Annotated in this window: 52 protein-coding genes, 3 tRNA genes and 1 pseudogene (1 of these 56 cut by a window edge); 25 read left to right on the forward strand and 31 right to left on the reverse strand. The window is 70.6% G+C overall.

Going from position 1 to position 57,088, the window contains the following annotated elements; translation table 11 throughout:
* Positions 1-227 precede the first annotated feature (227 nt).
* Positions 228-1,130, reverse strand: a complete 903-nt coding sequence (locus tag EDF18_RS08075; RefSeq protein WP_123547381.1) for a phosphotransferase — start codon at positions 1,128-1,130, stop codon at positions 228-230.
* Positions 1,131-1,544: 414 nt separating this feature from the next.
* On the opposite strand from EDF18_RS08075, the gene EDF18_RS08080 reads away from it, so the two are divergent.
* Entirely contained in the window at positions 1,545-3,146 is a 1,602-nt protein-coding gene (locus tag EDF18_RS08080) for an ATP-binding cassette domain-containing protein (protein ID WP_123548248.1), read from the forward strand.
* Between the two features lie 11 nt (positions 3,147-3,157).
* On the opposite strand, the gene dnaB is transcribed toward EDF18_RS08080, so the two are convergent.
* From dnaB to EDF18_RS08115, 7 genes and pseudogenes are all read right to left on the reverse strand, one after another.
* On the reverse strand, positions 3,158-4,561 hold the full coding sequence (gene dnaB / locus EDF18_RS08085; RefSeq protein WP_123547382.1) for a replicative DNA helicase: 1,404 nt from the start codon (positions 4,559-4,561) through the stop codon (positions 3,158-3,160).
* A 690-nt stretch (positions 4,562-5,251) separates the two neighbouring features.
* Positions 5,252-5,704 carry a 50S ribosomal protein L9 gene (gene rplI / locus EDF18_RS08090; protein ID WP_123547383.1) on the reverse strand — a complete coding sequence of 151 codons (453 nt, stop codon included), beginning with the start codon at positions 5,702-5,704 and terminating at the stop codon, positions 5,252-5,254.
* A gap of 28 nt (positions 5,705-5,732) precedes the next feature.
* A complete protein-coding gene (gene rpsR / locus EDF18_RS08095) occupies positions 5,733-5,993 on the reverse strand; it encodes a 30S ribosomal protein S18 (RefSeq protein ID WP_055964231.1) in 261 nt (86 codons plus the stop codon).
* Between the two features lie 51 nt (positions 5,994-6,044).
* Positions 6,045-6,614 carry a single-stranded DNA-binding protein gene (locus EDF18_RS08100; RefSeq protein WP_123547384.1) on the reverse strand — a complete coding sequence of 190 codons (570 nt, stop codon included), beginning with the start codon at positions 6,612-6,614 and terminating at the stop codon, positions 6,045-6,047.
* Between the two features lie 111 nt (positions 6,615-6,725).
* Positions 6,726-7,088: pseudogene (gene rpsF, locus EDF18_RS08105) on the reverse strand (30S ribosomal protein S6); the annotation flags it as partial.
* Positions 7,089-7,289: 201 nt separating this feature from the next.
* The gene (locus tag EDF18_RS08110) at positions 7,290-8,696 is read right to left on the reverse strand and encodes a sugar ABC transporter substrate-binding protein (protein ID WP_123547386.1); all 1,407 of its coding nucleotides are present in this window, start codon (positions 8,694-8,696) and stop codon (positions 7,290-7,292) included.
* Between the two features lie 16 nt (positions 8,697-8,712).
* Entirely contained in the window at positions 8,713-10,143 is a 1,431-nt protein-coding gene (locus EDF18_RS08115; protein WP_123547387.1) for a CCA tRNA nucleotidyltransferase, read from the reverse strand.
* A gap of 173 nt (positions 10,144-10,316) precedes the next feature.
* Here EDF18_RS08115 and EDF18_RS08120 point away from each other — a divergent pair, with 173 nt between their 5' ends.
* From EDF18_RS08120 to EDF18_RS08145, 6 genes are all read left to right on the forward strand, one after another.
* Positions 10,317-12,626, forward strand: coding sequence for a DUF6049 family protein (locus EDF18_RS08120; protein WP_123547388.1), 2,310 nt, complete (start codon positions 10,317-10,319; stop codon positions 12,624-12,626).
* Entirely contained in the window at positions 12,623-14,296 is a 1,674-nt protein-coding gene (gene murJ, locus EDF18_RS08125) for a murein biosynthesis integral membrane protein MurJ (protein ID WP_233569069.1), read from the forward strand. Before EDF18_RS08120 ends, murJ begins: the two co-directional genes overlap by 4 nt.
* A gap of 162 nt (positions 14,297-14,458) precedes the next feature.
* Positions 14,459-15,466 carry a thioredoxin-disulfide reductase gene (gene trxB, locus EDF18_RS08130; RefSeq protein WP_123547389.1) on the forward strand — a complete coding sequence of 336 codons (1,008 nt, stop codon included), beginning with the start codon at positions 14,459-14,461 and terminating at the stop codon, positions 15,464-15,466.
* A gap of 71 nt (positions 15,467-15,537) precedes the next feature.
* Entirely contained in the window at positions 15,538-15,864 is a 327-nt protein-coding gene (trxA, locus tag EDF18_RS08135; protein ID WP_123547390.1) for a thioredoxin, read from the forward strand.
* A 123-nt stretch (positions 15,865-15,987) separates the two neighbouring features.
* On the forward strand, positions 15,988-17,295 hold the full coding sequence (locus EDF18_RS08140) for a PLP-dependent aminotransferase family protein (RefSeq protein ID WP_123547391.1): 1,308 nt from the start codon (positions 15,988-15,990) through the stop codon (positions 17,293-17,295).
* A 64-nt stretch (positions 17,296-17,359) separates the two neighbouring features.
* A complete protein-coding gene (locus EDF18_RS08145; RefSeq protein WP_123547392.1) occupies positions 17,360-18,319 on the forward strand; it encodes a D-alanine--D-alanine ligase in 960 nt (319 codons plus the stop codon).
* Positions 18,320-18,747: 428 nt separating this feature from the next.
* Here the strand turns inward: EDF18_RS08145 and EDF18_RS08150 are convergent, their stop codons facing one another.
* The 8 genes from EDF18_RS08150 to rpmH all read right to left on the reverse strand — a co-directional run bounded on the left by EDF18_RS08150 (position 18,748) and on the right by rpmH (position 24,287).
* Positions 18,748-19,710: a ParB/RepB/Spo0J family partition protein gene (locus EDF18_RS08150; protein ID WP_123547393.1), complete on the reverse strand. Its 963-nt coding sequence runs from the start codon at positions 19,708-19,710 to the stop codon at positions 18,748-18,750.
* Positions 19,710-20,612, reverse strand: a complete 903-nt coding sequence (locus EDF18_RS08155) for a ParA family protein (protein ID WP_279586177.1) — start codon at positions 20,610-20,612, stop codon at positions 19,710-19,712. Before EDF18_RS08155 ends, EDF18_RS08150 begins: the two co-directional genes overlap by 1 nt.
* 508 nt (positions 20,613-21,120) lie before the next feature.
* On the reverse strand, positions 21,121-21,771 hold the full coding sequence (gene rsmG, locus EDF18_RS08160) for a 16S rRNA (guanine(527)-N(7))-methyltransferase RsmG (RefSeq protein ID WP_123547395.1): 651 nt from the start codon (positions 21,769-21,771) through the stop codon (positions 21,121-21,123).
* 7 nt (positions 21,772-21,778) lie between these two features.
* Positions 21,779-22,378, reverse strand: a complete 600-nt coding sequence (locus EDF18_RS08165; RefSeq protein ID WP_123547396.1) for a R3H domain-containing nucleic acid-binding protein — start codon at positions 22,376-22,378, stop codon at positions 21,779-21,781.
* Positions 22,379-22,473: 95 nt separating this feature from the next.
* Positions 22,474-23,436 (reverse strand): membrane protein insertase YidC, encoded by a 963-nt coding sequence (gene yidC / locus EDF18_RS08170; RefSeq protein ID WP_123547397.1) that lies wholly within the window; start codon positions 23,434-23,436, stop codon positions 22,474-22,476.
* 10 nt (positions 23,437-23,446) lie between these two features.
* Positions 23,447-23,809 carry a membrane protein insertion efficiency factor YidD gene (gene yidD / locus EDF18_RS08175; protein ID WP_123547398.1) on the reverse strand — a complete coding sequence of 121 codons (363 nt, stop codon included), beginning with the start codon at positions 23,807-23,809 and terminating at the stop codon, positions 23,447-23,449.
* Positions 23,806-24,141: a ribonuclease P protein component gene (gene rnpA, locus EDF18_RS08180; protein ID WP_123547399.1), complete on the reverse strand. Its 336-nt coding sequence runs from the start codon at positions 24,139-24,141 to the stop codon at positions 23,806-23,808. Before rnpA ends, yidD begins: the two co-directional genes overlap by 4 nt.
* Positions 24,142-24,149: 8 nt before the next feature.
* The gene (gene rpmH / locus EDF18_RS08185) at positions 24,150-24,287 is read right to left on the reverse strand and encodes a 50S ribosomal protein L34 (protein ID WP_123356527.1); all 138 of its coding nucleotides are present in this window, start codon (positions 24,285-24,287) and stop codon (positions 24,150-24,152) included.
* Between the two features lie 307 nt (positions 24,288-24,594).
* On the opposite strand from rpmH, the gene dnaA reads away from it, so the two are divergent.
* From dnaA to EDF18_RS08235, 10 genes are all read left to right on the forward strand, one after another.
* Entirely contained in the window at positions 24,595-26,010 is a 1,416-nt protein-coding gene (gene dnaA, locus EDF18_RS08190; protein ID WP_123547400.1) for a chromosomal replication initiator protein DnaA, read from the forward strand.
* Between the two features lie 490 nt (positions 26,011-26,500).
* Positions 26,501-27,649: a DNA polymerase III subunit beta gene (dnaN, locus tag EDF18_RS08195; RefSeq protein ID WP_123547401.1), complete on the forward strand. Its 1,149-nt coding sequence runs from the start codon at positions 26,501-26,503 to the stop codon at positions 27,647-27,649.
* A 56-nt stretch (positions 27,650-27,705) separates the two neighbouring features.
* On the forward strand, positions 27,706-28,590 hold the full coding sequence (gene gnd, locus EDF18_RS08200) for a phosphogluconate dehydrogenase (NAD(+)-dependent, decarboxylating) (RefSeq protein ID WP_123547402.1): 885 nt from the start codon (positions 27,706-27,708) through the stop codon (positions 28,588-28,590).
* A 15-nt stretch (positions 28,591-28,605) separates the two neighbouring features.
* Positions 28,606-29,850 carry a DNA replication/repair protein RecF gene (gene recF, locus EDF18_RS08205; RefSeq protein ID WP_123547403.1) on the forward strand — a complete coding sequence of 415 codons (1,245 nt, stop codon included), beginning with the start codon at positions 28,606-28,608 and terminating at the stop codon, positions 29,848-29,850.
* Positions 29,847-30,428: a DUF721 domain-containing protein gene (locus tag EDF18_RS08210; protein WP_369878220.1), complete on the forward strand. Its 582-nt coding sequence runs from the start codon at positions 29,847-29,849 to the stop codon at positions 30,426-30,428. The genes recF and EDF18_RS08210 overlap by 4 nt, the downstream gene beginning before the upstream one ends.
* A gap of 165 nt (positions 30,429-30,593) precedes the next feature.
* Complete coding sequence (gyrB, locus tag EDF18_RS08215; RefSeq protein ID WP_123547404.1) at positions 30,594-32,567, forward strand: DNA topoisomerase (ATP-hydrolyzing) subunit B; 1,974 nt, start codon at positions 30,594-30,596, stop codon at positions 32,565-32,567.
* Between the two features lie 76 nt (positions 32,568-32,643).
* Entirely contained in the window at positions 32,644-35,301 is a 2,658-nt protein-coding gene (gyrA, locus tag EDF18_RS08220; RefSeq protein ID WP_123547405.1) for a DNA gyrase subunit A, read from the forward strand.
* A complete protein-coding gene (locus EDF18_RS08225) occupies positions 35,294-35,701 on the forward strand; it encodes a DUF3566 domain-containing protein (RefSeq protein ID WP_123547406.1) in 408 nt (135 codons plus the stop codon). The genes gyrA and EDF18_RS08225 overlap by 8 nt, the downstream gene beginning before the upstream one ends.
* 71 nt (positions 35,702-35,772) lie before the next feature.
* Positions 35,773-35,846, forward strand: a tRNA-Ile gene (locus tag EDF18_RS08230).
* Between the two features lie 37 nt (positions 35,847-35,883).
* Positions 35,884-35,956 (forward strand) — tRNA-Ala (locus EDF18_RS08235).
* A gap of 333 nt (positions 35,957-36,289) precedes the next feature.
* Here the strand turns inward: EDF18_RS08235 and EDF18_RS08240 are convergent.
* On the reverse strand, positions 36,290-36,835 hold the full coding sequence (locus tag EDF18_RS08240; RefSeq protein WP_123547407.1) for a hypothetical protein: 546 nt from the start codon (positions 36,833-36,835) through the stop codon (positions 36,290-36,292).
* A 138-nt stretch (positions 36,836-36,973) separates the two neighbouring features.
* On the opposite strand from EDF18_RS08240, the gene EDF18_RS08245 reads away from it, so the two are divergent.
* Together EDF18_RS08245 and EDF18_RS08250 are read left to right on the forward strand one after the other, a co-directional pair.
* Positions 36,974-37,513: a peptidylprolyl isomerase gene (locus tag EDF18_RS08245; RefSeq protein WP_123547408.1), complete on the forward strand. Its 540-nt coding sequence runs from the start codon at positions 36,974-36,976 to the stop codon at positions 37,511-37,513.
* A 174-nt stretch (positions 37,514-37,687) separates the two neighbouring features.
* Positions 37,688-38,359: a rhomboid family intramembrane serine protease gene (locus EDF18_RS08250; protein ID WP_233569070.1), complete on the forward strand. Its 672-nt coding sequence runs from the start codon at positions 37,688-37,690 to the stop codon at positions 38,357-38,359.
* Positions 38,360-38,563: 204 nt separating this feature from the next.
* Here EDF18_RS08250 and EDF18_RS08255 read toward each other — a convergent pair whose 3' ends face one another.
* On the reverse strand, positions 38,564-38,827 hold the full coding sequence (locus EDF18_RS08255; RefSeq protein ID WP_123547410.1) for a cell division protein CrgA: 264 nt from the start codon (positions 38,825-38,827) through the stop codon (positions 38,564-38,566).
* 114 nt (positions 38,828-38,941) lie between these two features.
* Here EDF18_RS08255 and EDF18_RS08260 point away from each other — a divergent pair, with 114 nt between their 5' ends.
* From EDF18_RS08260 to EDF18_RS08265, 3 genes are read left to right on the forward strand one after another with little or no spacing between them, the layout of a single operon-like run.
* Positions 38,942-39,715 carry a class E sortase gene (locus EDF18_RS08260; protein ID WP_123547411.1) on the forward strand — a complete coding sequence of 258 codons (774 nt, stop codon included), beginning with the start codon at positions 38,942-38,944 and terminating at the stop codon, positions 39,713-39,715.
* A 2-nt stretch (positions 39,716-39,717) separates the two neighbouring features.
* Positions 39,718-39,879 (forward strand): hypothetical protein, encoded by a 162-nt coding sequence (locus EDF18_RS16465; RefSeq protein WP_166644836.1) that lies wholly within the window; start codon positions 39,718-39,720, stop codon positions 39,877-39,879.
* Positions 39,876-40,514: an aminodeoxychorismate/anthranilate synthase component II gene (locus tag EDF18_RS08265; protein ID WP_123547412.1), complete on the forward strand. Its 639-nt coding sequence runs from the start codon at positions 39,876-39,878 to the stop codon at positions 40,512-40,514. Before EDF18_RS16465 ends, EDF18_RS08265 begins: the two co-directional genes overlap by 4 nt.
* Positions 40,515-40,570: 56 nt before the next feature.
* On the opposite strand, the gene pknB is transcribed toward EDF18_RS08265, so the two are convergent.
* The 7 genes from pknB to EDF18_RS08300 all read right to left on the reverse strand — a co-directional run bounded on the left by pknB (position 40,571) and on the right by EDF18_RS08300 (position 49,710).
* The gene (gene pknB / locus EDF18_RS08270) at positions 40,571-42,280 is read right to left on the reverse strand and encodes a Stk1 family PASTA domain-containing Ser/Thr kinase (protein WP_123547413.1); all 1,710 of its coding nucleotides are present in this window, start codon (positions 42,278-42,280) and stop codon (positions 40,571-40,573) included.
* 204 nt (positions 42,281-42,484) lie between these two features.
* Positions 42,485-44,269 carry a serine/threonine-protein kinase gene (locus EDF18_RS08275; protein WP_123547414.1) on the reverse strand — a complete coding sequence of 595 codons (1,785 nt, stop codon included), beginning with the start codon at positions 44,267-44,269 and terminating at the stop codon, positions 42,485-42,487.
* On the reverse strand, positions 44,266-45,738 hold the full coding sequence (locus EDF18_RS08280) for a penicillin-binding protein 2 (RefSeq protein ID WP_123547415.1): 1,473 nt from the start codon (positions 45,736-45,738) through the stop codon (positions 44,266-44,268). The genes EDF18_RS08275 and EDF18_RS08280 overlap by 4 nt, the downstream gene beginning before the upstream one ends.
* Entirely contained in the window at positions 45,738-47,231 is a 1,494-nt protein-coding gene (locus EDF18_RS08285; protein WP_123547416.1) for an FtsW/RodA/SpoVE family cell cycle protein, read from the reverse strand. The genes EDF18_RS08280 and EDF18_RS08285 overlap by 1 nt, the downstream gene beginning before the upstream one ends.
* Entirely contained in the window at positions 47,215-48,459 is a 1,245-nt protein-coding gene (locus EDF18_RS08290) for a PP2C family serine/threonine-protein phosphatase (RefSeq protein ID WP_123547417.1), read from the reverse strand. The genes EDF18_RS08285 and EDF18_RS08290 overlap by 17 nt, the downstream gene beginning before the upstream one ends.
* Positions 48,460-48,466: 7 nt before the next feature.
* Positions 48,467-49,000 carry an FHA domain-containing protein gene (locus tag EDF18_RS08295; RefSeq protein ID WP_369878222.1) on the reverse strand — a complete coding sequence of 178 codons (534 nt, stop codon included), beginning with the start codon at positions 48,998-49,000 and terminating at the stop codon, positions 48,467-48,469.
* A complete protein-coding gene (locus tag EDF18_RS08300; protein ID WP_123547418.1) occupies positions 48,997-49,710 on the reverse strand; it encodes a DUF3662 and FHA domain-containing protein in 714 nt (237 codons plus the stop codon). The genes EDF18_RS08295 and EDF18_RS08300 overlap by 4 nt, the downstream gene beginning before the upstream one ends.
* A gap of 109 nt (positions 49,711-49,819) precedes the next feature.
* Here EDF18_RS08300 and EDF18_RS08305 point away from each other — a divergent pair.
* Positions 49,820-49,903, forward strand: a tRNA-Leu gene (locus tag EDF18_RS08305).
* 161 nt (positions 49,904-50,064) lie between these two features.
* On the opposite strand, the gene EDF18_RS08310 is transcribed toward EDF18_RS08305, so the two are convergent.
* On the reverse strand, positions 50,065-50,748 hold the full coding sequence (locus tag EDF18_RS08310; RefSeq protein ID WP_123547419.1) for an SOS response-associated peptidase: 684 nt from the start codon (positions 50,746-50,748) through the stop codon (positions 50,065-50,067).
* Between the two features lie 142 nt (positions 50,749-50,890).
* Between EDF18_RS08310 and EDF18_RS08315 the strand changes: the two genes are divergently transcribed.
* The gene (locus tag EDF18_RS08315) at positions 50,891-51,427 is read left to right on the forward strand and encodes a universal stress protein (protein WP_158614653.1); all 537 of its coding nucleotides are present in this window, start codon (positions 50,891-50,893) and stop codon (positions 51,425-51,427) included.
* A 37-nt stretch (positions 51,428-51,464) separates the two neighbouring features.
* Here EDF18_RS08315 and EDF18_RS08320 read toward each other — a convergent pair whose 3' ends face one another.
* Positions 51,465-52,379 (reverse strand): cation diffusion facilitator family transporter, encoded by a 915-nt coding sequence (locus EDF18_RS08320; protein WP_123547421.1) that lies wholly within the window; start codon positions 52,377-52,379, stop codon positions 51,465-51,467.
* A 176-nt stretch (positions 52,380-52,555) separates the two neighbouring features.
* On the opposite strand from EDF18_RS08320, the gene EDF18_RS08325 reads away from it, so the two are divergent.
* A complete protein-coding gene (locus EDF18_RS08325) occupies positions 52,556-53,443 on the forward strand; it encodes an NAD(P)H-binding protein (RefSeq protein ID WP_123547422.1) in 888 nt (295 codons plus the stop codon).
* 29 nt (positions 53,444-53,472) lie between these two features.
* Here EDF18_RS08325 and EDF18_RS08330 read toward each other — a convergent pair whose 3' ends face one another.
* The 4 genes in view from EDF18_RS08330 to EDF18_RS08345 are tightly spaced (at most 48 nt apart) and all read right to left on the reverse strand, a layout consistent with a single transcriptional unit that may run on beyond the window.
* Complete coding sequence (locus tag EDF18_RS08330) at positions 53,473-54,750, reverse strand: CynX/NimT family MFS transporter (protein ID WP_123547423.1); 1,278 nt, start codon at positions 54,748-54,750, stop codon at positions 53,473-53,475.
* Positions 54,747-55,436 (reverse strand): HAD hydrolase-like protein, encoded by a 690-nt coding sequence (locus EDF18_RS08335; RefSeq protein ID WP_123547424.1) that lies wholly within the window; start codon positions 55,434-55,436, stop codon positions 54,747-54,749. Before EDF18_RS08335 ends, EDF18_RS08330 begins: the two co-directional genes overlap by 4 nt.
* A gap of 48 nt (positions 55,437-55,484) precedes the next feature.
* On the reverse strand, positions 55,485-56,180 hold the full coding sequence (gene nucS, locus EDF18_RS08340) for an endonuclease NucS (RefSeq protein WP_123547425.1): 696 nt from the start codon (positions 56,178-56,180) through the stop codon (positions 55,485-55,487).
* A 35-nt stretch (positions 56,181-56,215) separates the two neighbouring features.
* Positions 56,216-57,088, reverse strand: partial view of an MFS transporter gene (locus tag EDF18_RS08345; RefSeq protein WP_123547426.1) — the 3' portion only. 363 nt of this gene lie beyond the right edge of the window; only the last 873 of its 1,236 coding nucleotides appear in the window; the start codon falls outside the window, past its right edge; it ends in the stop codon at positions 56,216-56,218.

Below are 57,088 nucleotides of genomic sequence, written 5' to 3' on the forward strand. Positions count from 1 at the left end.
GCCGCCGCCCTGCTGAACCAGACCTTCAACACCGACGCCGTCCAGGACGAGATGCTCGTCGGCGTCGCGAAGATCACCGTCGCCACCGAGTAGGGCTCATAGAGCTCCTCTCCCGCACGGTGTCGACCACGCCGGTGCTGCGCCGTACCTCGTAGGGCCGGCATCCCGGTGGAACCCCATCCCGCTTCGTGAGCTGGATGGGGTTTTTCCGTGCGCCCGGGCGAGCCTCAGGCCCAGCGCCGCCTCAGCCAGCCCAGGGCGGCCGCAGCCTCTCGCCGTTGGAAGTCCCGAAGGGTCGGCATGTCCGCCGGCGCGGGCGTCTGCATCGCCTCCGTCCACGAACCGGCGAGGCCGGCGAGGACCGCGTCGACCGCCTCCGGCGGCACCTCCCGCAGGGAGTCGTGCAGGAGGTGCCCCTCCACGTCGCTGCGCGGGTCGCGCACGAGCACGTCGAGCAGGTAGGTCACCGAGTCGAACCACGGCGCCCCGACCGAGGCCCACGGCCAGTCGACCAGCCACACGCGCGAGCTGGCGTCGAGGAGGAAGTTGTCGGCACGGCAGTCGAGGTGCACCAGGTGCTCCCCCGCCGCTGCGCCCGGGAGCTGCGCAGAGGCGTCGCGCAGCTGGTCGAGGTGCGCAGTGGTCCAGGGTTCGAGCTCTCCGGTCACCCCGGCCTCGCTCAGGCGCTCCCAGCTCGTGGAGTCGGGCGTGAGCTCGTTCGAGAGGCGCGGCAGTAGCGAGGCCTCGGTGATGCGGGGCAGGCCGGCCAGCGCGTCGAGCACGAGCGTCGTGTCCTCCGGCCCGGGGTGCCGGCCGTCGACGTCCTCGAACGCCACGACGACCCAGCCGTCCTGCTCGACCGTCGCGACCACTCGGGGTGCCGACACCGACGCGGGCAGACCCCGGACGACCATCGCCTCCCGCCGATGCAGCTCGTGGGTGCCCGCGTTCCGCGATCGACTCACCGACTTCGCGAAGACCCGCCGTCCGCTGCGGAGCACCAGCCGATCGGCGCTGCCGGAGGAGAACCCTCCCGGCTGGCTCGCCGCCTCCTCGACCTGGTCGCCCAACGCCTCCTCGAGTGCACGGCGCACCGTGGTGGGCACCTCCGCCCAGGTGGTCCTGGTCATGACGGCTCCCCTCCGGGAAACACCCGGAAAGGGACGAGATGCCCCGGGGCCCCTGGACATCTTGTCCCGTCTCGGGTGTTTCTCGCACCCCCACCTCGGTCGACGACGAGCCAGCTCAGGCCGCCTTCTCTTGCGCGGCCTCGCACCCTGCGCCTAGCATCGGCGCGTACCTCGTCGCGAGCCGCGACGTCGGTGCGGCCACCTCACCGGCCGACCGGACGGCTCGCGGACACGGGGGCTCCCCGCACGGAAGACGGCCCATTGCGCACCAGCACCGGTACTGCGTCCACGACGCAGCAGCTGCCCTCGCACTGACTCCGCCCGTGCCCGCCCGCTGACCCGGGCGAGGCCGACGCCCCCGCCTCCGGCCGGGAGCGCGGTGGTGTCGTGCGCCGACACCACCCCGGGAGCACCGTGCCCTCCGCCTCCAGCACCACCACGCCCTCACCGTCCGTCGTCCTCACCGACTGCTCGTTCGCCTGGCCCGACGGCGCCGTCGTCCTCGACCGGGTCACCACGGCCTTCGGGCGGGGCCGTACCGGCCTCGTCGGGTCCAACGGCGCCGGCAAGTCGACGCTCGTCCGCCTCGTCACGGGCGATCTCGCCCCCACCGGCGGGAGGGTCTCGACGACCGGACCGGTCGACCTGCTGCCGCAGCGCCTCCGTCGCGGACCCGACGACACCGTCGCCGACCTGCTCGGCATCCGTCCGCGGCTCGACGCCCTGCACGCGATCCTCGGCGGCGACCCCGATCCGCGCCACTTCGACGCCCTCGGCGACGACTGGGACCTCGAGGCCCGGGCCGTCGCCGCCCTCAGCGAGGTCGGGCTCGACCTCGACACCGGGGACCTGCTCCGTCCGGTCGCGACCCTGTCGGGCGGGCAGGCCGTCCTCACCGCCGTCACCGGCGTGCGGCTGCGTGAACGGCCCGTCGCCGTGCTCGACGAGCCGACGAACGACCTCGACCTCCGGTCGCGCGGGCTGCTGCTCGACCTCGTCGATCGCTGGCGCGGAACGCTCGTCGTCGTGAGCCACGACCGCGAGCTGCTCGAGCACGTCGACGAGATCGCCGAGCTGCGCGACGGCTCGATGCGCACCTCGGGAGGGACCTGGTCCGACTTCGAGCAACGCCTGGCCGTCGAGCGGTCGGCTGCCGAGCGCGACCTCCGCGACGCCGATCAGCTGCTGCGCGCCGAGCGGCGTCAGCGCATCGAGGCCGAGACGACGATCGCGCGTCGGGCGAAGGCCGGTCGACGCTCGGCGGAGTCGATGCCCGCGATCATCGCCCACGCGAGGAGGAACAAGGCGGAAGCGACCGCGGGCCGGCTGCGCTCGGGTCACGGGGACGCGGAGGCGCGGGCCAGGGACCAGGTCGACGTCGCCTCACGAGCGGTGAGGGACGACGACGCCGTCCGGGTCGACCTGCCCGATCCGGCGATCCCGGCGGGGCGACGCCTCGCGGAGCTGACCGTGCGGGGCAGGACCACCGTGCTGCAGGGGCCGGAGCGGATCGCGGTCGTCGGTGCGAACGGCACGGGCAAGACGACGCTGCTCGAGCAGCTCGTGAGTGCTCCCGGCGCGCGGCCGCACCCCCTGGCCGACACGGGGGCGACGTCGTTCACCGAACGTGTCGCCTGGCTGCCCCAGCGCCGCGACGGGCTGCTCGACGACGACGACACCGTCCTCGAGCACGTCGCCCGAGCGGCCCCCGCCGTACCCGACCGTGAGCTGCGCAACGCCCTCGCGCGTCTCCTCGTCCGTGGCTCAGTCGTCGACCGGACGACGGCCACGCTGTCCGGAGGAGAACGTTTCCGCGTGGCCCTCGCGGGCCTCGTGCTCGCCGATCCGGTCCCCCAGCTGCTCGTGCTCGACGAGCCGACGAACGACCTCGACATGGCGACGACCGACCACCTCGTCGACGTGCTCGCCGCCTGGCGCGGCGGCCTCGTCGTCGTCAGCCACGACGAGAGGTTCCTCGACCGTCTGGGGCTGCACGCCCGCGTGGCCCTCGACTGACGGGGTTGCGGCTAGCTCGGCATGTCGACGAACCGCGAGAACATGCCGTGGAAGGCCACGGTGATCGTGTCCGTCGGGCCGTTGCGGTGCTTGGCGACGATGAAGTCGGCCTCGCCCTGGCGCGGGTTGTCCTTCTCGTAGGCGGACTCGCGGTGCAGCAGGATGACCATGTCGGCGTCCTGCTCGAGCGAGCCGGACTCACGCAGGTCGCTGATCGCGGGCTTCTTGTCGGCACGCTGCTCAGGGCCACGGTTCAGCTGCGACAGCGCGATCACGGGCACCTGCAGCTCCTTCGCCATCAGCTTGAGCGCACGCGAGAACTCCGAGACCTCCTGCTGACGGCTCTCGACGCGCTTGCCCGAGGTCATCAGCTGCAGGTAGTCGATCACCACGAGCTTGAGGTTGTGCTGCTGCTTCAGCCGGCGGCACTTCGCCCGGATCTCGACCAGAGTCATGTTGGGCGAGTCGTCGATGAACAGGGGCGCGTCGTTGATGCGACCGCGCACCTGCGCGATGTTCGTCCAGTCGCGGGCGTCGACGGTGCCCTTGCGCATGTTCTGCAGCGGCACGCTCGACTCGGCCGACATCAGGCGCATCGCGATCTCGCTGCGCCCCATCTCGAGCGAGAAGAAGACCGAGGCCTGGCCGTGCTTGATCGATGCGGCGCGGGCGAGGTCGAGCGCGAGCGTCGACTTGCCGAGCGCGGGTCGCGCGGCCACGATGATCAGCTGACCGGGGTGGAACCCGTTCGTCAGCGCGTCGAGCTGCGCGAAACCGGTAGGCACGCCGGTCATCTGACCGTCCCGGCCCTTGGCGGCCTCGATCTCGTCGATCGCGACCGTCACGGCCTCGTTCAGGGGCACGTAGTCCTCGGTCTGGACTCCCCCGGCGACGTTGTAGACCTCGGCCTGCGCGTTGTTGACCAGGTCGACGACCTCGCCCTCGCTCGCGTAGCCCATCTGCACGATGCGGGTGCCGGCCTCGACCAGGCGCCGCAGCACCGCCTTCTCGGCGACGATCGACGCGTAGTAGCCGGCGTTGGCGGCCGTGGGCACGACGCCGGTGAGCGTGTGGAGGTACTCCGCGCCTCCTGCCCTCGACAGGTCGCCCGACTTCATCAGCTCGTCGCTCACCGTGATGACGTCGGTGGGCTCGCCGTGCGAGTACAGGCCGAGGATGGCGTCGTAGATGACCTCGTGCTTCGGCACGTAGAAGTCCATGCCGCGGACGGTCTCGATGACGTCGGCCACCGCGTCCTTGCTCAACAGCATGCCGCCGATGGTGCTCTGCTCGGCCAACAGGTCGTGCGGGGGCACCCTGTCCATGCCCGTGCCCATGCCGCCGCGGTCGCTGCGCGGCTGCCGGTCGCTGTCGCCGGAGGTGCCGCTCGCGAGACCGAGGTGAGCGATCGACATGGGACCTCCTGCAGGGTGTTCGGGTGCGTGCCGGACGGCGACGGACGTCGTCCAGGACGGTTCTACAGCGAGCGGCCGACATCCCCGTGCCGAGCCCCCGCGACCCCCGTCTGACGAGCGCGGTACACCTTATGGACACCTAGTTCTCCACAGCAAATGCACCTGTGGATAACTTTGGGGAGAACCGGTGAGAAACGCCGGGGGTGCTTGTTGACAACTGTGGATCGTCCTGTGGACAAACAGATACTTCACGCCGACTAGGCGCCTCTGACCTGGACTTTATTTTCGCTCAGCCTGTGTGTAGAAAGTTCCTTGAACCGTGGGTTGAGAGTCCCGATTTGACTTCTGGCTGTGCACAGAGAAGTTGACAAGGAGGCGCGGCACCCGGTACGAGCGCAGGTCGCGTTCAGCTTGACGTAACCCTCTGTTCGGGGGCCGTTCCCCGCCTCCTGCGGCCCCCTGCTGGCCCACCTCGTGCCCTCCGTGCGGCCCTCCGGACGAGATGACACGGCACGCGGGTGCATCTTGTCCGGAACGGAGCATCAAGGCCTGCGCTCAGAGGAGTCGGCCCTGTCGAGCACACCCTGGGCCGGCTGACGCGCCCCCCGGGCACGCAGAAGAGCGGCGACCCCCGAGGGGGCCGCCGCTCTGCTGTGCTGCGGTGGTGCTGGCTGCTGACGCAGCGCGGGACTACTTCGCGCTGACCACCGTGAGGGTGATCGTCGCGACGACGTCCTCGCGGAGGCGCAGGGTCGCCTCGTGGTCGCCCACGAGCTTGATCGCGGTCGGGATCTCGACCTTGCGCTTGTCGATGGTCGCGACGCCCTGGGCGTTGACCGCGTCCGCGACGTCGCCAGGACGGACGGAGCCGAACAGGCGGCCGTCGGCACCGGTCTTGACCGTGAGGCGGATCTTCTGGGCCTCGAGGCGGGCCTTGAGGTCGTGCGCCTCCTCGATGGTCTTGAGCTCGCGGGTCTCGCGGGCGGTGCGGATCTGCTCGACCTGCTTCTCGCCACCGCGCGACCACGCCACGGCGAAGCCCTGGGGGACGAGGTAGTTGCGGGCGTAGCCGTTCTTGACGTCGACGACGTCACCGGCCGAGCCGAGGCCGGAGACCTCGTGCGTGAGGATCACTTTGGACATGGTTGCTCTCTCTTCCGTTCGCCGCTGATCAGCGGCCGGAGCCGGCGTAGGGGAGGAGCGCCATCTCGCGGGCGTTCTTCACGGCACGGGCGATGAGGCGCTGCTCCTGGACGGAGACGCCGGTGATGCGACGGGCGCGGATCTTGCCACGCTCCGAGATGAACTTGCGGAGGGTCGCGACGTCCTTGTAGTCGATGACGCCGACGCGGATCGCCTTCGCGGGAGCGGCGTTCTTGCCGCCCTTGCCGCGGAGGGGCTTGCGGCGGTCGCCGCTGCTCTTTCCAGCCATTGTTTTTCTGCTTTCGAGTTCAGATGAAGAAGAAGTGAGGTGCGACGAGGCCTAGAAAGGCGTCTCGTCGTTGTAGGTGCCGCCGCCGCCGGGGGTGTTCCAGACGTCGCCGCCCTGGGAACCGCCGCCCTGCTGGCCGCCGCCCTGAGCCGGTGCGGACTGGCCCCACGGCTCGGACTGCTGGCCGCCGCCGACCTGGCCCTGCTGGCCGCCGCGGTTGCCCCCGAAGGACCCACCGCCGCCGCCTTCGCGGGACGAGGCCGCACGCGTGACCTGAGCGGTCGCGTAGCGGAGCGAGGGGCCGATCTCGTCGACGTCGAGCTCGAAGCTGGTGCGCTTCTCGCCCTCTTTCGTCTCGTAGCTGCGCTGCTTCAGACGGCCCTGCACGATGACGCGCGAGCCCTTCGTCAGCGACGACGCCACGTGCTCGGCGAACTCGCGCCAGACGCTGGCACGGAGGAAGAGCGCCTCGCCGTCCTTCCACTCGTTGGACGCGCGGTCCAACGTGCGGGGGGTCGACGCGATGGTGAAGTTCGCGACCGCGAGCCCGTTCTGCGTGTAGCGCAGCTCGGGGTCACTGGTGAGGTTGCCCACCACTGTGATGACGGTCTCGCCTGCCATCGGCTACTCGGCAGCCTTCGGTGCGGCGGGCGCAGCGGGAGCGGCGGGCGTCGCGGAGCCGGCAGGCGTCGCGGCACCGGCGGAGGCCGGTGCAGCAGCGGCGGCCGGAGCAGCGGCGGGAGCCTTGGCGGCCTTGCGGGCAGCCTTCTCGTCCGAGAGCTTCTTGGCCTCGGCGACCATCGCGATGGCCTCCTCGGCGCGCAGCACCTTGGTGCGGAGCACGGCCTCGGAGAGACCCAGCTGACGGTCGAGCTCGACCGTGGCGGCCGAGTTCGAGGTCATGTTGACGACGGCGTAGATGCCCTCGGTCTTCTTCTTGATCTCGTAGGCGAGACGACGACGACCCCAGATGTCGATGTTGTCGATCGTGCCGCCGTCGTTGCGGATGACGTTGAGGAACTTGTCCAAGCTCGGGGCGACGGTGCGCTCATCGATCTCGGGGTCCAGGATGACCATCAGTTCGTACTGGTGCATGACTAACCCACCTCCTTCGGACTTCGCGGCTACAGACGTTCTGCAGCAGGAGGGTGTTCATGACGCCGCGCCCCCCGGGGGCAGACGCAACCTTCCCAGCGTAGCCGGTCGCCCCGCCCCGCACAATGCCGGGCCAGCGGCCAGCGCAGGACGATCAGCCCGACGCCGGGGCAGCCCGGCGCCGATCAGCGAGGTGTCCGATCAGCGAGGCGTCCCGCGCCCGCCCTCGCCGGGGTCGTCCTCGAGCGTGGCCGTCGCCAGCTCCTGGGCCCTGGCCAGCGCCTCCTCGACCGTCGTCGTGCCGAGGAACATCTCGTCGAGCACCGGGTCGACGACCGGCTCGGCGTCGCCCCAGATGCCGGTCGGGGCCGGGATCGAGCGCCCCGACGAGACGACGTCGAAGAACGGCGCCACGTCGACGCCCTGGTCCGACCAGTGCTCGTAGTAGGCGGCCTGGGCGCCGAGCACCGCGGGCACGGCCGCCCCGTCGGCGCCGATGTAGCGGGAGCCGTCGGTCGAGCCGAGCCAGGCGAGCACCCGCGCCGTGGCGTCGAGGTGGGACGTGTGGGCGTTGCCGGCCGCGACGATGCCGTTCGACACGCTGACGCGGCCCTCGGGGCCGGCGGGCATGCGCGCGACCCCCCAGGTGAAGTCGGACCCGGCCGCGACCGGCGCCAGGCTGTACAGCCCCGACTGGAACAGCGCCATGTGGCCGGACGTGAACTGGTCGCGGCTGTAGTCCGGGTCGGCGTTCGTGAGCGACGCCGGGGGAGCGACCCGGTGCTGCTGCACCAGGTCGACCACGTACCGGAACGCGGCCTGCGCCTCCGGCGTGTCCAGCTCGAAGGAGGTGCCCGTCGCGTCCTCGAGGCTCGCCCCGTTCGACCCGAGGTAGTCGAGCCAGATCGCCTGCAGGTCCTCGCCCGCGTTGTAGCCGTACTGCACCGGCGTGCCGTCGAAGGCGGGGTCGGCGGCGCTGCGGCCCTGGGCGTCGAGGGTCAGCTGCTCCAGCACCGGCAGCAGGGTGTCGCCTTCGCCGCCACCGGGCGCCCAGGTCAGCTCGTCGAGCGCGGCGGGGTCGATTCCCGCCGCGGCGAGCAGGTCGGCGTTGTAGTAGAGCGCGACGCCGCCGTCGCTGAGCTGAGGCACGCCCCACAGGTGGCCGTCGAGCGTGTACTGCTCGGTGACCTCGGGGCTCCAGGCGCGGTGCGCCGAGGCGCCGAGCACCCGGTCGACGTCGAGCAGGTCGCCCGCCTCGGCCTGGTCGGCGTACGCGGCGCTGTTCAGCCAGTAGACGTCGGGGGCGCTGCCGTCGTCGACGTCCGACCCGAGGTCGGCGGCGTACTCGGCGTACGGGACGACCTCGACGTCCACGTCGATCGTCGGGTTGTCGCGCTCGAAGGTCGCGAACGACTTCTCGTAGCCGGCGGCGACGCCCTCGTCCCAGAGCCGCACGGTGACGGTCGTCCGACCGTCGCGGCCGGGCGACGCCGTCGCGCCCTCGGACGAGTGGGAGGCCCCGAAGGCGGCGATGCCCGCCGCGGAGCCGGCGACCACGACGACGCAGACGGCGGCGGCGATCGTGACGGAGCTGGGTCGGGTGCGCACGACCCGACAGTACGGCCTAGGAGGCGCGCGCCGCCCACCAGGCCAGCAGCCGGTCGGTCGCGACCTCGCTGCCGAGGGGCCCCTCCTCGGTGCGCAGCTCGAGCAGGAACCGGTACGCCTCGCCGACCTCGCGGCCGGGGGAGATGCCGAGCACGCGCTGGATGTCGTCGCCGTCGAGGTCGGGCCGGAGCGAGTCGAGCGCCTCGCGCTCGCGCAGGTCGGCGATGCGGGCCTCGAGGTCGTCGTAGGCGAAGCCGAGCCGGTCGGCCTTGCGCCTGTTGCGCGTCGTCACGTCGGCGCGGGTCAGCATGTGCAGGCGCTCGAGCTCGTCGCCGGCGTCGCGGACGTAGCGGCGCACCGCCGAGTCGGTCCAGGCGCCCTCGGTGTACCCGAAGAAGCGGAGGTGCAGCTCGATCAGGCGGGACACGGCCTTGGTCGTGTCGTTGTCGAACCGGAGGGCGCGCAGGCGCTTGCGGGCCAGCTTCGACCCGACGACGTCGTGGTGGTGGAACGTCACGACCCCGCCCGGCTCGAGCCTGCGGGTGTCGGGCTTGCCGCAGTCGTGCAGCAGCGCGGCGAGCCGGAGGGTCAGGTCGGGCGCCTCTCCCGGGTGCCGCTCGCGCTCGTAGCCGATGGCCTGGTCGAGCACCGTGAGGCTGTGCTCGTAGACGTCCTTGTGGTGGTGGTGCTCGTCGATCTCGAGGCGCATCGCGGCGAGCTCGGGCAGGACGTGGTCGGCGAGGCCCGTGTCGACCATCAGCCGGATGCCGTCGCGGGGCGTGTCGGTGCGGAGCAGCTTCGAGAGCTCGTCGGCCACGCGCTCGACCGAGACGATCGACAGGGTGGAGGCGCGAGCCGAGATCGCCTCGCGCACCTCGTCCGACACGGAGAAGCCGAGCTGCGCGACGAAGCGTGCGGCGCGCATCATGCGCAGCGGGTCGTCGCGGAACGAGTCGACGGCGCTGCCCGGCGTCGCGAGACGACCGGCCAGCAGGTCCTCCACGCCGCCCGACGGGTCGACGAGCACCCGCTCGGGCAGCCGCAGCGCCATCGCGTTGACGGTGAAGTCGCGCCGCACGAGGTCGCCCTCGAGGGTGTCGCCGAACTCGACGACGGGCTTGCGGGTCTCGCCGTCGTAGACGTCGCTGCGGTACGTCGTGATCTCGACGACCTCGCCGTCGACGCGGGCGGCGATGGTGCCGAACTGGCGACCGACGTCCCAGTGCGCCTCGGCGAGGGGCACGACGATCTCGAGGATCTCGTCGGGGGAGGCGTCGGTGGTGAAGTCGAGGTCGTTGACCCGACGGCCGAGGAACGCGTCGCGGACGGGGCCGCCGACGAGGGCGAGCTCGTGGCCGGCCGCGGCGAACGCGGCGGCGAGCTTCTCGATGCGGGGAGCGGCGGCCAGTCGGTCCAGTCGCTCGACTGCGGAGGCGACGGTGTCCATGACCGACCACTTTGCCACAGTGCGCCCGGCGCACCGGGCGGCGGGCGCCTCCTCCCCAGGGCTGAGGCCGTCCGTCGTCGGTCGCGTCTCGGGGCGCCCACCGCGACCGCATGGTCTCGATTGCCTAGACTCGGCATGCTCGTCGGCCGTCCCGCGCCGGCCGCACCCTGCCTATGAGACGACTCCACGCCCTGCTCGCCGCGCTGACGGCGGTGTTCGTCGTGGTCGTCGGGCTCGGCCTCGGGTCGTCGGGCGCGTCGCCCGCCCGCGCGGCCGCCGCCGCCGCCTCGAGTGCTCCCGACGACGCCGTCACGCTCTCCCTGGCGCCCGCCGAGTCGGGCGTGCTCGTGCCGGACCGCGACCTCGTGCTCGACGTCGTCGTCACGAACGCGACCGAGGACGACCTGGCGGCCTCCGTCGCCCGCCTCTACCTCGACCGGCAAGCCTTCGTCACCCGCGCCAAGCTCGCCGGCTGGCTCTCGCCCGCCTCGACGAGCGGGAGCGACTACCTCGGCACCTCCCTGACGCGCGTCGACGTGCCCGCGGTCCCGTCGGGGCAGTCGCGCACCGTCGGCTCCGTGACCGTGCCGGCCGCGACCGTCGCGCTCGGCGGCTACGGCTGGGGCGCGCGGGCGCTCGGGGCCCGGCTGGTCGACGACGACGGGGCCCAGCTCGCCCAGGCGCGCAGCAGCGTCGCCTGGTTCCCGGCCGAGAGCTTCCAGGCGACGAAGGTCGCCGTCGCGGTGCCGATCACGACGCCCGAGACCGAGAACGGGGTGCTGGACGCGAGCGCCCTCTCGGCGTACACCTCGATCGACGGCACCCTGACGCGGCAGCTGAGGGCCGTGCAGGGCACGCAGGCCGCGGTGGCCGTCGACCCCATGATCATCGCCTCCGTCCGGCTGCTCGGCACCTCGGCACCGCCCTCCGCCCTCGACTGGCTCGACCAGCTGCAGCGGTCGGGCCTCGAGATGTTCCCGCTCGCGTACGCCGACGCCGACGTCGCAGGCCTGAGCCAAGGAGGCGCGACGCCGATCCCGACGCCCGTCTCGTTCGACGCCCTGATCGACCCGACGCTGTTCGCCGAGCCGACGCCGAGCGGCACGCCCGAGCCGTCGTCGAGCGGCACGTCCGACCCCTCGGCCGTCGAGCCGCCCGCCGACGGCGGCGCCGACGGCGCCGACGGCACCGGAGGTACCGGAACCGGCACCGGCACCGGAGGCAGCGGCACCGGCCAGGCGGACGACCCCTCGGCCGCGCCGCCCCTGCCCACCACCGAGTCGCTGCTGAGCTGGCCCTGGTCGACCACCGGCGTCGCGTGGCCCGAGGCCGACACGGTCGTCGCCGCCGACCTCGACGTCCTGGCCGCCAGCGGGTACACCTCGACGATCCTGTCGAGCTCGAACGTCGAGGTCTCGACCGGGGCGACCGAGAACGCGGCGACGCAGCTCGGGGCCACGGCGGGGCTCGTCTCGGACGACACGCTCTCGACGCTCCTCTCGGACGCGGCCGGCGCCTCCGACGACGCGGCCTGGGCCACGGCGATGGCCGAGCTCTCCGCCAGCGTCGCCACCGTCGCCCGCGAGCGGCCGAGCGACGCCCGTACGCTCCTCGCCACGCTCGGCCGCGGATGGTCGCCCGACAGCGCCTACCTGACACGGACGCTCGCAGCGCTGCGCGACCTCCCGTGGTCCGCCCCGAGCACCCTGCAGGAGGCGGTGGCCAGCGCCCCGACCGCCGCCACGGTCGTCGACGAGCCCGAGGACGACGCGCGCGCTGCCCTGATGCGCACCCTCGCGACGGCCGACCGCCGCGTCTCCGACTTCTCCACCGCGCTGGCCCAGCCCCAGACCGTCACGGGTCCCGCGCGCCTCCGGACGCTCGCCCTCGCCTCGCACGCCTGGCGAGACAACCCCGACGGCCTCGCCGCGGAGGTCGAGGCGGCCGACGCGGAGTCCGCCGCCACGTCGGGGCTCGTCTCGATCGTGCAGGGCAGCGACCTCTCCATCCTCGGCGACCGCACCTCCCTGCCGCTCTACGTGCAGAACTCGACCTCGTCGGCGGCGACCGTGTACCTGATGGTGCAGCCGTCGAACTCGCTGCTCTCGGTCGAGCAGAACCGCATCGAGGTGACCGTCGCATCCGACTCGCAGGCCCGTGTCCGCGTCCCGGTGCAGTCCGTCGCCAACGGGACCGTCGACGTGTCGCTCAGCCTCGTCAGCGGGACCGGGGTCGCCATCTCGACGCCGTCCACCGTGTCCATCTCGGTGCAGGCCGGCTGGGAGACCGCGATCACGTGGGTGTTCGCCGTCGGGTTCCTGGTGCTGTTCGGCGGCGGGATCTACCGGACGTTCCGCAAGCGGCGTCTCGCGCGCGAGGAGGCGGCGTCAGGGACGTCCGCCGGTGCAGCCGGTGCCGCCGGCAGCGACACCACCGAGACCGGTGTCCGACCTGACACCACCGAGACGGGTGTCAGCTCGTGAGCGCACAGCAGGCTGGCCTCGGCCGCGCGAGCGTGTTGCTCGCCTCGGGCACGATGGTGTCCCGGGTGCTCGGCTTCGTCAAGACCGCCGTGCTCGCCGCGGCGATCGGCCAGTCGGCCAGCCGGGCGGCCGACTCGTTCGCCCTCGCGAACCAGCTGCCGAACAACATCTACGCCCTCATCGCGGGCGGCCTGCTGAGCGCGGTGCTCGTGCCGCAGATCGTGCGTGCCGCCACCCAGGACGACGACGGCGGCCAGCGCTTCATCAACAAGATCGTGACGCTGGGCACCATCGTCTTCGCGGCGGTCGGCCTCGTCGGCACGCTGCTCGCGCCCCTGCTCGTGCGCATCTACGCCCAACAGGCGGGGTCCACCGGTCAAGGTGGTTACACCTCGGACGCGATCGCCCTCGCCACGGCGTTCGCCTACTGGTGCCTGCCCCAGATCTTCTTCTACGCGATGTACTCGCTGCTCAGCGAGGTGCTCAACGCCCGCCAGGTCTTCGGGCCGTTCACCTGGGCCCCGGTCATCAACAACGTCGTCGCCATCGCCGGCCTGGTCGTCTTCATGGTGCTCTTCGGCGGCTCGGCCGAGAACTCGGTCGTCGACGTCTGGACCCCCGGCCGCATCACTCTGCTCGCCGGCACGGCGAGCCTCGGCGTCCTGGCGCAGGCGGGCTTCCTGCTGCTCTTCTGGCGACGTGCGGGGCTGTCGTTCCGTCCCGACTTCCGCTGGCGCGGAGTCGGCCTCGGGGCGACCGGCAAGGCCGCCGGCTGGCTCTTCGGCATGGTGCTCGTGACCCAGCTCGCCGGCCTCGTGCAGAGCCGCGTCGCGTCCGAGGGCAGCGGCACGGGCGCCTCGAACGCCGTGCTCGCCAACTCGTGGCTGCTCTTCATGCTGCCCCACGGCATCGTCGCCGTCTCGATCGCGACCGCCTACTTCACGCGCATGAGCGGGCACGCCTCCCGCGGCGACCTGCGCGCGGTGCGCACCGACCTGTCGCAGTCGCTCCGCACCATCGGCATGTTCATGGTCTTCGCGACGGTGGCCATGTGCGTCGTGGCCTACCCGTTCGCGAGCTTCTTCGAGAGCACCTTCACCGGGGCGAGCCAGATGGCGCAGGTCATCCTCGGCTTCATGCCCGGGCTCGTGCTCTTCAGCGTCCTGTTCGTCGTGCAGCGCGTCTTCTTCGCCCTGCACGACCAGCGCACGCCGTTCTTCATGCAGATCGTCCAGTCGGGCATCTTCGTCGTCGGCACGCTGATCTCGTCGGCGGTCGTCCCCGACGAGCTCATCGCCGTCGCCATCGCGATCACCACCTCGGTCGCCGGCTCGGCCCAGACGATCGTCGCCCTCGTGCTCGTGAAGCGCCGGCTCGGCGGCATCGACGGTCGGTGGGTGCTGCGCCGTTACCTGCAGTTCGCCTTCTTCTCGCTGGTCGCCGGTGCCGTCGGGCTCGTCGTCGTGACCGCATTGGGTGGTTTCACCCCCGACGGATTCGCCCACTCGGGCCGCATCGCCGGCATCCTGACCGTCGTCGTCGCCGGGCTCGTCATGGCCGCGGTGTACCTCGGCCTCCTCGCGCTGATCCGCCTGCCCGAGCTGACCGACCTGACCGCCCCGGTGATCCGCCGGGCGCGACCGCTGGCTGCGCGCCTCCTTCGTCGCTGACCCGGCTCGCAGGCCGGTCGCTGAGCGCCGTCTGCGAGCCCCGGGCCGACGGAATGCTCCGACCCTAGGATGTGTTGCACCAGACGGTCGAGCGAGGGCGAGACGGGCAGACCGCCCGCAGTCCCTCTCCCGTCATCCACGAACGTCACTGAGGAAGGTGCCATGCGCCAGATCATCATCATCGGCTCCGGACCCGCCGGCTACACGGCGGGCATCTACGCGGCGCGCGCCGGTCTCGAGCCGCTGATCGTGGCGAGCTCGGTCGAGGCGGGCGGCGAGCTCATGAAGACCACCGAGGTCGAGAACTTCCCCGGCTTCCCCGACGGCATCCAGGGCCCCGAGCTCATGTTCAAGCTGCAGGAGCAGGCGGAGAAGTTCGGCGCCGAGGTCCTGCTCGACGACGTGACGAGCGTCGACCTGACGGGCGACGTCAAGAAGGTCACGCTCGGCAGCGGCACCGTCGAGGAGGCGTTGACCGTGATCTTCGCGACCGGCAGCGCGTACCGCAAGCTCGGCCTGCCCGACGAGGAGCGCCTCAGCGGCCGCGGCGTCAGCTGGTGCGCGACCTGCGACGGCTTCTTCTTCAAGCAGAAGGAGATCGCGGTCGTGGGAGGCGGCGACTCGGCCATGGAGGAGGCGACGTTCCTGACGCGCTTCGCCTCGAAGGTCTACGTCATCCACCGCTCCGAGACGCTGCGCGCCTCGAAGATCATGCAGGACCGCGCGCAGGGCAACGACAAGATCGAGTTCCTGTTCAACAAGCAGGTCACGGCGATCCTCGGCGACGAGAAGGCCACGGGCGTGCAGCTGACCGACACGGTCGACGGCAGCACGAGCGACCTCGACCTCGACGGACTCTTCATCGCCATCGGCAACGACCCCCGCGTGCACCTCGTGCACGGCCAGGTCGACCTCACCTCGAGCGGCACCATCGCCGTCGAGGGCCGCAGCTCGAAGACCAACCTCCGCGGCGTCTTCGCGGCGGGCGACGTCGTCGACGACACCTACCGCCAGGCGGCCACCGCGGCCGGCTCCGGAGTCGTGGCCGCGCTCGACGCCGAGCACTTCCTGGCGAGCCTCGACCAGACCTTTCTAGCCGAGCACACCGAAGGCGCCGCCGAGGGCATCGACACCGCCGAGTCGGTCGCCCCGGAGCCCGTCTCCGCCTGACCTGCGACCGCAGGTCGACGACGTCGGCCCGCACGCACGAACACACGAACCCCCCGACGAAAGGAACCACCATGAGCAGCGCCAAGGCAGTCACCGACGCCTCCTTCGAGGCCGACGTCCTCAAGTCCGACAAGACGATCCTGGTCGACTTCTGGGCCGAGTGGTGCGGCCCGTGCCGCGCGGTCTCGCCGATCCTCGACCAGATCGCGGCCGAGAACGCCGACAAGATCGAGATCGTCAAGCTCAACGTCGACGACAACCCGCAGACCGCCATGCAGTACCAGATCACGTCGATCCCGGCGATGAAGGTCTACAAGGGCGGCCAGGTCGTCAAGACCGTCATCGGCGCCAAGCCGAAGCCGGCCCTCGAGGCCGACCTGGCGGAGTTCCTCGCGTAGGTCGACCCCGCGTCGATGCACCGCCCGAGAGCCCGCCCAGCACCCGCTGGGCGGGCTCTCGCCGTCTCCGGGCCGCTCCGGGCATATCCTGAACCGCACCACCTCTGACCGACAGGGACGCACATGACCGACAAGGGCACCAACCTCGACCCGTGGTACGACTCGTACGCCGACCGCACGGCCGGCCTGAGCGCCTCCGAGGTCCGAGCCCTCTTCGCCGTCGCCAGCCGACCCGAGGTCGTCTCCCTGGCCGGTGGCATGCCGTTCGTCTCCGCCCTGCCGCGCGAGCTCGTGACCGGGGCGATCGACCGCGTGATGTCGCAGAACGGCGGGGCGATGGCCCTGCAGTACGGCTCCGGGCAGGGCACCCCGGCCATCCGCGAGCACATCATGCAGATCATGGCGATGGAGGGCATCCGGGGCAGCGCCGACGACGTCGTCGTGACCACGGGCTCCCAGCAGGCCCTCGACCTGGTGACCCGGCTGTTCGTCAACCCGGGCGACGTCGTGCTGGCCGAGTCGCCCAGCTACGTGGGCGCCCTGGGCGTCTTCAAGGCCTACCAGGCCGACGTCTCGCACGTCGCGACCGACGCCGAGGGCCTCGTGCCGGAGGCGCTGCGAGAGACGATCGCGCGGGTCAGGTCCGAGGGCCGCACCATCAAGTTCCTCTACACGATCCCCAACTTCCACAACCCGGCCGGCGTGACGCTGACCTGGGCCCGCCGGCTCGAGATCCTCGAGATCTGCCGCGACGCCGGCATCCTCGTCCTCGAGGACAACCCGTACGGCCTCCTGTATTTCGACCAGCCGGCCCCCCAGGCGATGCGCTCGGTCGACGACGAGGGCGTCATCTACCTCGGCTCGTTCTCCAAGACGCTCGCTCCCGGCTTCCGCGTCGGCTGGGCCCTCGCCCCGCACGCCATCCGCGAGAAGCTCATCCTCGCCAACGAGTCCGCGACGCTCTCGCCGAACTCGTTCGGCCAGTTCGTCATCACCGAGTACCTCGACCAGGCCGACTGGCGCGGTCAGATCGAGTCGTTCCGCGGCCTCTACCGCGAGCGTCGGGACGCCATGATCTCGGCGCTGGGGGAGTACCTCCCGTCGCTCAGCTGGACCGTGCCCGACGGCGGCTTCTTCGTCTGGGTCACCCTGCCCGACGAGCTCGACTCGAAGGCGATGCTGCCCCGGGCCGTCAAGGAGCTGGTCGCGTACACGCCCGGCACGGCGTTCTTCGCCGACGGCGGCGGCCGCCAGAACATCCGGCTGTCGTTCTGCTACCCGACGCCCGAGTCGATCCGGACCGGCATCGCCCGGCTCGCGACCGTGGTCAACGGCGAGCTCGACCTGCTCGCGACGTTCTCCGGTGCCCGCCTCGGCTCGCCCCTGACGATGCGCACCGGCGTGTCGACACCGCCGCCGAACACCAACTGATCAGCGCTTAAGCAGAAACGCCGCCACGGGACGACCACGTGGCCGATCCACGAGAGAGAGCCCGATGACACAGAGCGCCGTCAAGAAGGTCACCGTGCTTGCCGGGGGCATCTCCCACGAGCGGGACGTCTCGCTGAGGTCGGGGAGGCGCGTGGTCGACAGCCTCGTCGCGAACGGCATCGAGGTCGACCTGCGCGATCCCGACGCCTCCCTGCTCGGACACCTGACCACCACCCGACCCGACGTCGTCTGGCCCGCCCTGCACGGCGCCAGCGGCGAGGACGGCGCCCTCCGTGGTCTGCTCGAGGCGCTGGACATCCCCTTCGTCGGCAGCAGCTCGGCGGCGGCGCGGCTCGCGTGGGACAAGCCGACCGCGAAGGAGCTCGCGCACCGCGCCGGGGTCCGGACGCCCCGGGGCATCACCCTCTCGCACGACTCCTTCCGTGAGCTCGGCGCGGCCGGGGTACTCGCCGCCATCTCGGAAGAGCACCCGGTCCCCGTCGTCGTGAAGCCAGCCCGGGGCGGCTCGGCGCAGGGCGTCACCGTCGTCGAATTCGCTGATCAGCTGCCCCGAGCGATGGTGGACGCCTACACGTACTGCGACGACGTGATCGTCGAGCAGAAGATCACCGGCACCGAGATCGCGGTCGGCGTCATCGACACGGGCGACGGCCCCTCCGCCCTGCCGGCCGTCGAGATCGTCCCTCGCAACGGCGTCTACGGCTTCGAGGCCCGGTACAACGCGGGCGAGACGACGTTCTTCACCCCGGCCCGCCTCGATGCTCGGGCGCAGGAGGCGGCGGCCCAGACCGCCGTGACCGTGCACCGGGCTCTCGGCCTCCGCCACCTCTCCCGGGTCGACCTGATCGTCGATGCGGCGGGCACCCCGTGGTTCCTCGAGGTGAACGTCCTGCCCGGCCTGACTGAGACCTCGCTCGTCCCCATGGCCCTCGATGCCGCTGGCTTCGAGCTCGGTCTGGTCTACGCGGCTCTCGCCGAGAAGGCCGTCCTCGACCACGCGTGACACTGTTTCACGTGAAACGCCCGCCCTCTCGTTCGAGAGGGCGGGCGTTTCGCGCGGAACGCAAGTAGCGGAACCGGCCGCTGCGAGATAGGCCGACACGCGATTGCCTCCCGTCACGGGCGCACAGAACTGCAGATGAGATGCAGGGTCCGCCCGACCGACGGGGCCCGAGATTACCAATGACGAGATGCTAGTCCTTGTCGTTCGGACGGGGCGGGCGCCTGCCGTGCACACGGGCGATCCACCGGGCCGCGAACCATCGGCCATCCCGCGCCTGCTCCCTCTGTCCAGAGAAGAACGTTTCACGTGAAACAGCGACCACCCGGTGGCTTGAGCCTGCGTCCAGAGCGAAACGCCCGCCTCCTCCGGACAGAGAGCGGGCGTTTCACGTGAAACAGGCCGTGACCGAGTCGACTAGGCCGCCAGGGCTACTGGGAGAACGGATCCTGCCCCAGCGCAGCGAGGATCCGGTTGAGATCCTGCATCGAGGCGAAGTCGATGGCGATCGAGCCCTTCCTGGCCCCCATCTTGACCTTCACCTTGGTCTCGAGCCGATCCCCGAGGTTCTCGGCGACCTCGTCGAGATGAGCCTGGTGACGCCCAACAGCAGCCCGGGTCGTGCGGGGCTTGATGCTCGTGCCCGCGGCGGCGGCCTCGGCGGCACGCACCGACAGGTCCTCGTTGACGATCTTGTCGGCTAGTCGTTCCATCAGGAGCGAGTCACCGGTCGACAGGATGGCCCGGGCATGGCCCGCCGACAAGACACCCGACGCCACTCGTCGCTGCACGCTCGCGGGGAGGCGGAGGAGGCGAAGGGTGTTCGAGATCTGTGGCCGGCTGCGGCCGATGCGACTCGACAGCTCCTCCTGCGTGATGCCGAAGTCTGCGAGGAGTTGCTGATAAGCGGATGCTTCTTCAAGCGGGTTCAGCTCCGCTCGGTGCAGGTTCTCGAGCAGGGCGTCGCGGAGCATCGACTCGTCGGCGGTCTCCTTGACGATCGCGGGGATCGTCGCCAGGCCCAGCTGCTTCGTGGCCCGCAGACGTCTCTCGCCCATGACGAGCTCGTACTGCGGAGCCGCGGTCGCACCGTTGGCAGAGGCGTCGCGAGGGAGGGGGCGCACCACGATGGGCTGGAGGACACCGACCTCGCGGATGCTGGTGACCAGCTCAGCCAGCTCCTCCTCGCGGAACTCCGCACGGGGCTGCTGCGCGTTGGGCACGACGTCGAGCGGGTTGAGGTTGGCGAGCCGAGCGCCTGGCACCGCCACCAGCTCGTCAGCCGTCTGCTGTCCGGTGGGGAAGAAGACGTCGACGGGCCTGTCCTGGCCTTCTTCTGCCACGGGGATGAGGGCGCCGATGCCGCGCCCGAGACCCGTTCTCTTGGTTGCCACTACTGGGGTGCTCCTCGTCGTGCTAGTTCTGCTGCGGCCTCGAGGTACGAGATCGAGCCGGGTGAGTTCGTGTCGTAGCTGATGACCGTCTGACCATAGCCGGGCGCCTCGCTGATGCGGACGGACCGGGGGATGAGAGTGTCCAGCGCCTCGGCCGGGAAGTGCTCGCGCACGTCCGCGACGACCTGTCTCGCCAGGTTCGTGCGCCCGTCGTACATGGTCAACAGGATGCTCGAGACCTGGAGGGTCGGGTTGAGGTGCTTCTCGATCAACTGGATGTTGCGGAGCAGCTGGCTGAGCCCCTCCAGCGCGTAGTACTCGCACTGGATCGGGATGAGCACCTCGCCGGCCGCGACGAACGCGTTGATGGTCAGCAGTCCGAGCGAGGGCGGGCAGTCGATGAAGACGTAGTCGAACCGCTCGCCCGCAGCCTCCGTGGCCGACAAGTAAGCGTCGAGCTGAGTACGGAGCCTCTGCTCACGGGCCACGAGCGACACGAGCTCGATCTCGGCCCCCGCCAGGTGGATGGTCGCGGGCACGCAGTACAGGTCGGGGAACTCAGGACTCTGCTGCACGACGTCGGAGATGTCGCCCTCGTTCACGATCACGTCGTAGACACTGGGAGTCTCCGCACGGTGCTCCACCCCGAGTGCGGTCGACGCGTTCCCCTGCGGGTCGAGGTCGATCACGAGCACGCGAGCGCCGCTCCGAGCGAGGGCGGCAGCCAGGTTGACCGTCGTCGTCGTCTTTCCCACCCCGCCCTTCTGGTTCGAGACGGTCAGGATGCGTGTCTTGGCCGGCGCGGGGAGCGGGTCCTTCGACAATGCTTCGCGCCGACGGCGGAGATCAGCGAGCTCGCGCGCCAGAGGAGTGCTGTCGTCGTACTCCGTGGATGAACTCACCGGGGATCTCCGCATCGCTGTGTTTCACGTGAAACGGCCTCGCGCATGGTCATGATCGACGATGATCATGACTGCTGAGCCGAGCCTCCACTCTATCTCGCCGGGTCGTGCTGGCAGGCATCGGAGCCCCTCCGATCGTGCCCACGTTTCACGTGAAACGAGAGGCGAGTGCTGGCGCGGGATGTGCGAGACGAGCGCGAGACATGCTTGTGCACAGGCTCGCCAACATGTGCATAACTACGTCGCAGGTGCGTCGAACTAGCCGCTGGCAGGTCGTCCCGCCCCCATGACGAGCCATGCCGGACGAGCGCTCGTGCTCCGGACCCGAGAACGCCGAGATCAATGCATTTTCAACAAAAGCCGGTAAATACCCTGATCAAAGGCGGTGTGCAACTAGATCGACGGGCAGGCCGCTGTCAGACCACGATCAGCGACGTGCCGGGCGGTGGATCACCCGGGGCGCTCAGATCGCTTCCTGTGGCGCCGGCCAGCGCCTCCTCGGCCCTTGTCAGTCGAGGGTGGCTCGGAACACCCGGGTCGTCTCTGCAGGGTCGACGACCCCGACGCCGAGCTCGAGCACCTCGACGTCCACCAGGTGCGTCCGGGCGATGACCTTGCGGGCCGCCTCGACCTCCTGGTCGACGCGCGCGCCCTTCATCAGGATCAGTTCACCACCGGTCTTGACGAGTCGGGCCGTCAGCGGGATCAGCTTGGTCAGCGCCGACACGGCACGCGCGGTCGCCTGGTCGAGCCAGGCGTCGAGCTCGACGTCCTCCGCGCGAGCCCGGACCACCTCGACGTTGGTCAGGCCGAGACGCTCGGCCTCGGCGGAGAGCCAGTCGGTCCGTCGCTCCATCGGCTCGATGAGCAGGAGGGTCGTGTCCGGGCGCGCGGCTGCCAGCACCAAGCCGGGCAGGCCGGCGCCGGAGCCGATGTCTCCCACACGCGCACCCGATCGGAGGAGCGGCGCGACCAGCCCCGAGTTGACCACGTGACGTGTCCACAAGCGGGGGAGCTCGAGGGGTCCGATCAGCCCGAGCTCCTCGCCGTGCTGGGCGAGGTCGGCGGTGAACTCTCGGACGACCTCGAGGCGGTCGCCGAAGATCTCCCGCGCGACGGCGGGCTCGGCCTCGAGGAGGCCCGCCTGGTCGGTGCTCACGATCGCGTCAGCCGCGCTTGATGACGGTGTGCCGGTCGCGGCCCTCGCCCTCGGACTCCGAGACGAAGCCGCGGGCGGCGACGATGTCGTGCACCAGCTTGCGCTCGTACGATGACATGGGCGGCAGGGACGCCGCCTCCGCGCCTTCCTCGAGACGCTCGACGGCCCGGTCGACCATGGCCCCGAGCTCGGCCTCGCGGGTCTGCCGCGACCCGCCGATGTCGAGGATGAGACGGGAGAACTCACCGGTCTTCGTCTGCACCGCGATGCGGGTCAGCTCCTGGAGGGCCGTGACCGTGTCGGGCTTCGACAGCGTCCGCAGCGACCCCTCACCGGAGGCGTCGACCGAGATGTACGATCGGCCGCCGCGGACCTCGATGTCGATGTCGCCGTCGAAGTCGCAGATGTCGAGGAGCTCCTCGATGTAGTCGGCGGCGATCTCGCCCTCGTCGATGACGGACGCGGCGTCGGACCCGTCGACCGCGTCGGCCGCGCCGGAGGTGCGCTGCCGGTCGTCCGTGACCGTCGCCTCCTCGGCTGCCGCCGCGGTGCCCTCGGGCAGGTCGGCGCCGGTGGTGTCGATGTCGGCAGTGTCGTTGTCGGTCATGCTCGTCGCCTCTTCCGGGTAGATCGGTCACACGTCGCCGGCATCGCCTGCCGGACGTGCTCCCCCCGCACGAGGCAGGGGGAGCACGGCGCTGCTTACTTCTTGACGCCGTTCTGCTTCTTCGCGCGGTTCTTGCCGACGGGCTGCGCGCGCTGCGTCGCCTTCGGCACGGCGGGGGCGGACTCGATCTCGGTGACGGTGATGTCGCCGAGCCCGAGGCCCTTGCGCTGGGCCTTCTTCGCGAGACGTTCCTCGCGGGCGAGGGCCGCCTCGCTGCCGGGGGTGGGCATGTTCCGGATGACGATGAACTGCTGCGCCATCGTCCAGATGTTCGAGGTCAGCCAGTAGAACATGACGCCGAGGGGGAACGAGAGGCCCGAGAAGACGAACACGAGGGGGAGGAAGTAGAGCAGCATCCGCTGCTGCTTGAACATCGGGCTCGCCTTGGTCTCGGGCGACATGTTCTTCGAGACGATCTGCAGCTGCGTGATGAACTGCGACGCGGTCATGACGACGACCATGATGCCGGCCATCAGCCGGACCTCCCAGGTCGTGGCGCCGAGGAAGGTCTCCTTGAGCGGTGCGCCGAAGAGCGAGGACTCGCCGAACGAGGTGGAGAGCGCCTGGCTGAGGAGGCCGATGCCGACCTTGTCCTGCTGGGCGTTGTGCAGCACCGTGTAGAGGCTGAAGAAGATCGGCATCTGGATGAGGAGCGGCAGGCAGGAGCTGAGCGGGTTCGTGCCCGTGTCCTTGTAGAGCGCCATGGTCTCGCGCGACATCGCCTCGCGGCTGAACTGGTCGCGCTTGCCCTTGTACTTGTCCTGGATCTTCTTCAGCCGGGGCGCGATCTCCATCATGCGTCGCTGGCTCTTGATCTGGCGGACGAAGATCGGGATGAGGGCAGCTCGGACGACGAGCACGAGGCCGACGATCGACAGGACCCAGGTGCTGCCGGCGGCCGTGTCCATGCCGAGCGCGGTGAGCACGTTGTGGAAGCCCACGAGGATCGCCTCGACGACCCACCTGAGGGGCCAGAGGATGGTTCCGATGAAGTCCATGGTGTTCGGGTCAGCCCTTTCCGTGGCTCTGGACGATGAGACGGGGCACGCCGCTCGGGGCGGGCGCGACCACGTCGGATCGAGGGACCACGAAGCCGAAGGCCGTGGTGGTGTACTTCTGTCGCCGGGGCGGGGTCACGTCGTCGATGCCGCCGGCAGCCCAGGGGTTGCAGCGTCCGATCCGCCATGCGCCCATCGCCGAGCCCCGCACGACGCCGTGCTGCTGGATGGCCTCGAGCGCGTACCGCGAGCAGGACGGGTGGTACCGGCAGACCTCGCCGTAGAGGGGAGAGACGACGGCCCGGTAGGCGCGGAGCAGCACGACGCACACGTTGCGCGGCAGCAACGTCACGAACTGCACCGCTTGCTTCACTGTCCCACGACCTTGTCGACGACCCCCGAGATGTCCCTGAGCAGGGTAGACCACGGAACGTCCAGGCTGCCTGGCAGTGCCCGGACGACCACGTCGGTGCCCGGCGGCACCCCCGGGAGGATGTCGTGGCACACGTGCTTGAGCCTCCGACGGACGGTGTTGCGCGCCACGGCGTTGCCGACCGTCTTGGCCACGATGAAGCCGAACCGGACCAGGTCGTCGTCTCGACGACGCACGTAGACGACCGAGTGCGCCGTGCCCGACTTGCGGCCACGGCGCACTGTGTTGCGGTAGTCGTCTGCGCGGACGATCCGGTTGGCCCGGGCCAACACGGAGGCTGCTACGCGGAGAGCTCGGTGCGGCCCTTGCCGCGGCGGTGCGCCAGGATGGCGCGGCCGGCACGGGTGCGCATGCGGGCACGGAAACCGTGCTTCTTGGCGCGGCGGCGGTTGTTCGGCTGGAACGTTCTCTTGCTCATGGTGTTCTCTCCAGGGGGATGCGGACCTGGCCTGGTGCCGTGATCCGAGAAGTCTTCGTCAGCCGAGTCGGCTGGGATTCAACTGATTAAAAGTACGCGGCTTCTGTCCTGCGGTCAAACGACAGCCCTCCCCGGAGTTCTCCACAGTGTTGACAACCTCGGTTGCGGAGGGTGTGGCCCGACGAACTAAAGTGGGCACCTCCCGCTCCGCATCCGCGTAGTTCTGGGGAAGTAGCAGTGTTCCTGGCTCTGACGTCGCTCGTCGGCCAGTGGAGAAACCTGTGCATAAGTAGGTAGGAAGAGCCCCGTGGCGAACACCGTCGATCCGGTCCAGGACCTCTGGCGATCCGTGCTCGCGACCCTGACGACCGACGATCGCATCACTCCCCAGCTGCACGGCTTCATCAGCCTGGTCGAGCCGAAGGGCGTGCTGGGCGGCACGCTCTACCTCGAGGTGCCCAACGACCTGACCCGCGGCATGCTCGAGCAGCGCATCCGCACCCCGCTGCTCGAGTCGATCGCCGCGCTCGGCGACACCTCGGTCGCGAGCTTCGCCATCACCGTCAACCCCGACATCACGCCCGACACCCTCACCCAGCAGCCCGAGGAGTCGGAGCCGGCCCACTACATCGAGGCCCCGTTCGTGCCGGCGCCTGTCGAGTCGCCGTCGACCGGCAAGCGCAACGACTCGCGGCTGAACCCCAAGTACAGCTTCGACAACTTCGTGATCGGCGCCTCGAACCGGTTCGCCCACGCCGCGGCGGTGGCCGTCGCCGAGGCGCCGGCCAAGGCGTACAACCCCCTCTTCATCTACGGCTCGTCCGGGCTGGGCAAGACGCACCTCCTCCACGCCATCGGCCACTACGCCGAGACGATGTACCCGGGCATCCGGGTCCGCTACGTGAGCAGCGAGGAGTTCACGAACGACTTCATCAACTCGATCGCCAACAACCGCTCGAACCTGTTCCAGCAGCGGTACCGCGAGATCGACATCCTCCTGATCGACGACATCCAGTTCCTGCAGGGCAAGGACTCGACGCAGGAGGCCTTCTTCCACACCTTCAACACCCTGCACGACCACGACAAGCAGCTCGTGATCACGAGCGACCTGCCGCCCAAGCACCTGACGGGCTTCGAGGACAGGATGCGCTCGCGCTTCGAGTGGGGCCTGATCACCGACGTGCAGGCACCCGACCTCGAGACCCGCATCGCGATCCTCCGCAAGAAGGCGCAGAGCGAGAAGCTGCAGGTCCGCGACGAGGTGCTCGAGTTCATCGCCACGAAGGTGTCGAGCAACATCCGCGAGCTCGAGGGCACGCTCATCCGGGTGACGGCGTTCGCCAGCCTGAATCGCACGGCGGTCGACATGGCCCTCGTGCAGACCGTCCTGAAGGACCTGATCACCCTCGACGAGGACAACATCGTCGCGCCGGTCGACATCATCAACCACACCGCCGACTACTTCAAGCTCTCGGTGGACGACCTCTACGGGTCGTCCCGCTCGCAGGCGATCGCCACGGCTCGACAGATCGCGATGTACCTCTGCCGAGAGCTGACCAGCCTGTCCCTCCCCAAGATCGGCCAGCTCTTCGGCAACCGAGACCACACCACGGTCATGTACGCGAACAAGAAGATCAGCGAGCTCATGAAGGAGCGCCGCTCGATCTACAACCAGGTGACCGAGCTGACGAGCCGCATCAAGCAGGACACCCGCTACAAGTAGGCGAGTCGAGGCGCCCTGCCGGCGCCTCCTCGCCTCGTGCCCCGGACGGGCGTCGACCTCGGGTCGGCGCCCGTTCGTGCGTCCACGAGCCCGCAGGAGGCGGCCTGCCGCACCTGGGGACAGCCATCGATCCCACAGTGTGGATAACTTGTGGAAAGACGTGGACAACTACAGCTCAGGTGTTCACGGATCGCTCGGGCCTGTGGGAACCGACCTCGGCGAACGGGGAAGACGTCGCCCGATCACCCCGTCGAGTCCACACTCCGTGCACAAGTCACAATCGTGTAGTTCCCTCTGGCCTCGGGGTTTTAAACAGGTTATCCACACTGTGCACAACGGTTAAGACTGTTAATCCTGATTACAAGAAATTGTTGGAGAGACAACCTTGTGGACAGCCGGCGGCGGTCCTCGGGCCCGGGACCGCCCGCCTCCTCGCTGTGGCAGTATTGGCGGGCCATCCACGAGCGAGTAGTCGAACAGGGGTCCCCGCGTGAAGTTCCAGGTCAACCGCGACGTCTTCAGCGATGCCGTCTCCTTCGCCGTGAAGCTCCTCCCGCAGCGCACGACCCTGCCGATCCTCAGCGGGGTGCTGATCGAGGCCGACGCCGACGGCCTCACACTCTCGTCCTTCGACTACGAGGTCTCGGCCCAGACGAGCATCGCGGCCGAAGTCGACGAGCCCGGCACGATCCTCGTCTCGGGGCGCCTCCTCGCCGACATCGCGAACCGCCTGCCCAACGCTCCCGTGACGTTCTCGACCGACGAGAACCGCATCGCCGTGAGCTGCGGCTCCGCCAACTTCTCGCTGCTGAGCATGCCCGTCGAGGAGTACCCGACGCTGCCCACGGTCGGGGAGCGCTCGGGCGTCGTGCCCGGGGACGCTTTCTCGCTGGCCATCTCCCAGGTCGCGGTCGCCGCCTCCCGCGACGACGTGACCCCGGTCATCACCGGCGTGCAGCTCGAGGTCACCGAGAACGCCCTGTCGCTCGTGGCCACAGACCGCTACCGGGTGGCCGTCCGGGGCATCGAGTTCGACCCCGGCACCGCCGCCAGCACCGAGACGACCACGGCGCTCGTCCCGGCCCGCACCCTCCAGGAGGTCGGCAAGACCTTCGGCAGCGCCAGCACCGTGTCCGTGTCGATCACCGGCAGCGACGACCGCGAGCTGATCGCGTTCCAGGCCGGCGACAAGACCGTCACGTCATTGCTGATCAAGGGCAACTTCCCCCCGGTCAAGCGTCTCTTCCCCGAGACCGTCGAGAACTTCGCGGTGCTCAACACCGCCGAGCTCGTCGAGTCCATCCGCCGCGTCTCGCTCGTGCTCGAGCGCGAGGCGGCCCTCAGGTTCACGTTCACGATCGACGGCCTCACCCTCGAGGCGGTCGGCAGCGAACAAGCGCAGGCATCAGAGTCGATCGACGCGTTGTTGACGGGAGAGGACACGGTGGTCTCGTTGAAGCCCCAGTTCCTCCTCGACGGCCTCGGAGCCGTCCACTCCGAGTTCGTGCGGATCTCCTTCACCAAGACGGAGAACCCGAACAAGCCCGGTCCTGTGCTGATCACCAGTCAGTCCTCCAAGGACCAGGCGGGCGCTGACAGCTACCGCTACCTGCTGCAGCCCAACCTCCTCCTGCGCTGACAGCGCGACACGACGGAGGCGCCACGATCGACGCCTCCACAGAACGAAGGATCCTCATGCACATCGGCCTCGTCGGTCTCGGCAAAATGGGCAACAACATGCGCGCTCGCCTGCGCAACGCGGGCATCGAGGTGACCGGCTACGACGCCAACCCCGCCGTCTCCGACGTCGCCGACCTGGGCGCCCTCGCCCAGGCGCTCCCGTCGCCGCGCCTCGTCTGGGTGATGGTCCCCCACGGCCAGATCACCGACGCCGTCATCAAGGACCTCGGCGAGGTCCTCGAGCCGGGCGACCTCGTCATCGACGGCGGCAATTCGAAGTGGCTCGACGACGAGGTCCACGCGACCCTCCTCGACGCCAAGGGCATCCGCTACATGGACGCCGGCGTCTCCGGCGGCGTGTGGGGCCTCGAGAACGGCTACGGCCTGATGGTCGGCGGCGACTCCGCCGACGTCGAGCGCGCGATGCCCGTCTTCGACGCGCTGCGCCCCGAGGGCCCCCGCGAGGAGGGCTTCAGCCACGCGGGCCCCGTCGGCGCCGGCCACTACGCGAAGATGGTCCACAACGGCATCGAGTACGCGATCATGCAGGCCTACGGCGAGGGCTATGAGCTCCTCGAGGCCAAGGGCCTCGTCGAGGACGTCCCCGCGGTCTTCAAGGCGTGGCAGCGCGGCACGGTCGTCCGTTCCTGGCTGCTCGAGCTCATGGTCCTCGCGCTCGACGCCGACCCCAAGCTCGACGCGCTCTCGGGCTACGTCGACGACAGCGGCGAGGGTCGCTGGACGCTCGAGGAGGGCATCGCCCACGCCGTGCCGATGCCGGCCCTGAGCGCGTCGATCTTCGCGCGCTTCGTGTCGCGCCAGGGCGAGGGCTCGCCCACCATGAAGGCCGTCGCCGCCCTGCGCAACCAGTTCGGCGGCCACGCGGTCAAGAAGGCCTAGTCGCCTCCGGCCCGCGTGCGAGTACTCCATCTGAGCCTGACCGACTTCCGGAACTACGCTTCCGCCGAAGTCGCACTCGCGCGCGGGCCCAACCTCTTCGTCGGCCGCAACGGCCAGGGCAAGACCAACCTGGTCGAGTCGCTCGGCTACCTGGCGACCCTCGGGTCGCACCGCGTCTCGTCCGACGCCGCGATGATCCGACAGGGCACCGACTCGGCGATCGTCCGCGCGCGCCTCGAGTCCGAGGGGCGCGAGCTCCTCGCCGAGGTGCAGATCAACCGCACCGGGGCCAACCGTGCCCAGGTCAACCGCAGCGCGATCAAGCCCCGCGAGCTGCCGCGCTACTTCACGAGCGTCCTGTTCGCTCCCGAGGACCTCGCGCTCGTCCGGGGCGAGCCGTCGGGCCGGCGCCGGTTCCTCGACGAGCTGCTCGTGACCCGGGCGCCCCGGTTCGCCGGGGTCCAGGCGGACTACGACCGGGTGCTCCGGCAGCGGAACACGCTCCTCAAGTCGGCCCGCGCCTCCGGCGTCAAGGCAGGTCAGCTCGGCACCCTCGACATCTGGGACGAGCGCCTCGTAGCTCTCGGCACGGAGATCGTCGTCGCGCGCGAGAGGCTCGTCGCCGATCTCGCCCCCGAGGTGGCTCGGTCGTACGCCGCCGTCGCGGGCGAGGACCACGCGGCACGGCTCTCGACCGTCCTGAGCATCCGCGGCGCGACGGTCGACGACGACGCCCCCGCACCGGAGGCGCCCACCGAGCAGGTGGCGCCGGCCGAGGTCGCCGACGTGTTCCGCGAGGCGCTCGCCCGGGTCCGGCCCAGCGAGCTCGACCGAGGGCTCACCCTCGTCGGGCCGCACCGCGACGACCTCTTCCTTACGCTCAACGGCCTCCCCGCCCGCGGCTACGCGAGCCACGGCGAGTCCTGGTCGTTCGCCCTCGCCCTGAAGCTCGCGTCGGCGGCGGTCGTCCGCGCCGAGGCGAGCACGGGCGACCCCGTCATCGTGCTCGACGACGTCTTCGCCGAGCTCGACGGGTCCCGCCGCGAGCGTCTGGCCGACGCCGTGGCCGACTACGAGCAGGTGCTCATCACCGCGGCGGTCGAGGAGGACGTGCCCGACCGGCTGGCCGCGCACACCGTGCGCATCTCCGCGGGCACCATCGTCGAGGAATCAGACACGGCAGAGGTCACGGCCGCGACCGTGACCGCGGACACGGCGGCACCAGCCGACGCCAAGGGCGCGACCGCGGACCCGTCGTGAACGCCGACGACGACGACCCGACCCCGCGCCCTGCGGAGGAGGCGCCCTCCTCGACGACGGGACCGCCGCCTCCTGCGCCCCCGGAGCCGCTGCCGGACGACGAGGCGCAGCGCGTCTACCTGAGGTTCCGCCGCGTCTTCGGCGACCCGAACGGACGCTCGCGCGACGGGAGGCGTCGCAAGGCCCTCAAGCTCGGCTCGCCGAGCCAGCCCTTCGGCACGGGACGTGAGCCCCGGGGCATCGCCGACGTGCTCGCGAGCGTCACGTCCGAGCTGGGCTGGAAGTCGCCCCTGGCGCAGTCCGACCTCATGGCCGCGTGGCCCGACATGGTCGGCGACGAGCTGTCGGCGCACTCGCACCCGGTGTCCATCGACGACGGCACCCTGACCGTGCAGTGCGACTCGACGGCGTGGGCGACGCAGCTCCGGCTGATGCGCGGGACGGTGACGACGACCATCGTCCAGCGGTACCCCGACGCCGGCATCCAGTCGGTGCGTTTCCTGGCACCCAACGCCCCGTCCTGGAAACGCGGCCCCAGATCGGTCCCAGGGCGTGGCCCTCGCGATACCTACGGCTAGGGAGGGTGAATCGTCCACCCGGCTCGGGAAAATCCCTCTGAGGGCGGAATCTGCCCCGTGGGGGACAGGCCTGCGGTAGACTCACAAGGTCGTCCGCGAGCCGTCCTCAGCGAGGTCGCGGCCGGGCGACGACCCTCGTCCCAGACGCCAGGAGCCCCCGCGAACATGACACCGAACCCCGCCGACGCCCAGCCCGACGACTCCTACGGCGCCAGCGCGATCCAGGTGCTCGAGGGTCTGGAGGCGGTGCGCAAGCGACCGGGCATGTACATCGGCTCGACGGGCCCGCGTGGTCTGCACCACCTGGTCTACGAGATCGTCGACAACTCGGTCGACGAGGCCCTGGCCGGCTGGTGCGACCACATCGAGATCACCATGCGCGAAGACGGCGGCGTCCGCGTCGTCGACAACGGCCGGGGAATCCCCGTCGACGTCCACCCCGTCGAGGGCCGGTCGACCGTCGAGGTCGTCCTCACGGTCCTGCACGCCGGCGGCAAGTTCGGCGGCGGCGGCTACGCGGTCTCCGGCGGCCTGCACGGCGTCGGCAGCTCGGTCGTGAACGCGCTCTCGAGCGAGCTCGACGTCGAGGTCCGTCGACAGGGCAACGTCTACCGCCAGAGCTTCACCGACGGCGTCCCCGTCGCGCCGCTCGCCAAGGGCGAGGAGGACGACACCACCGGCACGACGATCACCTTCTGGCCCAACGCCGAGATCTTCGAGACGGTCGAGTTCGACTACGAGACGCTCCGCACCCGGTTCCAGCAGATGGCGTTCCTCAACAAGGGCCTGCGGATCGAGCTCAGCGACGAGCGCCCGCAGCCCGACGACGCCGAGCCCCGTCACGACGTCTTCCACTACGAGAAGGGCCTGGTCGACTACGTCCAGTACCTGAACGCGGTCAAGAAGGTCGAGACGGTGCACGACGACATCCTCGCCTTCGAGCAGGAGGACACCGAGAAGAAGATCTCGCTCGAGGTCGCGATGCAGTGGAACACCTCGTACCAGGAGAGCGTCCACACCTACGCCAACACGATCAACACCCACGAGGGCGGCACCCACGAAGAGGGCTTCCGGGCGGCCCTCACGACGCTCATCAACCGGTACGCGCGCGAGAAGAACCTGCTCAAGGAGAAGGACGACAACCTCACGGGCGACGACGTCCGCGAGGGCCTGACGGCCGTCATCTCGATCAAGCTCGGCGAGCCGCAGTTCGAGGGCCAGACCAAGACCAAGCTCGGCAACACCGAGGCGAAGTCGTTCGTGCAGAAGGTCACCTTCGACCAGATCACCGACTGGTTCGACCGCAACCCCAAGCAGGCCGCCGAGATCGTCCGCAAGGGCATCCTGGCCGGGCAGGCGCGCATGGCCGCCCGCAAGGCGCGCGAGCAGACGCGGCGCAAGGGCGTGCTCGAGTCGAACGGCATGCCCGGCAAGCTCAAGGACTGCCAGAGCAAAGATCCTTCGCGCAGCGAGATCTTCATCGTCGAGGGCGACTCGGCGGGCGGCTCGGCCGTCCAGGGCCGCAACCCCGAGACGCAGGCGATCCTGCCCCTCCGCGGCAAGATCCTCAACGTCGAGAAGGCGCGGCTCGACCGCGCACTCGGCAACAACGAGGTCCAGGCGATGATCAAGGCGTTCGGCGCCGACATCGGCGAGGACTTCGACCCCGACAAGGCCAGGTACCACAAGATCGTGCTGATGGCCGACGCCGACGTCGACGGCCAGCACATCACGACCCTGCTGCTGACGCTGCTGTTCCGCTACATGCGTCCGCTGATCGACCTCGGCTACGTCTACCTCGCGCAGCCGCCGCTCTACAAGCTCAAGTGGAGCAACGCCGCGCACGAGTACGTCTACAGCGACGCCGAGCGCGACGCCGTCCTCGTCTCGGGCAAGGCCGCCGGCAAGCGGATCCCCAAGGAGAACGCGATCCAGCGCTACAAGGGCCTCGGCGAGATGGACTACAAGGAGCTGTGGGAGACCACCATGGACCCCGACACGCGCACCCTCTTGCAGGTGACCCTGGAGGACGCCGCGGCGGCTGACACGATCTTCGACACGCTCATGGGCGAGAACGTCGAGTCGCGACGCAACTTCATCCAGCAGAACGCCAAAGACGTCCGCTTCCTCGACATCTGACGCGTGCGCCGGCTGAGCCGGAGCACGCCCGCGCCCCGCGGAGGACACCGGGGCAGACCACGACAGACGGAGAATCATGGCCGACGAGCCGAACGACACCCCCGAGGGCACCACCGCGTTCCCCGCGGCGATCAAGCGCGACAGCATCGAGCAGGTCGACCTGCAGCTCGAGATGCAGCGCTCGTACCTCGACTACGCGATGAGCGTCATCGTCGGCCGTGCGCTGCCCGAGGTGCGCGACGGCCTCAAGCCCGTCCACCGTCGCGTGATCTACGCGATGTACGACGGCGGCTACCGTCCCGACCGCGCGTTCTCGAAGTGCTCGCGCGTCGTCGGCGACGTGATGGGCCAGTTCCACCCGCACGGCGACACGGCGATCTACGACGCGCTCGTCCGGCTGGTCCAGCCGTGGAGCCTCCGCTACCCGCTCGCGCTCGGCCAGGGCAACTTCGGCTCGCCCGGCAACGACGGAGCCGCCGCCCCCCGGTACACCGAGACGAAGATGGCCCCGCTCGCGCTCGAGATGGTCCGCGACATCGACGAGGACACCGTCGACTTCCAGGACAACTACGACGGCCGCACGCAGGAGCCGGCCATCCTGCCGGCACGCTTCCCGAACCTCCTCGTCAACGGCTCGGTCGGCATCGCCGTCGGCATGGCGACGAACATCCCGCCGCACAACCTCCGCGAGGTCGCCGAGGGCGCGCAGTGGTCGCTCGCCCACCCCGAGGCCTCCCGCGAGGAGCTGCTCGAGGCGCTGATGGAGCGCATCAAGGGGCCTGACTTCCCCACCGGCGCGCAGATCCTGGGCGTCCGCGGCATCCAGGACGCCTACCGCACGGGTCGTGGCTCGATCACCATGCGGGCCGTCGTCAACGTCGAGGAGATCCAGGGCCGCACCTGCCTCGTCGTCACCGAGCTGCCCTACCAGGTCAACCCCGACAACCTCGCGATCAAGATCGCCGAGCTCGTCAAGGACGGCCGCATCGGCGGCATCGCCGACATCCGCGACGAGACCTCGGGCCGTACCGGCCAGCGTCTCGTCATCGTCCTGAAGCGCGACGCCGTCGCGAAGGTCGTCCTCAACAACCTGTACAAGCACACGTCCCTCCAGGAGAACTTCGGCGCCAACATGCTGGCCATCGTCGACGGCGTGCCCCGCACGCTGGCGCTCGACGGCTTCATCTCCGCCTGGGTGGCGCACCAGATCGACGTCATCGTCCGGCGCACCCAGTTCCGCCTGCGCAAGGCCGAGGCGGACGCCCACATCCTCCGCGGCTACCTCAAGGCGCTCGACGCCCTCGACGAGGTCATCGCGCTCATCCGCCGCTCGCCCACGGTCGAGGAGGCGCGCGCCGGCCTCATGGACCTGCTGGACGTCGACGAGGTCCAGGCCTCCGCGATCCTCAACCTCCAGCTGCGCCGCCTGGCCGCCCTCGAGCGCCAGAAGATCCAGGACGACGCGGACAAGCTCGAGCGCGAGATCGCCGACTACAAGGACATCCTCGCCAAGCCCGAGCGCCAGCGCACGATCGTCAGCGACGAGCTGCGCGAGATCACCGACAAGTTCGGCGACGACCGGCGCACCGAGATCATGCTCGGCTTCGACGGCGACATGAGCGTCGAGGACCTGATCCCCGAGGAGGAGATGGTCGTCACCATCACCCGCGGCGGCTACGTGAAGCGCACCCGCAGCGACAACTACCGCAGCCAGCACCGCGGCGGCAAGGGCGTCCGCGGCGCGCAGCTGCGGGCCGACGACGTCGTCGACCACTTCTTCGTGACGACGACGCACCACTGGCTGCTCTTCCTCACCGACAAGGGACGCGTCTACCGGGCCAAGACCTACGAGCTGCAGGAGGCGGGACGCGACGCCAAGGGACAGCACGTCGCGAACCTCCTCGCCATGCAGCCGGACGAGTCGATCTCGCAGGTGCTCGACATCCGCGACTACGAGGTCGCCCAGTACCTCGTGCTCGCGACCCGCGACGGCCTCATCAAGAAGACGGCCCTGACCGAGTACGACACGAACCGCACCGGCGGCATCATCGCCATCAACCTCCGCGACGACGACGAGCTCGTCTCGGCGCTGCTCGTCGACGAGAGCGACGACCTGCTGCTCGTCTCGCGCCACGGCATGTCGCTGCGCTTCACGGCCACCAACGACTCGCTGCGCCCGATGGGCCGCTCCACGTCCGGCGTGAAGGGGATGACCTTCCGCGAGGGCGACACGCTGCTCTCCGCCTCCGTGGCCGACGACACGGGCTACGTCTTCGTCGTGACCGAGGGCGGCTACGCCAAGCGCACCGGCGCGGACCAGTACCGCGTGCAGAACCGCGGCGGACTCGGCATCAAGGTCGCCAAGCTCGCCGAGGCCCGGGGCGACCTGGCCGGCGCCCTGATCGTCGGCGACGACGACGAGGTGCTCGTCGTGCTCTCGAGCGGCAAGGTGGTACGTTCTGCCGTGGCCGAGGTACCGGCGAAGGGACGTGACACCATGGGTGTCGTCTTCGCGCGGTTCGCCGCCGACGACCGCATCATCGCACTGGCGCGCAACACCGAGCGCAACCTCGTGGCACCGTCCGACGAGGCCGTCATCGACGCCGTCGGCGACAACGACGCCGTGCCCGCAGTCAGTCCCGGAGACGTGATCGACGCCGTCGAGCCCGTCACGGAGACACTCGCGGACACGGCCGACGACAGCAGCACCGGAGAGGAACCGACCAATGAGTAGCGTCGCCGAGAAGCTTCAGCGCAAGACCGCGCGCCCGTCCGGCACCAAGCAGGTGCGCCTGAAGCTCGTCTACATCGACTTCTGGTCCGTCGTGAAGCTGTCGTTCCTGATCGCTGTCGCGCTGGGGATCGTCACCGTCGTGGCGACGTTCCTGATCTGGCTGATCCTCAACCAGACGGGCATCTTCAACGACCTCGACCAGGTGCTGCGCGACATCCTGGGCGACCAGAACTTCACCATCCAGGACAGCTTCAACGTCGGGCAGGTCATGCTGTTCTCGATCGTCGTGGCCGTGCTGAACGTCGTGGTCGGCACCGTGCTCGGCGCCGTCGTCGCCGTGCTCTACAACCTGAGCGTCCGGGTCACCGGCGGCCTGCTGGTCGGCTTCACGAACAACTGATCCGGGTCGGATCGGCCCCCACGGCCGATTCGTCATCTCCGTCGTGGTGCTGTAGGCTTTACGACGGTCCGGGGGCTATAGCTCAGGCGGTTAGAGCGCTTCGCTGATAACGAAGAGGTCACAGGTTCAAGTCCTGTTAGCCCCACTCCCGAAGGTCCTCCTACGGGTTCACCCGGTGCCTCGGGGCCTTAGCTCAGTTGGTAGAGCGCCTGCTTTGCAAGCAGGATGTCAGGAGTTCGATTCTCCTAGGCTCCACGAAAAATCAGGCCTTTCCCTGCTCGCCCACGTCGTGGGTTCGCGGGGATTTTTCGTTCGTGTTCGTCTGGCTGCGCCGCCGCTCCTGCGGCGCAGCGTGTCGGCTCCGCCGACCCAGATGGCACCGCCGCCCGCGGAGCGGGCGACGTCGCTTCGCTCGTCGCCGGTCGCAACATCGCTTCGCTCGTTGCGGGGGCGACGTCGCTTCGCTCGTCGCCGGTCGCAACATCGCTTCGCTCGTTGCGGGGCAGGGGTGTGCGGGGGGTGCACGGAGGGCCCGGCTCCGGGGGGGGAGACGGGCCCTGCGGGGTGGTGCGGGTGGGGACTGAGTGACTAGGCCTTCGTGTCGGCGTCGTCGTCGGCGACCCAGAGCTCGTCGTCGGCACGGAGCGTCTGCACAGCAGCGAAGACGAGGCCGCCGAGCGCCACGACGCCGAGGCCGATCAGCAGCACGCCGCCGACGCCGGGGCCCGACTTCTTCTTGCTGGGCGCGTACTTCGCGGCCTGCGAGGCGAACTTGCCGCCCTGCTTCTTGGCCTTCTTGACGGCCTTCTTGACCTTGGGGTCGTTGACGAGGTCGAGACCGCCGAAGTAGGAGGAGAGGGCCGGGTAGACGTCGTGCTTCAGACGGTCCTGCGCGACGGTCGCGGCGTGGCTGCCGGCAGACAGGCCCTGCGAGACGGCCGGGCGGACGTTCTGGTCGACGGCGTGCTTGATGCGCGGCGTCACGTTCTTGTTGGCGTAGCGGACTCCGTGGTCGCGGGCGTCGCCGATGACCTTGCCTGCGTGGCTCACGACCTCGCGCTGCTCGGACCACACGTCGAACGCGTGCTTCTTGAACTTCTTCAGTTCTTTCTTCTGCTTGCGTGACAGGGCCACAGTGTTCCTCCAACGACTAGTAGGCAACGGCTCGGTTCGATGCTGGCCTCCCAGTCTGGCACGAGGCTTCCTGGCAGGTAACACCGTGCTCGCTGGGCACCCGCTGATGTGCTGAGGGCCCTGTGGGAGAATGGCTTCATGTCTACGCACACCGCTGTCGCCACCATCAAGACCAACCACGGCACCATCACCGTGAACCTCTTCGGCGACCACGCACCCAAGACCGTCGCCAACTTCACCGGGCTCGCCACCGGCACCATCGAGTGGACCCACCCCTCCACGGGCAAGGTCAGCACCGACCGGCTCTACGACGGCGTCGTCTTCCACCGCATCATCAAGGACTTCATGCTCCAGGGCGGCGACCCGCTCGGCCAGGGCATCGGCGGCCCCGGCTACCAGTTCGACGACGAGATCCACCCCGAGCTGAACTTCGGCGAGCCCTACGTCCTCGCCATGGCGAACGCCGGCAAGCAGGGCGGTCGCGGCACCAACGGCTCGCAGTTCTTCATCACCACCGTCGCCACGCCGTGGCTGCAGGGCAAGCACACCATCTTCGGCGTCGTCGCCGACGACGAGTCCAAGAAGGTCGTCGACGCCATCGAGGCCGTCCCCACCGACGCGCGCGACAAGCCCCTCGAGGACGTCGTGATCGAGAGCGTCACCATCGACGAGGTCTAGGTGACACAGGTCCCCGCCGACGCAGCGAACTACTGCTACCGGCACCCCGACAGGCAGAGCTTCGTGCTCTGCCAGCGGTGCGGTCGCACCGTCTGCGGCCAGTGCCAGACCCCGGCCGCGGTGGGCGTTCACTGCCCGGAGTGCGTTCGCGAGGCCCAGGCCTCCGCTCCGCGTGTGCAGCCTCGTGTCCTGGGCGGCATCCGCAGCGCCTCCCGTGGCGGGGCCCCGGTCGTCACGTACGGCCTGATCGGCGTCAGCCTCGTCGTGTACCTGGCGCAGGTGCTCACGGGCGGCGTGGTCAGCTCGGCGTTCTCGTACTACGCGCCGATCGCGCTCGTCGAGCCGTGGCGCATCGTCACGTCGATGTTCACCCACGGCAGCGTGCTGCACATCCTCTTCAACATGTACGCGCTGTACATCTTCGGAGCACAGCTCGAACGGACGTTGGGCAGGGCCCGCTACGCGGCGCTCTACTTCATCAGCGGGCTGGGCGGCGCGGCCGCGGTGACGCTCCTGTCGCCGACCACCCCGGTGGTGGGCGCGTCCGGGGCGATCTTCGGCCTCATGGCGGGCTTCTTCGTGATCGCGCGCAGCCTGGGCGGCTCGAACGGCGTCCAGCTGCTCGTCCTGCTGGGCATCAACCTCGCCATCGGCTTCGTCTCCCCGAACATCTCGTGGCAGGCGCACGTCGGCGGGCTCGTCGTGGGCGCCCTCGTGTCGTTCCTCTACACGAAGACCCGCCACCGCTCGAAGGCCGGCCTGCAGACGGCGGGGCTCGTCGCGATCGGCGCGGTCTGCCTGCTGATCGTCCTCGGGCGCTCGGCGATGTACCTCGGCTACCTCTGACCCGGCCCCCGGGTGCCTCCGACGCGAGGCGAGGAGAACGAAGGAGGCGGCACCCACCTGGGTGCCGCCTCCTTCGTCGTCGGACTGGTCCGATCTCAGCGAGCGGGGTTCTCCACCGACTTATCCACAGGACTGTCCACAGTGGGGATAGTTACAGCCGTGTAAGTGCGAACGCCTGTTCGAGAGGGACGGGGTCCCGAGTGCCTAGCGCCAGCGGGTGGTCATGAGGAACCCGATGAACATGATCCCGAAGCCGATCAAGATGTTCCACGAGCCAAGCGAGCCGATGGGCAGGGCGCTCTGGCTCACGTAGAAGACGACGATCCAGGCCAGGCCGATCAGCATGAAGCCGAACATGACCGGCTTGAACCACACCGGGTTCGGGGCGTCGGCCGCGGGGCGCGCCTCGGCGGAGCGGTCCGCGCGGGCGCGGGCGGGCTTCGAGGTGGGGTTCTTGTCTGCAGCCATGGCGCACATCCTAGCGTGGCGGCCCTGACGGGCCCCTCGGCCGTGCGGGACCTCGTCCACAGGGTGCGGCGTGCAGCCCCCGACACCCCAGGCGCCGCGGTTAGGATCGACCCCATGACCGTCGACGCGCGCATCGCCCCCGCCGACGGCCGTCGTCCCCGGCGACGGCGCCGCCCCGTGTCGTTCGTCGGCGTGCTCGGCGAGCTCCTCATCACCGCCGGCGTCCTGGTGCTGCTCTTCATCGCGTGGCAGCAGTGGTTCAACGACCTGGTCGTGGCGGGCGAGCACCGGGACCAGGCCTCGCAGCTGTCGCAGCAGCTCGAGCGCCAGGCGCAGGAGGCGCCTCCCGCCACCGCGGACGAGGCCGGCGACCCCCCGGTCACCGCCGCCCCCGCCGAGGCGGAGACCTTCGCGAACCTCTACGTGCCGCGTTTCGGCGCCGACTACGCCGTGCCGATCGCGGGCGGCACGAGCACGGTCCGCACCCTGAACAAGATCGGCATCGGGCACTACGACGACACGCAGATGCCCGGCGAGGTCGGCAACTTCGGGATCGCCGCGCACCGGACGACCTACGGCGCCCCGTTCAACAAGGTCGCCGACCTGCGACCGGGCGACGAGCTCTACGTCCAGACGGCCGACGGCTGGTACACCTACACCTTCCGCAACCTCCAGTACGTGCAGGCGACCCAGGTCTCGGTGCTCCAGCCCGTGCCCGACGCGCCTGACGTCTCCGCCGCCTCCGGGGAGCGCCTCATCACCCTCACCAGCTGCAACCCCATGTTCACCGCCCAGGAGCGCATCGTCGCCTACGGCGTCTTCGACTCGTGGCAGCCGCTCTCGGACGGCCCGCCCGCCGCCCTGGCCGCGGCCGGGATCGGGGGCTGACCGTGTACGGCGCCCTCTGGCGCGTGCTCCCGGGCCCCTGGTGGCTGCGGCTCCTGTTGCTGCTCGTGCTCCTCGCCGCCGTCCTGTTCGTCCTGGTCGAGTGGGTCTTCCCGCTCGTGAACGAGCTCGTCCCCGCCCCCGACGTCACCGTGGAGGAACAATGACGCGCATCTTGGTCGTCGACAACTACGACAGCTTCGTCTACACGCTGAACGGCTACCTGCAGCAGCTCGGGGCCGAGACCGACGTCGTGCGCAACGACGCCTTCGGCCGCGACGAGATCGCCGGTCGCATCGCCGAGTACGACGCCGTCCTGCTCTCGCCCGGCCCGGGCACGCCGGCGGCGGCGGGCGTCTCGGTCGACGTCGTGCACGCCGCCCTCGCCGTCGACAAGCCGCTGCTCGGCGTCTGCCTCGGCCACCAGGCCATCGCCGAGGCACTCGGCGCCACCGTCACGCACGCGGAGGAGCTGATGCACGGCAAGACGTCGCGCGTCGAGCACGACGACAGCGCCTTCTACGCCGACGTGCCGCAGCCCTTCACGGCCACCCGGTACCACTCGCTGGCCGTCGTCGACGAGACGGTGCCGGGCGACCTCGAGGTCACGTCCCGCACCTCCGGCGGGGTGATCATGGGCCTGCAGCACCGTTCCGCGCCGCTCTACGGCGTGCAGTTCCACCCGGAGTCGGTGCTCACCCAGGGCGGCTACCAGATGATCGGCAACTGGCTCGGCGTCGCCGGCCTGCCGGAGGCGGCGGTCACCGCTCGCTCGCTGAGCCCACTGGTCGACCTGAGCTGACGTCGGCCCCCTCGGCCGCGTCGGCGTCGGGGCGCGTGGGCGTCAGCAGCCGCGGGTCAACCTGCGCTGCACACGCCGAGCGTGATCTCGGAACCCTGCGGCTGGTCTCCCGGCGGGAGGGACTGGTTGGACACGCTGCCACCGGAGCAGCCGGGGTCGACGTACGACTTGACCGTCAGGCCGAGCTGGTCGCCGAGGACCGCGACGGCCTGCTCGAACGACTGGCGGGTCACGTCGGGCACGTTCACCTTGCCGTTGCTGACGACGAGGTCGACCGTGCTGCCGACGTCGACCTGGGTGCCAGCCGCCGGCGTCGACTCGAGCACGCCGTTCTCGGGGACGTCGGGCGAGTAGTCGGAGACCTGCTGCCCCTGGACGAGCCCGGCCGCGGTGATCGTGGCCCAGGCTGCGTCGAGCTGTTGGCCGTCGACGCCGGGCATCGCGACCTGGACGGGCCCCGAGGACACGGTGACGGCCACGGCGGAGTTCTTGAGCACGGCCGTGCCGGCCTCCGGGTCGGTGGAGATGACGAGGCCCTCGTCGACGGTGTCGCTCGCGGCGTCGGTGCGCGTCACCGTGAGGTCGAGGTCGCCCAGCTGGGCGGCGACGTCGTCGTAGGTGCTGCCGGCGACGACGGGGATGGTCGAGGTCTGGGCGTTGTCGATCTGGGGCGGCTGGAGGTTCACCACCCAGAACACCACGGCCACGATCACGATGCCGACGAGCACGATGCCCGCCCAGATCCAGGCGACCGGGGGTCGGGTCTGCGTCCGTTGCGGTCGGTCGTTGTCGTCGGAGGAGAGTTCCTTGAGCGCGGCCTCGCTGCCGACCCGGCTGTGCGGGTCGACGCCGAAGAGCGTCGAGCCGGCCTCGGGCGCGGCCCGGCGTCGCTCGGGCGCACGACCCTCGCCGGCAGCGTGGACGTCGGCTCGGAAGTCGGCGGCCGTCTGGAAGCGCTCGAAGCGGTCCTTCGCGAGGGCACGGAGCACCACGGCGTCCAGGGCCGGGGAGACCGCGGGCGCCACCGTGCTCGGGGGCACGGGCGCTTCGCTGACGTGCTGGTAGGCGACCGCCACGGGGGAGTCGCCACGGAACGGCGCGCGGCCGGTGAGGAGCTCGAAGAGCAGGACGCCGGTCGAGTAGAGGTCGGAGCGGGCGTCGACCGTCTCGCCCCGTGCCTGCTCGGGGCTGAAGTACTGGGCCGTGCCGAGGATGGTCGTCGTCTGCGCGACGGTCGCGGAGGAGTCGGAGATGGCTCGGGCGATGCCGAAGTCCATGACCTTGACCTGGCCGGAGTGCGTGATCATGACGTTGCCGGGCTTGATGTCGCGGTGCACGACGCCCGCCCGGTGCGAGTACTCGAGGGCGGTCAGGATGCCCTCGGTGATGCGGACGGCCTCAGTCGGGTCCATCGGGCCCTCGCGGACGACGTCCTTGAGGAGCCGCCCCTCGACGTACTCCATGACGATGAAGGGGACCTGCACCTCGTGGCCGCTGCGGTCCCGCGTCGACTCCTCGCCGGCGTCGAAGACGCGGACGATGGTGGGGTGCGCCATGCGGGCCGCGGCCTGCGCCTCCTGGCGGAAGCGGGTGCGGAACGCGGGGTCGGTGGCGAGCGACGGCTTCATCAGCTTGATCGCCACACGGCGGCCGAGCCGCGCGTCGGTCCCGACGTGGACGTCGGCCATCCCGCCCCGGCCGATCAGCTCGCCGATCTGGTACCGGTTGGCGAGGAGGTGGATGCCCTCTCTCACGCCTTCAGCCACGCGCCAGTCTCCCCTCTGGGACCCCGCTGCCTGCGCGACCCTTCCGAACCGCACCCAGTGTATCCGGGCCTCGACCCCCGGACGGGGCCGCCGCCTACGCCAGAGGGATGATTGTCAGCGCTTCGTGACACCCCGGGACGCGACGGAGGCCGCGACCGTCCGGGACGGTCGCGACCTCCGGGGCCGGGACGACGGACCCTCGCGCTACCCGTCCTCGCCGTTGCTGGGGCTCGGGCTGGGGCTCATGGCGGGAGCCGTCACGGTGACCGTGACGCCGGCCGACGGAGCCGAGCTCAGCTGGCCGCACACCGCGACGTACTGGACGGTCATGTTGCCGGGCGTCGCCGACTTCACGGACACGCTCGTGACGTTCGTGCCGAGCTGTCCGCTGGTCTGACCGGCGGTGTCCGTGCCGCCCGTGACCGAGTACGTGTACCCGGTCAGCGTGTAGCCCACGGGGCAGTTGCCGTACGCCTGCCACGAGATGGTGACCTGCTCCTGGCCGTCGCCGCTGACCTGGGGCGCGGAGGCGGTCGGCGCCGTGGGCTGCGGGGGCGTCGGCGCGGCACGGTAGATGTACATCGTCACCGAGGCGCCGATGGGCACGTTGCCGCTGCGGTCGAGGCCCGCGACGGTGCCGACCGCGGCCTCGTCGGGCGCCTGCGTGGTCGCGTCGACCGAGAGGACGTCGAGGCCCAGGTCGGCGAGTCGGCTGCGGGCGTCGTCCTCGGCGAGGCCGACGTAGGCGCTCTCGTCGACGGCGACCGTCGTCGGGCTCGGCTCCGGCTCCGGCGTCGTGGTCGACGGGGACGGCGCGGGGGCCGAAGACGACGGGGTGGTCGGGGCCGGCGCCGGGTCGTCCGAGTTCACCGCGAACGCGACGAGGGCAGCGACACCGACCAGGACGATGACGCCCAGCACGATGAGGGGCCAGAACCACGGGCTGCGCGGCTTCTTCTCGTCGTCCAGCTCGTCGCCCTCGCCGCGCTGGGCCTCGGGGTCGGCGGAGCCGGGCGTCCAGGCGGCGGCGCCCGGCTGCTGGCGCGTGCTGCCGGTGGGGTCGTAGAGCTGGGTGGTGGCGTCCTGGGCGCTGAAGGCCTGGGTCGCGGCGTCGCCCGCCCCGGCGGCGGCCATGCCGATCATCGGGACCGCCACGGTGGCGGCGGCCACGTCGCCTCGACGCAGGGCCCGGGCAGCCTGGGCGAGCGCCGAGGCGCTGGCGGGGCGGTCGGCCGGCTTCTTGGCGATGCAGGAGAGCACCAGGCGACGCACGGGCTCGGACACCGTCGAGGGCAGGTCCGGCGGCTGCTCGTTGATCTGCGCCATCGCGATGGCGACCTGCGACTCGCCCGTGAACGGACGCCGGCCGGCCAGCGCCTCGTACGCCACGATGCCGAGCGAGTAGATGTCGGTGCTCGGCGACGCGGGGTGCCCGCTCGCCTGCTCGGGCGACAGGTACTGCACCGTGCCCATGACCTGGCCGGTGGCGGTGAGCGGCACCTGGTCGGCGATGCGGGCGATGCCGAAGTCGGTGATCTTGACGCGGCCGTCGGGCGTCACGAGCAGGTTGCCCGGCTTGATGTCGCGGTGCACGAGGCCTGCGGCGTGGGCCGCCTGCAGGGCGGAGGCGGTCTGCGCGACGATGTCGAGCACCTTGTCGGTGGGCAGCACCCGGTCGCGCTCGAGCACGGTCGACATGGCCTCGCCGGGGACGAGCTCCATCACGAGGTAGGCGCTGCCCTCCTCCTCGCCGTAGTCGAAGACGTTCGCGATGCCCTCGTGGTTGACGAGGGCGGCGTGCCGCGCCTCGGCGCGGAAGCGCTCGAGGAACCCGGGGTCGCCGAGGTACTCGTCCTTGAGGATCTTGATCGCGACCGTGCGGCCGATGACCAGGTCCGTGGCTTCCCAGACCTCGCCCATGCCGCCGATGGCGACGCGGGTCGACAACTGGTATCGCCCACCGAAGGTGATTCCGCCGGAAGGTCTCATTTGTTCAGCACCGCCTCTAGTACTTTCTTCGCGATTGGTGACGCGACACTGTTCCCGAACGCGGACTGTCCGAGTCCGCCGCCGTTCTCGACGACAACCGAGATGGCCACTTCTGGGTCCGCCGCCGGCGCGAAGCCGGTGAACCACAACGTGTAGGGGTCGCCCGGGCCGTTCTCGGCCGTTCCCGTCTTGCCCGCGACGTCGACACCAGCGATTCTCGCACCGCTGGCGGCGCCGTCCGCGACGTCCTGCACCATCATGTCGGTCATCGTCTGAGCCGTCGCCGTGCTGACCGGCTTCCCGTACTCGCTGGGCGAGAAGTCCTCCACAGGGCTGAGGTCCGGGTTCAAGACGCTCTCGATCAGCGTCGGGTCCATGAGCGTGCCGCCGTTGGCGATCGCCGACGAGACCATGGCCATCTGAAGGGGGGTGACCCGGTCCGAGCCCTGGCCGAACGACTGCAGCATGAGGGTGGCGTCGTCGATCGGCTCTCCGTCGCGCTCGACCGGGAAGCGGCTCGGCGTGACGGCCTGGGGGATGTCGATCGAGTCGTCGCCGAAGCCGAACGCCGCGGCCTGGTCGGCCATGGCGTCGGCGCCGAGCGCCTGCCCGAGCTGGGCCATGGGGATGTTGCACGACAGGCGGAGGGCGGTGGCGATGGTGGCCGTCTCGCCGCCTCCGCAGCTGCCGCCCTCGGCGTTGTTGATGCTGAAGGTGGAGCCGGGCAGCTGCAGGGTCGCCGGGTTCGGGAACTCGCTGTCGGGGGTGTAGTCGCCGCTCTCGAGGGCCGCGGCGACCGTGACCAGCTTGAAGGTCGAGCCCGGCGCGTAGAGATCGCCCTGGATGGCGCGGTTCTGCAGCGGGTCGGACGGGTCGGCGACGAGGGCGTCGTACGAGCTCTTGACCGCCGCGGGGTCGTGCGACGCGAGCGGGTTCGGGTCGTAGCTCTGCTTCGACACCATGGCGAGGATCTTGCCCGTCGCCGGGTCCATCGCGACGACCGAGCCGGAGTTGTCGCCGAGGGCGTCGTACGCCGCCTGCTGCACCGCGGGGTCGAGCGTGAGGTTCACCGTGGCGCCCTCCGGGTCCTGGCCGGTGAGCAGGGAGTTGATCTGGTCGAAGAACTGCGAGTTGGCGTTGCCCGTCAGCTGCTGGTTCATGGCGTCCTCGACGCCGCGCGAGCCCTGGCCGAGCGTGTAGTAGCCCGTCACGGGGGCGTAGAGCTCGGGCTGCGGGTAGGTCCGCTGGAACTCGTAGACGTCGTCGACGGGCACCGACTGCGCCACGGGCTGGCCGCCCACGAGGATCGGGCCGCGCTGGGCCGAGTAGCTCGCGAGCAGGGACCGGTAGTTGCGCCCGTCGGCGCGCAGCGTGTCGGCCTGGATCGTCGTGATGTACGAGCTCGAGATGAAGAGCGCCACGAACATGGCGAGCACCACGAAGCTCACGCGCTTGAGTTCTTTGTTCATCAGCCGATCACCAGCCTCGGTTGGTCGCGGACGGAGTCGGACAGCCGCAGCAGGAGCGCCACGATGATCCAGTTCGCCACGAGGGAGGAGCCGCCCGCGGCCATGAAGGGGGCCGTCAGCCCGGTCAGGGGGATCACCCGGGTGACGCCGCCCATGACGACGAACACCTGCAGGGCGATGACGAAGGCGATGCCGACGCCGAGCATCCGCCCGAAGTCGTCCTGGCCGACGAAGCCGATGCGGAAGCCACGGGAGACGAGCAGCAGGTAGAGCGCCAGGATCGCGAAGATCCCGGCCAGGCCGAGTTCCTCGCCGAGCGAGGCGAAGATGTAGTCGCTCTCGGCGAGGGGCGTCGTCTGCGGACGGCCCTGGCCGAGCCCGGTGCCGACGAGGCCGCCGTTCGCGAAGCCGAACAGGCCCGTCACGAGCTGGAACGAGCCGCCGTCGGCCGTGTACTCGGCAGGGTCGAACGGGTTGAGCCAGGCCCGGAAGCGCCCCTGGACGTACCCGAGGAACGTGCTGGCGACGATGGCGCCCCCGAGGAACATCGTGAGGCCCAGCACGATCCAGCTGCCGCGGCCCGTGCCGATGTAGATCATGACCAGGAACAGGCCGAAGTACAGCAGCGAGGTGCCGAGGTCACGCTGGAAGATCAGCACGCCCATGGCGACGACCCAGACGATGAGGATCGGCCCGAGATCGCGGGCACGCGGGAACCGCATGCCGAGGATCTTGGGCCCCATCAGCGAGAGGTTGTCGCGGGCGGTCACCAGGTACCCCGCGAAGAAGATCGCGAGCGTGATCTTCGCGATCTCGCCCGGCTGGAACGAGAACGGGCCGATGTCGATCCAGACGCGCGCGTTCAGCCCCTCACGGCCGAGGCCGGGGACCAGGGGCAGCAGGAGCAGCGCGATGGACACGGCCATCGCGATGTAGCGGTACCGCGAGAGCACCCGGTAGTTGCGCACCACGATCAGCGCGACGAGCGCGATCGTCATCGCCATGACCGTCCACGCGATCTGCTTGATGCCGAAGGCGGCCCAGCCCTCGCGCCCGTAGGCGAGGTCGATGCGGTAGATCATCGAGATGCCGATGCCGTTGAGCGTCAGCGCGATCGGCAGGAGGAACGGGTCGGCCTCGCGGGCGACGACCCGGAGCACGAGGTGGAAGATCAGCCCGAGGCCGAGCACGGCGGAGCCGGCCACCAGCACGGAGGCGTCGATCGCCCCGGTCGCGCCGAGCTGAACGAGGACGATGGCCCCGGCGCAGATGCCGGCCGCGACGATCAGCAGCAGCAGCTCCAGGTTCCGCAGCTTCGCGGGCTGGCGCAGCCGCAGCGTGATCGCCTGCGTCAGGTTCTGGGCCTGCCCGGGGTCACGAGGCGAGGCGCCGGAGGAGCGGGCGGGTCCACGGGACGCCCCCGCGCCTCCTGCGGGACGGCCGATCAGCTCGGTGGAGGCCTCGTCGGACCGCTGGTCATCGAGCGACGGCATCGGCCAGCCTCTCGACGATGGCGCGGGCGTCGCCCAGCGAGTCCGCGTTGATCGTGTCCTCGACGGTCTGCTGCGTGTAGTTCGGCAGGTCGTCCACCCGGACGTCGGTGACCTCGTGCACCTCGCTCAGCGTGATCGGCCCGAGCGTCTGCTGGACGCCTTTGTAGATCACGACCGTGCCGTTCCGCTCGCCGACGTAGTAGTGGTCCTGCGTCCACTGGTAGGCGAGGAACAGGCCGGCGACGAGGGCGCCGACGGCGACGACCAGCGCCACCAGCCAGGTGACGCGGCGACGGCGACGCCGACGTCTGTCTTCTGCGATGAGCTCGGCGAGGTACTCGTCGGACTCGGGCTCGAAGTGGCTGTCCTCCGGGGTCGAGGCGACCTTGAGGGGGTGCAGCAGGATCGTCGGCAGGCGCAGCGACTTGCGACCGGCCTCGCCCTCGAACGTCAGCGGAGCCGAGGCCGAGCCGACCGTGACCGGGGGCTCGACGGACGAGTCGCCGGTGTCGTCGACGTCGACGACCACGACCGTCACGTTGTCGGGGGCGCCGTGGTCGAGGGTCTCCTTGACGAGGCGGCGCGTGGTCTGGTCGGCGTCGAGGCCGGCGGCGAGGGCCTTCTTGATGCGGTCCTCGGCGAGGTAGCTGCTCAGTCCGTCGGAGCAGATCAGCCAGCGGTCGCCCGGCTGGGTGCCGATGATGGCCGTGTCGATCTCGGGGGCCGCGTCGACGTCGCCGAGGACGCGCATCAGGACGCTCCTGCGGGGGTGGACCGCCGCCTCCTCGGCCGTGATCCGGCCGCTGTCGACGAGCCGCTGGACGAAGGTGTGGTCGGCGGTGATCTGGCTCAGCTCGCCGTCGCGCCACAGGTAGATGCGGGAGTCGCCGATGTGGGCGATCGTCATGCTGTCGCCGACGCGGAGCAGCGCGCTCACGGTCGTGCCCATGCCGGTGAGCTCCTGGTGCTCGAAGACCGTCTCTGCGAGCAGCTGGTTGGCGGCGATCAGGGACGACTGCAGCGCGAATTCCGCGTCGCCCGGAGACGTGTACTGCTTGTCGGTCTCGCGGATGCGGCGGATGGCGATGGCCGAGGCGACGTCGCCGCCGGCGTGGCCGCCCATGCCGTCCGCGACCACGAACAGCTGCTGACCGGCGTAGCCGCTGTCCTGGTTGTTGGACCGGATCTTGCCCACGTTGGACAGGGCGGCACTCTTGGGCGTCGTCATCGGGCGGCTACCGTCGCAGCTCGAAGCTCGTCTGCCCGATCGTCACCGTGGCGCCCGTCGGCACCGGAGTGGGGACGGTGACGCGCTCGTCCGCGAGGAACGTCCCGTTCGTGCTGTCCAGGTCCTGCACGACCCAACGTCCGTTCCAGAGCATCAGCCGGGCGTGGTGCGTCGAGGTGTAGTCGTCGCGGATCACCAGGTTGCTCTCCTGCGACCGACCGATCGTGAGGGGTCCGTCGCCGAGCGGCATCTCGAGTCCCGCCTTGGCGCCCTTCGTGATGACGAGGCGCGTCGCGGCGCCGTCGGACGACGGGGAGACGGGCGGGCGCTGCTGCGCGGGCGCCGGCGTGGACACGGGCCGGGGCGCAGGAGGCGCGGCGGCGGCCGACGAGGCTCGTCCCGGCTGCTGGTCGGTCGGCATCTTGCGCGCCCGCTGCCCGAAGAGGTCGGACCGCAGGGCGAAGACGACGGCGAAGACGAAGAGCCACAGCACGGCCAGGAAGGCGAAGCGCAGGGCGAAGAGGGTCAGCTCACTGGTCACCAGGATCCCCCTCGGACGTCGGGCCCGTCGAAGGGGTCGGGCGTCGATGACTGGGGGAGCACCCGGAACACGATACGCGTACGACCGATCTCGATGACCGAGTCGGGCTGCAGGGCGGCCTTGGAGAGCGGTGCGCCGTTGAGCTTCGAGCCGTTCGTGGAGCCCAGGTCGCGGGCCTGCGCGCGCTGGCCGTCCCAGAGGATCTCGACGTGCTTGCGGCTCGTGCCCGTGTCCTGCACGGTGATGTCCGCGTCGCTGCCGCGGCCGATGACGGTGCGCTGGCCGGTGATGGCGTGGCGCGTGCCGTCGACGTCGACGAACGGGCGCCACTTCACGTCGCCTTGGACGTTACGCGAGTCGACGGCGAGGATGCCGACGCTCAGCGCCTCGTCCTCCCTGAGCTGGACCCGGAGCGGACCGGCGAACTGGTAGCCCTGCGCCGTCGCGTGACGCTGCGTGAGCTGCGTGAGCTCGTCGATCAGGGCGGGACCCACGGAGGCCATCGCCTCGTGGTCGGCCGGGGAGAGCCGGACCAGGAGCTCGTTCGGCACGAGGATGCGGTCACGGGAGACCACGGCCGCCTTCGTGTCGAGCTCGCGCCGCAGCGCGCTCGTGATCTCGAGGGGCTGCACGCTCGAACGGAACGTCTTGGCGAAGGCGCCGTTCACGGCGCGCTCCAGCCCGCGTTCGAAGTTGTCGAGCAGTCCCATGGGTCTCCAGGTTCGGGGGTCGCTGGTCGCCCGATCTTAGCCGGACGGCGTGGACGGCCCCCGCAGGTGCTCTGACGGGGCGCTCGGACATGATAATGTTCTCGAGTTCGCGCGAGTGGCGGAATTGGCAGACGCGCTGGCTTCAGGTGCCAGTGCTCGAAAGGGCGTGGGGGTTCAAGTCCCCCCTCGCGCACGCGAACGAAAAGGCCCTCCTCTGGAGGGCCTTTTTCATTCGCTGTGCCTTCTGTCGCGCCGCTGCCCCTGCGGCGCAACGCCGCGAAAGCCCTCCTGTCGGGGGGCCTTTCCTGTTCAGCGTGTCTTCCGTTGCGCCGCCGCCCCTGCGGCGCTGGGGGGTCAGGCGAGCGGGGCGATCAGGCGGGGGCCGGTGTTGCGCACCGAGCCGACGTCGCGCGTGACCTCGTGGTGCACGAGGTCGTGGGCCACCTCGAAGGAGGCGCGGTCGAGCAGCGCGAGCAGCTCGCCCGTGTCGAGGTGGTCGCCCAGCCAGTCGTCGTAGGCGTCGGGCGTGAGGCAGGACGGCATCCGGTCGTGGACCTCGCCGGGCGCGACGTGGGCGTCGCGGGTGATGATCGACATCGAGAGCACCCACCGCGTCGGGTCGTCCTCGTCCGCGGCGGGGTCGGGCCAGGCGCTCATCACCCCGGCCATGGCGAGGCCGGCGTCCGGCTGGTGCACGAAGTGCGGCTGCTTGCCCGTCTCGGTGACGACCCACTCGTAGTAGCCGAGGGCCGGCACGATGCAGCGTGCCTGCGCGAACGGCCGTCGGAACATCCCGCTCGTCGCTACCGTCTCGACGCGGGCGTTGATCGGCTGGGGCCGCTTCTTCAGGTCCGGGTACCACGGCGGCGTCAGTCCCCAGCGTGCCTGGGCGAGCTCGCGCTCGCCGTGTCGCGTGCGCACGACGGGCACCGTCGTGGTCGGGGCGACGTTGAAGTCGTCCGGCAGGGTCCCGAGACCGGCGAGCAGGTCGGGCATCAGGTCCGACGTGGCCTTCGCGATGACGTAGCGGCCGCACATGGCCCCAGTCTGCTCTCGTCGCGGCGCGGGCGGAAGGGCTCGTGCACCGGGCCGTCCGACGGTTCCCCTCGGGGCATCCCGCGTGGTTCACTGTGGCCACGCGCGGCGGCGCCGCCGCTCGGGAACAGGAGAGGTGGTCGCCGTGGCTCGCTCAGGAGAGGTCGCCGACGCGGCGGAGGAGCTGCACGGCTGGGTGGTCGTGGGCGTCGTCCCCGCCACCGCCGAGGCCGTCGTCGCCCGGGCCGCGGAGTTCGCCCGCCGGTTCGGCACCGGGCTCGCCTGCGTGGCTGTCGAGCCCGACCGGATGGCCTTCGCGGAGAGCATCGACGGGACCGTGCTCTCGTACCCGATCGCGCCGGAGGACTGGGCCGACGAGATCACGTTCGAGCCGGAGCTGCGCGAGCGCCTGCTCACGGTGCTGGTCGACCACGCCGGACCGGTGGCGTTCGTCGCTCTGACCGGCGACCCCGCGACGGGCCTCGCGTCGTTCGCGGGCACGGTCGACGCGCCGATGATCGTGGTGGGCAGCCGGGAGGCAGGGCTCCGGGGGAGCCTGCGCGAGTTCTTCGCCGGCTCCGTGGCGCTGCACCTCAGCCACCGGCAGACGCGACCCGTGGTCGTCGTGCCGCTCGCGCCCGTGTCGCGCGCCCAGGCGCTGCCGTGGGAGGACGAGCTGTAGCGGCGCCTCCTCGGCTCGCTGCCCCGTTGCCGGACGGTCAGGCGTGCGTGGTGCGCTCGTGCTCGGCGTGGTCGGCCGGCTCGAGCTGGAACGTCGCGTGCTCGACCTCGAAGTGCGACGCGAGGCACCTGTCGAGGGCGTCGAGGGTCGCGTCGACGCGCATGTCGCAGAACACGTCGCGCTCGACGACGACGTGCGCGGAGAAGACGGTCGCGCCGCTGGTGATCTGCCAGGCGTGCACGTCGTGGGCGGAGACCACCCCGGGCGTGTCGGTGATGTGCGCGCGCACGGCCGCGAGGTCGATGTCGCCCGGCGCCGAGCCGAAGAGCACGCGCACGGCCTCGCGCAGCAGCGACCACGCCCGCGGCACGATCATGGCCGCGATGATCAGCGAGCTCACCGAGTCGGCCTGGGCGAAGCCCGTCGTCAGCACGACGACCGAGGCGACGACGACCGCCGCCGACCCGAGCAGGTCGCCGAGCACCTCGAGGTAGGCGCCGCGCATGTTGATCGAGTGGGAGGCACCGCCGCGCAGCACGAGGAGCGCCACGACGTTGGTCGCCCCGCCCACGAGGCCGACGACGAGCATCGGCAGGCCCAGCACCTCGAGGTGGCTCGGGTCGAGGAGCCGCGACACGGCGGCGACGGCCACCGAGAGCGAGACGGCGACGAGCACGAGGCCGTTGATCAACGCCGCGAAGACCTCGGCGCGTCGGTAGCCGTAGGTCTGACGGCCGCTCGCGGGGCGGGCGGCGACGATCGTCGCCAGCAGGGCGATCACGAGGCCGGCGAGGTCGGAGGCCATGTGCCCGGAGTCGGCGAGCAGCGCGAGCGAGCCGGAGAGGGCCGCACCGACGAGCTGGGCGACGAGGCCCAGGGCGACGACGCCGATCGCGAGGCGCAGGCGACGGCCGTCGGCGGCCATGTGGCCGTGCGCGTGGTCGTGGCCCATGCGTCGCTCCTCACGTCACCCGGTCGGCCCGCCGGGTGCTGGCCGTCGTCGACCCTACCGGCGGCGACCGACGCTCGACAGGTGTGCGGGCCAGTCGATGACGAGGATCGTTCCCGACTGTGCACCGGCGGCCCGGGAGTGGGAACAGAGGGGCCGTCTCGGTCGTTGGCAGCGTCATGACCGACACCGGCGCCTCCTCCGTCCCCCGTCCATCCTCGTCGGGTCCGCTCGTCGGCGTGACCGGCTCGACCGGTGCCGTGGGCGGCCGGGTGGCGGCCGCGCTCGCCGAGGCCGGCGTCCGGCAGCGCCTGGTCGTCCGCGACGCCTCGAGGGCGCCGCGGCTGGAGGGCGCCGAGGTGGCGGAGGCGACCTACGGCGACCATGAGGCCTCCGTCGCGGCGCTGCGCGGCGTCGACGTCCTCTTCATGGTGTCGGCGGCCGAGGCGCCCGACCGGCGGGCCCAGCACCTCGACTTCGTCGCGGCGGCCGCCGAGGCCGGCGTGGGTCAGGTCGTCTACACGTCGTTCCAGGGCGCGGCCCCCGACGCCGTCTTCACCCTCGCCCGCGACCACTGGGCCACCGAGGAGGCGCTCCGCGCGTCGGGCATGCAGGTCACCCTGCTGCGCGACTCCTTCTACCTCGACGTGCTGCCCGAGTTCGCGGACGAGCAGGGCGTGCTCCGCGGGCCCGCCGGCTCGGGGCGCGTCGCCGCGGTCGCGCGGGCGGACGTCGCGGACGGGGTCGCGGCCGTGCTGCAGCAGCCCTCGGCGCACGCCGGCGCGACCTACGAGCTGACCGGCTCCGAGGCCGTCACGCTCGCGGAGGCGGCGGCCCGGCTGTCCGTCGTGCTCGGTCGGCCGTTCTCCTTCGTCGACGAGACGCTCGACGAGGCGTACGCCTCACGCGAGCGCTGGCAGCCCGAGCCGTGGCAGGCGGACGCGTGGGTCAGCACGTACACGTCGCTCGCGTCGGGCGAGGTGTCCCGCGTCACGACCGCCGTGCGCGACCTCACCGGCCACGACCCGCTCACGATCGAGACCCTCTTCGGGCTGCGCGGCGCCTGAGCCGCCGCGGGCGACGGGGACCCGCCGGCTCAGCGGACGCGTCGCGCCGACAGCACGCCGCTGATCCCGAGCACGAGCACCGACACGAAGATCCCGACCATCGGCAGTTCCCACCCGCCGGAGGCGTCGTGCAGGCCGCCGATCGCCAGCGGCCCGAGCGAGGCGATGGCGTAGCCGCCGCCCTGCACGAGGGCCGAGAGGCGGCGGGCGTCGTCGCCGGTCGTGGCCATCCGCACGATCACGATGAAGATGATCGTGATGCCGCCGCCCTGGGCCGCGCCGCCGAAGATCGACCAGATCAGCCAGTGCTCGGGCGCGAAGAAGAGGCCGAGCGGCATGGCCGTCCAGAGCACGCCGATCAGCGCGATGACCGCGGACGGGCGCCAGCGCAGGGCGAGCAGCGGGACGCCGATCGCCCCGACGACCGCCATGATCTGGAACACCGACGAGCTCGCGCCGGCGGCCTCGCGGGTCAGGCCGATCTCGTCGCCGAGCAGCGTGGGCATCCACGCGGTGAGCCCGTAGTAGGCGAAGGCCTGGCCGGCGAAGGCGAGCGTGAGGCCCCAGGTGGTCCAGCGGCGCAGCAGCGGCCGTCGCCGCGCCTCCGCGTCGGCCTCGTGGGCCGCGGTCTCGACCACGTCGATGCCGCCGGTCATGACGTCGGCCGAGGAGGCGCCTCCTGCGTCGACCGCCCCGCCCACGTCACGTGCCCCCACGCCGAGCGCGACCCGCGGACCGACCGCGACGGCCCACACGGCCACCGCCAGGACGGCGAGCAGCCCCCAGCCGACCAGCGCGGCCGGCCAGCCGACGACCGAGGCGATCGGCGCGGTCGCCAGCGACGTGATCATCGACCCGACGTTGAGCGCCGACGTGTAGATGCCCGTGACGAAGCCCGCTCGCTCGGGCGTGTAGTCGCGCCGGATGATGACCGGGAGCACGACGTTGCCCACGGTGATCGCGATGCCGATGACGATCGTGCCGACGTAGAGCCAGGACGAGGTGCCGAGGGCGCGCAGCACGGTGCCCAGCAGGACCCCGGCGAGGCCGATGCTGACGGCGCGCTCGGCGCCGACCTTGACGATCAGGCTCGAGGCGAGCGGGCTCGCGAGGGCGAAGCAGAGCACGGGGATGCTGGTCAGCAGCCCGGCGACGACGGCGGTGAGGCCGAGGTCGGCGCTCATCTGGCCGAGCACGGGCGCCGTGGCGACGATGGGGCCGCGCAGGTTGAGCGCGATGAGGACGATCGCGAGGGTGAGCAGCCAGGCGGCGGGCGAGCGGACCGCGGCCGAGCCGGCCTGCCTCACGCCGCGCCGCGCACGGGTGCCGTGACGAGCTCGACGCCGAGCAGATCGGCCACCTCGCGCACGTCGGAGGCGACGGCGACGGCACCGACGTGCTCGGCGGGCTCGCCGTAGCCCCAGGTCACGAGGATGGTCGGCACGTCGTGCTCGGCCGCGCCCTCGACGTCGTGGTGGCGGTCGCCGATCAGCACCGGACGCGAGACGTCGGCGCCGCGCTCGCGCAGGCGGCGGAGGGCCTCGGCGACGACGTCGGCCTTCGTGTTGCGGACCTCGTCGTCGGACGCCCCGGTGATCAGGTCGAGGTACTGCACGAGGTCGTGCGCCTCGAGGATCTTGGTGGCCGGCGTCTCGGGCTTCGAGGTGGCGGTCGACGTGGGCAGCCCCGCGGCGTGCACGCTGGCGAGCAGGTCGCGGACCCCGGGGAAGATCTCGCCCTCGAGCGCGCCGTTCGCGAGGTAGTGCGCGCGGTAGGTGCGCATCGCCTCCGCCAGTCGGTCGCCGGTCAGGCCGAGGCGCACCTCGAAGCTCTGCGGCAGGGGCGGGCCGACCCACGCCATCAGCTCGGACTGCTCGGGCACGGGCAGGCCGAGCGAGGCGATGGTGTGCGCGAGGCTGGCCGTGATCGCCGGCGCCGAGTCGGCGATGGTGCCGTCGAGGTCGAACAGGACGGCGGTGTAGGAGGGAGTCATCCCCTCCAGCTTAGGAGCGCCGCGGAGCTCCGGCCGCGGCCGGAGCCGCTAGAACAGACGCGAGTGCGAGTCGTCGAGCCCGCGCATCGCGTCGTAGTCGAGCAGCAGGGTGCGGATGCCGCGGTCGTGCGCGAGGGTGCGGGCCTGCGGCTTGATCTCCTGCGCCGCGAAGACGCCGGTGACGGGTGCCAGGTGCGGGTCGCGGTTCATCAGCTCGAGGTAGCGCGTCAGCTGCTCGACCCCGTCGATGTCGCCGCGGCGCTTGAGCTCGACGGCAACGGCGGCGCCCGAGGCGTCCCGGGCGAGGATGTCGACCGGCCCGATCGCGGTCATGTACTCGCGGCGGACGAGCACGTGCCCCTCGCCCAGCAGGTCGATCTGCTCGGCGAGCAGCTTCTGCAGGTCGGCCTCGACGCCGTCCTTCGTGAGCCCGGGGTCGACGCCCATCTCGTGGGACGAGTCGTGCAGCACCTCGTGGATCGACACGACGAGGATGTCGGCGGTCTTCGCCTGCGTGACCTTCCAGAGCTCGACGACCCCCGCCTCCTGCTGGTCGGCGTCGGGCTCGAGCACGGTCAGGGTGCACGGCGGGCTCATCCAGTTGAGCGGCTTGTAGCTGCCGCCGTCGGAGTGGACCAGCAGGCTGCCGTCGCTCTTGACCATGAGCAGGCGGGTGGCGAGGGGGAGGTGGGCGCTGAGCCGGCCGGCGTAGTCGACCGAGCAGCGGGCAATGACGAGACGCACCCGACGATCCTACGGTCCGGCCGGGCGGGGCCGCGTCAGCGGCGGGCGGTCTCGCGAGCAGCGCCCGAGGCGACGCCCGCGACGGCGATCAGGGCGAGCACGACCCAGAGGCCGTTCAGCAGACCGAGGCGCTCGCCGAGGAAGCCGATCAGGGGCGGCATCGCCAGGAACGCGACGTAGCCGATCGTGGCGACGGCGCTCACGCGTGCGGCGGCGACGCGCGGGTCGTCCGCCGCTGCGGACAGCCCGACGGGGAACCCGAGCGCCGAGCCGAGCCCCCACGCGACGACGCCGACGACGGCGAGCCACGGCGCGGGGGCGACGATGACGAGGGTGAGCCCGAGGACGGCGGCCACGGCCGACAGCCGCAGCATCACCACGCGTCCGAAGCGGTCGAGCAGCGGAGACCCCGCCACGCGGGCGACGGTCATCGCCGTGACGAAGACGAAGAACACGACGGCCCCGCCCGAGTTGCTGAGGCCGTGGCCGTCGACCATCGCGAGGGCGAGCCAGTCGTTCGCCGACCCCTCGGCCGTCGCCATCCCGAGCACGATCAGGCCGATCAGCACGGTGCCCGGCGTCGTCCAGACCGCCAGGCGCGAGCGCCACCCCGAGGAGGCGCCTGCTGGCTCGTCGTCCGAGGTCGCGTGCCCGAGGTCCTCCGACTGCATCTGCCGGGTCACCACGACGGCGACGCCGGCGAGCACGACGGCGAGGAGCGACACGTGCACGGCGACGGGGACGCCGGCGGCCTCCGCCGCCGCGCTGAGGAGCGCGCCGACCATCGTGCCGAGGCTGAAGGCGGCGTGGAACAGCGGCATGACCGTGCGGCCGAGCACCCGCTCGGCGGCGGCGCCCGAGACGTTCATCGCGACGTCGCACAGCCCGTTGCCGAGGCCGAAGACCGC

Origin of the sequence: Frigoribacterium sp. PhB107, assembly GCF_003751515.1 — a bacterium.
In the GTDB taxonomy this organism is placed as follows: Bacteria; Actinomycetota; Actinomycetes; order Actinomycetales; family Microbacteriaceae; genus Frigoribacterium.

Coding starts and splice junctions, on each gene's coding strand:
- EDF18_RS08075 (WP_123547381.1), bottom strand. CDS start 1,130: ATGACCAGGACCACCTGGGCGGAGGTGCCCACCACGGTGCGCCGTGCA.
- dnaB (WP_123547382.1), bottom strand. CDS start 4,561: ATGTCGATCGCTCACCTCGGTCTCGCGAGCGGCACCTCCGGCGACAGC.
- rplI (WP_123547383.1), bottom strand. CDS start 5,704: ATGTCCAAAGTGATCCTCACGCACGAGGTCTCCGGCCTCGGCTCGGCC.
- rpsR (WP_055964231.1), bottom strand. CDS start 5,993: ATGGCTGGAAAGAGCAGCGGCGACCGCCGCAAGCCCCTCCGCGGCAAG.
- EDF18_RS08100 (WP_123547384.1), bottom strand. CDS start 6,614: ATGGCAGGCGAGACCGTCATCACAGTGGTGGGCAACCTCACCAGTGAC.
- EDF18_RS08115 (WP_123547387.1), bottom strand. CDS start 10,143: ATGGACACCGTCGCCTCCGCAGTCGAGCGACTGGACCGACTGGCCGCC.
- EDF18_RS08120 (WP_123547388.1), top strand. CDS start 10,317: ATGAGACGACTCCACGCCCTGCTCGCCGCGCTGACGGCGGTGTTCGTC.
- trxB (WP_123547389.1), top strand. CDS start 14,459: ATGCGCCAGATCATCATCATCGGCTCCGGACCCGCCGGCTACACGGCG.
- trxA (WP_123547390.1), top strand. CDS start 15,538: ATGAGCAGCGCCAAGGCAGTCACCGACGCCTCCTTCGAGGCCGACGTC.
- EDF18_RS08140 (WP_123547391.1), top strand. CDS start 15,988: ATGACCGACAAGGGCACCAACCTCGACCCGTGGTACGACTCGTACGCC.
- EDF18_RS08145 (WP_123547392.1), top strand. CDS start 17,360: ATGACACAGAGCGCCGTCAAGAAGGTCACCGTGCTTGCCGGGGGCATC.
- EDF18_RS08165 (WP_123547396.1), bottom strand. CDS start 22,378: ATGACCGACAACGACACTGCCGACATCGACACCACCGGCGCCGACCTG.
- yidC (WP_123547397.1), bottom strand. CDS start 23,436: ATGGACTTCATCGGAACCATCCTCTGGCCCCTCAGGTGGGTCGTCGAG.
- rpmH (WP_123356527.1), bottom strand. CDS start 24,287: ATGAGCAAGAGAACGTTCCAGCCGAACAACCGCCGCCGCGCCAAGAAG.
- gnd (WP_123547402.1), top strand. CDS start 27,706: ATGCACATCGGCCTCGTCGGTCTCGGCAAAATGGGCAACAACATGCGC.
- gyrB (WP_123547404.1), top strand. CDS start 30,594: ATGACACCGAACCCCGCCGACGCCCAGCCCGACGACTCCTACGGCGCC.
- gyrA (WP_123547405.1), top strand. CDS start 32,644: ATGGCCGACGAGCCGAACGACACCCCCGAGGGCACCACCGCGTTCCCC.
- EDF18_RS08225 (WP_123547406.1), top strand. CDS start 35,294: ATGAGTAGCGTCGCCGAGAAGCTTCAGCGCAAGACCGCGCGCCCGTCC.
- EDF18_RS08245 (WP_123547408.1), top strand. CDS start 36,974: ATGTCTACGCACACCGCTGTCGCCACCATCAAGACCAACCACGGCACC.
- EDF18_RS08255 (WP_123547410.1), bottom strand. CDS start 38,827: ATGGCTGCAGACAAGAACCCCACCTCGAAGCCCGCCCGCGCCCGCGCG.
- EDF18_RS08260 (WP_123547411.1), top strand. CDS start 38,942: ATGACCGTCGACGCGCGCATCGCCCCCGCCGACGGCCGTCGTCCCCGG.
- EDF18_RS08265 (WP_123547412.1), top strand. CDS start 39,876: ATGACGCGCATCTTGGTCGTCGACAACTACGACAGCTTCGTCTACACG.
- EDF18_RS08275 (WP_123547414.1), bottom strand. CDS start 44,269: ATGAGACCTTCCGGCGGAATCACCTTCGGTGGGCGATACCAGTTGTCG.
- EDF18_RS08280 (WP_123547415.1), bottom strand. CDS start 45,738: ATGAACAAAGAACTCAAGCGCGTGAGCTTCGTGGTGCTCGCCATGTTC.
- EDF18_RS08285 (WP_123547416.1), bottom strand. CDS start 47,231: ATGCCGTCGCTCGATGACCAGCGGTCCGACGAGGCCTCCACCGAGCTG.
- EDF18_RS08290 (WP_123547417.1), bottom strand. CDS start 48,459: ATGACGACGCCCAAGAGTGCCGCCCTGTCCAACGTGGGCAAGATCCGG.
- EDF18_RS08300 (WP_123547418.1), bottom strand. CDS start 49,710: ATGGGACTGCTCGACAACTTCGAACGCGGGCTGGAGCGCGCCGTGAAC.
- EDF18_RS08310 (WP_123547419.1), bottom strand. CDS start 50,748: ATGTGCGGCCGCTACGTCATCGCGAAGGCCACGTCGGACCTGATGCCC.
- EDF18_RS08320 (WP_123547421.1), bottom strand. CDS start 52,379: ATGGGCCACGACCACGCGCACGGCCACATGGCCGCCGACGGCCGTCGC.
- EDF18_RS08325 (WP_123547422.1), top strand. CDS start 52,556: ATGACCGACACCGGCGCCTCCTCCGTCCCCCGTCCATCCTCGTCGGGT.
- EDF18_RS08335 (WP_123547424.1), bottom strand. CDS start 55,436: ATGACTCCCTCCTACACCGCCGTCCTGTTCGACCTCGACGGCACCATC.